This is a genomic window from Herbiconiux daphne, from assembly GCF_024979295.1.
In the GTDB taxonomy this organism is placed as follows: domain Bacteria; phylum Actinomycetota; class Actinomycetes; order Actinomycetales; family Microbacteriaceae; genus Herbiconiux; species Herbiconiux daphnes.
The window spans coordinates 668,774-726,276 of sequence record NZ_JANLCJ010000001.1 but is presented as its reverse complement, the minus strand read 5'-3'; the positions used below and the strand labels follow the sequence as shown (position 1 = coordinate 726,276).

General features: G+C 69.8%; 52 protein-coding genes (2 of these 52 running past the window's edge). 25 read left to right on the top strand and 27 right to left on the bottom strand.

Going from position 1 to position 57,503, the window contains the following annotated elements; translation table 11 throughout:
- The 8 genes from N1032_RS03750 to N1032_RS03715 all read right to left on the bottom strand — a co-directional run.
- Positions 1-978 carry the 5' portion of a PucR family transcriptional regulator gene (locus N1032_RS03750; RefSeq protein ID WP_259537519.1) on the bottom strand. It extends 525 nt beyond the left edge of the window, so 978 of the gene's 1,503 nt are visible here — the first part of the coding sequence; its start codon is at positions 976-978; its stop codon lies off the left edge, out of view.
- Between the two features lie 23 nt (positions 979-1,001).
- Positions 1,002-2,090, bottom strand: a complete 1,089-nt coding sequence (locus N1032_RS03745) for a DUF917 domain-containing protein (protein WP_259537517.1) — start codon at positions 2,088-2,090, stop codon at positions 1,002-1,004.
- Complete coding sequence (locus N1032_RS03740; protein WP_259537516.1) at positions 2,087-3,391, bottom strand: hydantoinase/oxoprolinase family protein; 1,305 nt, start codon at positions 3,389-3,391, stop codon at positions 2,087-2,089. Before N1032_RS03740 ends, N1032_RS03745 begins: the two co-directional genes overlap by 4 nt.
- A gap of 63 nt (positions 3,392-3,454) precedes the next feature.
- Entirely contained in the window at positions 3,455-4,435 is a 981-nt protein-coding gene (locus N1032_RS03735) for an ABC transporter permease (RefSeq protein WP_259537514.1), read from the bottom strand.
- Between the two features lie 12 nt (positions 4,436-4,447).
- Positions 4,448-5,950: a sugar ABC transporter ATP-binding protein gene (locus N1032_RS03730; RefSeq protein WP_259537513.1), complete on the bottom strand. Its 1,503-nt coding sequence runs from the start codon at positions 5,948-5,950 to the stop codon at positions 4,448-4,450.
- 90 nt (positions 5,951-6,040) lie between these two features.
- A complete protein-coding gene (locus N1032_RS03725; RefSeq protein WP_259537512.1) occupies positions 6,041-7,045 on the bottom strand; it encodes a sugar ABC transporter substrate-binding protein in 1,005 nt (334 codons plus the stop codon).
- 74 nt (positions 7,046-7,119) lie between these two features.
- Entirely contained in the window at positions 7,120-8,847 is a 1,728-nt protein-coding gene (locus N1032_RS03720) for a hydantoinase B/oxoprolinase family protein (protein ID WP_259537511.1), read from the bottom strand.
- A gap of 2 nt (positions 8,848-8,849) precedes the next feature.
- Complete coding sequence (locus N1032_RS03715; RefSeq protein WP_259537510.1) at positions 8,850-10,904, bottom strand: hydantoinase/oxoprolinase family protein; 2,055 nt, start codon at positions 10,902-10,904, stop codon at positions 8,850-8,852.
- A gap of 465 nt (positions 10,905-11,369) precedes the next feature.
- Between N1032_RS03715 and N1032_RS03710 the strand changes: the two genes are divergently transcribed.
- Together N1032_RS03710 and N1032_RS03705 are read left to right on the top strand one after the other, a co-directional pair.
- Positions 11,370-13,721, top strand: a complete 2,352-nt coding sequence (locus N1032_RS03710) for a serine hydrolase (protein WP_259537508.1) — start codon at positions 11,370-11,372, stop codon at positions 13,719-13,721.
- Between the two features lie 113 nt (positions 13,722-13,834).
- Positions 13,835-14,062, top strand: a complete 228-nt coding sequence (locus tag N1032_RS03705) for an RNA-binding S4 domain-containing protein (protein WP_259537507.1) — start codon at positions 13,835-13,837, stop codon at positions 14,060-14,062.
- 265 nt (positions 14,063-14,327) lie between these two features.
- Here the strand turns inward: N1032_RS03705 and N1032_RS03700 are convergent, their stop codons facing one another.
- Genes N1032_RS03700 through N1032_RS03690 form a run of 3 tightly spaced genes read right to left on the bottom strand, consistent with a single transcriptional unit; the run spans position 14,328 to position 16,068 of the window.
- A complete protein-coding gene (locus N1032_RS03700) occupies positions 14,328-14,813 on the bottom strand; it encodes a pyridoxamine 5'-phosphate oxidase family protein (protein WP_259537505.1) in 486 nt (161 codons plus the stop codon).
- Between the two features lie 56 nt (positions 14,814-14,869).
- Positions 14,870-15,418, bottom strand: coding sequence for a putative immunity protein (locus N1032_RS03695; protein ID WP_259537504.1), 549 nt, complete (start codon positions 15,416-15,418; stop codon positions 14,870-14,872).
- A gap of 44 nt (positions 15,419-15,462) precedes the next feature.
- Positions 15,463-16,068, bottom strand: coding sequence for a TetR family transcriptional regulator (locus tag N1032_RS03690; protein WP_259537503.1), 606 nt, complete (start codon positions 16,066-16,068; stop codon positions 15,463-15,465).
- A gap of 85 nt (positions 16,069-16,153) precedes the next feature.
- Here N1032_RS03690 and N1032_RS03685 point away from each other — a divergent pair, with 85 nt between their 5' ends.
- The 4 genes from N1032_RS03685 (at position 16,154) to N1032_RS03670 (ending at position 18,659) form a co-directional block, all read left to right on the top strand.
- Positions 16,154-16,849 carry a GOLPH3/VPS74 family protein gene (locus N1032_RS03685; RefSeq protein WP_259537502.1) on the top strand — a complete coding sequence of 232 codons (696 nt, stop codon included), beginning with the start codon at positions 16,154-16,156 and terminating at the stop codon, positions 16,847-16,849.
- A gap of 72 nt (positions 16,850-16,921) precedes the next feature.
- Positions 16,922-17,542: a small multidrug efflux protein gene (locus N1032_RS03680; protein WP_259537501.1), complete on the top strand. Its 621-nt coding sequence runs from the start codon at positions 16,922-16,924 to the stop codon at positions 17,540-17,542.
- Between the two features lie 96 nt (positions 17,543-17,638).
- Positions 17,639-18,289 carry a nucleotidyltransferase domain-containing protein gene (locus tag N1032_RS03675; RefSeq protein WP_259537500.1) on the top strand — a complete coding sequence of 217 codons (651 nt, stop codon included), beginning with the start codon at positions 17,639-17,641 and terminating at the stop codon, positions 18,287-18,289.
- The gene (locus N1032_RS03670) at positions 18,276-18,659 is read left to right on the top strand and encodes a hypothetical protein (RefSeq protein ID WP_259537499.1); all 384 of its coding nucleotides are present in this window, start codon (positions 18,276-18,278) and stop codon (positions 18,657-18,659) included. The genes N1032_RS03675 and N1032_RS03670 overlap by 14 nt, the downstream gene beginning before the upstream one ends.
- A 4-nt stretch (positions 18,660-18,663) precedes the next feature.
- Here the strand turns inward: N1032_RS03670 and N1032_RS03665 are convergent, their stop codons facing one another.
- Positions 18,664-19,011, bottom strand: coding sequence for a MerR family transcriptional regulator (locus tag N1032_RS03665; protein ID WP_259537498.1), 348 nt, complete (start codon positions 19,009-19,011; stop codon positions 18,664-18,666).
- 84 nt (positions 19,012-19,095) lie between these two features.
- Between N1032_RS03665 and N1032_RS03660 the strand changes: the two genes are divergently transcribed.
- Entirely contained in the window at positions 19,096-19,986 is an 891-nt protein-coding gene (locus tag N1032_RS03660; protein ID WP_259537496.1) for an NAD-dependent epimerase/dehydratase family protein, read from the top strand.
- Here the strand turns inward: N1032_RS03660 and N1032_RS03655 are convergent.
- Together N1032_RS03655 and N1032_RS03650 are read right to left on the bottom strand one after the other, a co-directional pair.
- Complete coding sequence (locus N1032_RS03655; protein WP_259537495.1) at positions 19,968-20,753, bottom strand: alpha/beta fold hydrolase; 786 nt, start codon at positions 20,751-20,753, stop codon at positions 19,968-19,970. The two genes, N1032_RS03660 and N1032_RS03655, sit on opposite strands and share 19 nt — an antisense overlap.
- A gap of 58 nt (positions 20,754-20,811) precedes the next feature.
- Positions 20,812-21,372, bottom strand: coding sequence for a MaoC family dehydratase (locus N1032_RS03650; RefSeq protein WP_259537494.1), 561 nt, complete (start codon positions 21,370-21,372; stop codon positions 20,812-20,814).
- A gap of 284 nt (positions 21,373-21,656) precedes the next feature.
- On the opposite strand from N1032_RS03650, the gene N1032_RS03645 reads away from it, so the two are divergent.
- Both N1032_RS03645 and N1032_RS03640 read left to right on the top strand, forming a co-directional pair.
- Positions 21,657-22,571 carry an AraC family transcriptional regulator gene (locus N1032_RS03645; protein ID WP_259537493.1) on the top strand — a complete coding sequence of 305 codons (915 nt, stop codon included), beginning with the start codon at positions 21,657-21,659 and terminating at the stop codon, positions 22,569-22,571.
- The gene (locus N1032_RS03640; RefSeq protein WP_259537492.1) at positions 22,568-23,302 is read left to right on the top strand and encodes a helix-turn-helix transcriptional regulator; all 735 of its coding nucleotides are present in this window, start codon (positions 22,568-22,570) and stop codon (positions 23,300-23,302) included. Before N1032_RS03645 ends, N1032_RS03640 begins: the two co-directional genes overlap by 4 nt.
- A 50-nt stretch (positions 23,303-23,352) precedes the next feature.
- On the opposite strand, the gene N1032_RS03635 is transcribed toward N1032_RS03640, so the two are convergent.
- Together N1032_RS03635 and N1032_RS03630 are read right to left on the bottom strand one after the other, a co-directional pair.
- A complete protein-coding gene (locus tag N1032_RS03635) occupies positions 23,353-24,102 on the bottom strand; it encodes a zinc-binding dehydrogenase (protein WP_310795914.1) in 750 nt (249 codons plus the stop codon).
- Between the two features lie 263 nt (positions 24,103-24,365).
- Positions 24,366-25,427, bottom strand: coding sequence for a YihY/virulence factor BrkB family protein (locus tag N1032_RS03630; protein WP_259537491.1), 1,062 nt, complete (start codon positions 25,425-25,427; stop codon positions 24,366-24,368).
- Between the two features lie 238 nt (positions 25,428-25,665).
- Here N1032_RS03630 and N1032_RS03625 point away from each other — a divergent pair, with 238 nt between their 5' ends.
- The 4 genes from N1032_RS03625 (at position 25,666) to N1032_RS03610 (ending at position 29,455) form a co-directional block, all read left to right on the top strand.
- The gene (locus tag N1032_RS03625; RefSeq protein WP_259537490.1) at positions 25,666-26,211 is read left to right on the top strand and encodes a hypothetical protein; all 546 of its coding nucleotides are present in this window, start codon (positions 25,666-25,668) and stop codon (positions 26,209-26,211) included.
- Between the two features lie 23 nt (positions 26,212-26,234).
- The gene (locus N1032_RS03620) at positions 26,235-27,383 is read left to right on the top strand and encodes a zinc-dependent alcohol dehydrogenase (RefSeq protein ID WP_259537489.1); all 1,149 of its coding nucleotides are present in this window, start codon (positions 26,235-26,237) and stop codon (positions 27,381-27,383) included.
- Between the two features lie 12 nt (positions 27,384-27,395).
- Complete coding sequence (locus tag N1032_RS03615) at positions 27,396-27,995, top strand: hypothetical protein (RefSeq protein ID WP_259537488.1); 600 nt, start codon at positions 27,396-27,398, stop codon at positions 27,993-27,995.
- 176 nt (positions 27,996-28,171) lie between these two features.
- Entirely contained in the window at positions 28,172-29,455 is a 1,284-nt protein-coding gene (locus N1032_RS03610; RefSeq protein ID WP_259537975.1) for an APC family permease, read from the top strand.
- A 4-nt stretch (positions 29,456-29,459) separates the two neighbouring features.
- On the opposite strand, the gene N1032_RS03605 is transcribed toward N1032_RS03610, so the two are convergent.
- Positions 29,460-30,713, bottom strand: coding sequence for a zinc-binding alcohol dehydrogenase family protein (locus N1032_RS03605; RefSeq protein WP_259537486.1), 1,254 nt, complete (start codon positions 30,711-30,713; stop codon positions 29,460-29,462).
- Between the two features lie 16 nt (positions 30,714-30,729).
- Here N1032_RS03605 and N1032_RS03600 point away from each other — a divergent pair, with 16 nt between their 5' ends.
- Both N1032_RS03600 and N1032_RS03595 read left to right on the top strand, forming a co-directional pair.
- Positions 30,730-31,332, top strand: a complete 603-nt coding sequence (locus tag N1032_RS03600; RefSeq protein ID WP_259537485.1) for a TetR/AcrR family transcriptional regulator — start codon at positions 30,730-30,732, stop codon at positions 31,330-31,332.
- The gene (locus N1032_RS03595; RefSeq protein ID WP_259537484.1) at positions 31,329-31,982 is read left to right on the top strand and encodes a GrpB family protein; all 654 of its coding nucleotides are present in this window, start codon (positions 31,329-31,331) and stop codon (positions 31,980-31,982) included. Before N1032_RS03600 ends, N1032_RS03595 begins: the two co-directional genes overlap by 4 nt.
- Here the strand turns inward: N1032_RS03595 and N1032_RS03590 are convergent.
- Complete coding sequence (locus N1032_RS03590) at positions 31,933-32,337, bottom strand: VOC family protein (RefSeq protein WP_259537483.1); 405 nt, start codon at positions 32,335-32,337, stop codon at positions 31,933-31,935. The genes N1032_RS03595 and N1032_RS03590 overlap by 50 nt on opposite strands.
- A 99-nt stretch (positions 32,338-32,436) precedes the next feature.
- Here N1032_RS03590 and N1032_RS03585 point away from each other — a divergent pair, with 99 nt between their 5' ends.
- From N1032_RS03585 to N1032_RS03560, 6 genes are all read left to right on the top strand, one after another.
- Entirely contained in the window at positions 32,437-33,438 is a 1,002-nt protein-coding gene (locus N1032_RS03585; protein ID WP_259537480.1) for a helix-turn-helix transcriptional regulator, read from the top strand.
- Between the two features lie 113 nt (positions 33,439-33,551).
- A complete protein-coding gene (locus N1032_RS03580) occupies positions 33,552-33,809 on the top strand; it encodes a BatC protein (protein ID WP_259537478.1) in 258 nt (85 codons plus the stop codon).
- On the top strand, positions 33,806-35,113 hold the full coding sequence (locus tag N1032_RS03575; protein WP_259537477.1) for a cupin domain-containing protein: 1,308 nt from the start codon (positions 33,806-33,808) through the stop codon (positions 35,111-35,113). The genes N1032_RS03580 and N1032_RS03575 overlap by 4 nt, the downstream gene beginning before the upstream one ends.
- A 513-nt stretch (positions 35,114-35,626) precedes the next feature.
- Positions 35,627-36,520, top strand: a complete 894-nt coding sequence (locus N1032_RS03570) for a sucrase ferredoxin (protein WP_259537476.1) — start codon at positions 35,627-35,629, stop codon at positions 36,518-36,520.
- A gap of 182 nt (positions 36,521-36,702) precedes the next feature.
- On the top strand, positions 36,703-38,880 hold the full coding sequence (locus tag N1032_RS03565) for a glutamine synthetase III family protein (RefSeq protein ID WP_259537475.1): 2,178 nt from the start codon (positions 36,703-36,705) through the stop codon (positions 38,878-38,880).
- Positions 38,881-38,976: 96 nt separating this feature from the next.
- Positions 38,977-39,456 carry a MarR family winged helix-turn-helix transcriptional regulator gene (locus tag N1032_RS03560; protein WP_259537474.1) on the top strand — a complete coding sequence of 160 codons (480 nt, stop codon included), beginning with the start codon at positions 38,977-38,979 and terminating at the stop codon, positions 39,454-39,456.
- A 28-nt stretch (positions 39,457-39,484) separates the two neighbouring features.
- Here N1032_RS03560 and N1032_RS03555 read toward each other — a convergent pair whose 3' ends face one another.
- From N1032_RS03555 to N1032_RS03535, 5 genes are all read right to left on the bottom strand, one after another.
- Positions 39,485-40,720 carry an ROK family transcriptional regulator gene (locus tag N1032_RS03555; protein ID WP_259537471.1) on the bottom strand — a complete coding sequence of 412 codons (1,236 nt, stop codon included), beginning with the start codon at positions 40,718-40,720 and terminating at the stop codon, positions 39,485-39,487.
- 147 nt (positions 40,721-40,867) lie between these two features.
- The gene (locus tag N1032_RS03550) at positions 40,868-42,130 is read right to left on the bottom strand and encodes an ROK family protein (RefSeq protein ID WP_259537470.1); all 1,263 of its coding nucleotides are present in this window, start codon (positions 42,128-42,130) and stop codon (positions 40,868-40,870) included.
- Between the two features lie 10 nt (positions 42,131-42,140).
- Complete coding sequence (locus N1032_RS03545) at positions 42,141-43,142, bottom strand: sugar phosphate isomerase/epimerase family protein (protein WP_259537469.1); 1,002 nt, start codon at positions 43,140-43,142, stop codon at positions 42,141-42,143.
- A gap of 28 nt (positions 43,143-43,170) precedes the next feature.
- On the bottom strand, positions 43,171-44,310 hold the full coding sequence (locus tag N1032_RS03540; protein WP_259537974.1) for a Gfo/Idh/MocA family protein: 1,140 nt from the start codon (positions 44,308-44,310) through the stop codon (positions 43,171-43,173).
- 111 nt (positions 44,311-44,421) lie between these two features.
- Positions 44,422-45,474: a substrate-binding domain-containing protein gene (locus N1032_RS03535; RefSeq protein ID WP_259537468.1), complete on the bottom strand. Its 1,053-nt coding sequence runs from the start codon at positions 45,472-45,474 to the stop codon at positions 44,422-44,424.
- 232 nt (positions 45,475-45,706) lie between these two features.
- Here N1032_RS03535 and N1032_RS03530 point away from each other — a divergent pair, with 232 nt between their 5' ends.
- A complete protein-coding gene (locus N1032_RS03530; RefSeq protein WP_259537467.1) occupies positions 45,707-47,227 on the top strand; it encodes a sugar ABC transporter ATP-binding protein in 1,521 nt (506 codons plus the stop codon).
- Positions 47,224-48,285 carry an ABC transporter permease gene (locus tag N1032_RS03525; RefSeq protein WP_407932995.1) on the top strand — a complete coding sequence of 354 codons (1,062 nt, stop codon included), beginning with the start codon at positions 47,224-47,226 and terminating at the stop codon, positions 48,283-48,285. The genes N1032_RS03530 and N1032_RS03525 overlap by 4 nt, the downstream gene beginning before the upstream one ends.
- Before the next feature lie 39 nt (positions 48,286-48,324).
- Here N1032_RS03525 and N1032_RS03520 read toward each other — a convergent pair whose 3' ends face one another.
- Both N1032_RS03520 and N1032_RS03515 read right to left on the bottom strand, forming a co-directional pair.
- The gene (locus N1032_RS03520) at positions 48,325-48,804 is read right to left on the bottom strand and encodes a VOC family protein (RefSeq protein ID WP_259537466.1); all 480 of its coding nucleotides are present in this window, start codon (positions 48,802-48,804) and stop codon (positions 48,325-48,327) included.
- Between the two features lie 103 nt (positions 48,805-48,907).
- Positions 48,908-49,768, bottom strand: coding sequence for an MBL fold metallo-hydrolase (locus N1032_RS03515; RefSeq protein WP_259537465.1), 861 nt, complete (start codon positions 49,766-49,768; stop codon positions 48,908-48,910).
- Between the two features lie 76 nt (positions 49,769-49,844).
- On the opposite strand from N1032_RS03515, the gene N1032_RS03510 reads away from it, so the two are divergent.
- Positions 49,845-50,708, top strand: a complete 864-nt coding sequence (locus tag N1032_RS03510) for an Fpg/Nei family DNA glycosylase (RefSeq protein ID WP_259537464.1) — start codon at positions 49,845-49,847, stop codon at positions 50,706-50,708.
- Between the two features lie 98 nt (positions 50,709-50,806).
- Complete coding sequence (locus N1032_RS03505; RefSeq protein WP_259537463.1) at positions 50,807-54,322, top strand: IPT/TIG domain-containing protein; 3,516 nt, start codon at positions 50,807-50,809, stop codon at positions 54,320-54,322.
- Between the two features lie 1,566 nt (positions 54,323-55,888).
- On the opposite strand, the gene N1032_RS03500 is transcribed toward N1032_RS03505, so the two are convergent.
- Positions 55,889-56,938: an alpha/beta hydrolase gene (locus N1032_RS03500; protein WP_259537462.1), complete on the bottom strand. Its 1,050-nt coding sequence runs from the start codon at positions 56,936-56,938 to the stop codon at positions 55,889-55,891.
- A gap of 35 nt (positions 56,939-56,973) precedes the next feature.
- Positions 56,974-57,503, bottom strand: the 3' portion of a protein-coding gene (locus tag N1032_RS03495) for an HpcH/HpaI aldolase/citrate lyase family protein (RefSeq protein ID WP_259537461.1). 340 nt of this gene lie beyond the right edge of the window; the window shows 530 of its 870 coding nt (coding positions 341-870); its start codon lies off the right edge, out of view; the stop codon is at positions 56,974-56,976.

Genomic DNA, 57,503 nt, shown 5'->3' with positions numbered 1-57,503 from the left:
CAGGGCGAACCAACCTGACTGCAGGCGGGCGAGCGGCACGCGGGGAAAGGTCTCCCGCCATCGGCTCGTCACGACCGGAGCGATACGCGCCGAGCGCTGATCGACGTCAGCGACCCGCAGCACCACGGCCGCGACGGATGTGCCGGAGGGCAGTCGACGCAGCGCCGGCTGCTCCGACCGGCTGTCGTCGAACGCGCCGTCTTCGCGCAGGCCCGAGAGGGCGGCGAACGACAGCAGCGGCGCGGCACCGACGAGGTCGTCGAGCTCCTGCTGGAGCAGCAGCGCGCGCACGGTCATGCCCGCCCGGGCGAGGGCCTGGTCGGCGAAGGCCTGCTGCACAGGAGCGACCGCGGCGACCAGCTCCGGACCGTGCTGACCGTGCTGACCGTGCTGACCGTGCTGCCCTTCTTGCCCGCGATGGCCACGATCCCGAGGGCTCAGCACCAATCGCGCGACCACGGGCTCCGCCGGCCGCGTCCCGTGCGACTCCAACACGATCCCGTCCACCACCAGCTGCACCACCGCGTCGCCGAGTTCCTGGGAGATCTCGCTCAGCACCTCCGGGATGCTGGCGGCCCGGAGCACCCGGCTGTGCAGGGCGTCGAGGCGAGAGAGAATTCCGGCCTCGAGCGCCCCGAGCTCCCTGGCAAGGGTGAGGGCGGTGCGGTCGATGCCGTCGGAGGTGGTGAGCAGCGCCACACCGAACCGGCGGGCGAGCTCGATCACCGACTCCGAGAACGACTGCTCCGAGACGATCAGCGCCACCGCCCGCCGCTCCCAGGCGTACCGCAGGGCCACCGACACCACCCAGCCGCCGAGCGCCAGCTCTTCGGCGAGCAGCACGATGCTGTCGGGGCCCACCTCCAGAATCTGCTCCACCCGGGTGATCAAGGCGATGTCGCGCACCGACTGGGCTGACGACGGGATGTGGTGACCGGTGAGACCGGCGCTGTCGTGGGCCACCAGCAGATCGCGCATACTCACTCCGCGCCGCATCGCGCTCATCGCGCCCTCCCACCTCTCGCGGGGCCGACCACGTTCATGGCCATCGGTTCGACCAGGGCCCGGCCGGCGGCGGTGTACCACTGCGCCGCCGCCGGGAAGGTGATCAGGTCGAGCTTGTTGCCCACCCACAGGTCGTCGAGGCCGGCGACACTCGCGTCTTCTGGCCGCACCATCGTGATCACATCGGGCATGACCGCCTGGATGGCGCCGTCGACGATCATCATGAGGATCTCGTTCTGGATCTCGAGCCGCACGATGCGACCCTGCGCCTCGTCGACGAGAGTGGCGCTGGAGGGTCGGTCGGGAAGACCGGGGACCGACGGCCGGGAGAGTCCTTCGACATCGGTCACGCGCGCGCGGATCACCTTGCGAATGCCCAGCAGCGAGGTCAACCGCACGTACTTCTGCTGGGTGTGCAATGAGGAGTCGAGGATCTGCCCGATCTCGATCAATCGGGTGATACTGCCCACCACTCCGTGCGCGCCGAGCTGCGCTGCTGTCACCGGATAGGAGGCCGTGGCAGCCCAGCCACCGAGCTCCGAGGCCAGCGCGCGCACGATCCGTTCCGCGCGGGCGGGGGCGAAGACGTCGACGACGGCCGTCTCCCCCGTGGGCCCGGTGAGCGCGATCGGCCCGGCGCTCAGCCCGGCCAGGGCGAGCGTTGTCTGGCTGACCAGCGGGAAAACCCGGCCCATCGGGTCGGCGTCCACCAGCGGGAGCCCTGTCCGCAAGGCCACGCTCACCGCAACCATCGCATTCACACTCGCTGCCGCGAGGGGAAAAACGCCCTGGAGGGGAACCCCGAGGCGCTCCTGAAGCAGCGCGATCGCCGTCTCGAACTCGTCGCCGACGGGAATCATCTCCGAGAACATCAGGCCCTGGTTCACGAAGCCGATCGAGGTCGTCATCGCCGCAGGGTCCAGGCTGCCCACCGGGGCGAGAACCGGACCACCGCCCTTCAGCTCGATCAGCGCAAGGGTCATGTCGCGGTACTGCTTCGAGCTCTCGTGATCGATGGTGCACGCCACGAACATCGCCCCCGTGCACAGGTGGCCCACATCGGCCGCGTTCAGACGGCGGATCATGCTCGGCGCTCCTCGAGGCGGGCGCCGGAGGGAAAGCCGGATGCGTCGGTGGCAGCCATTCCGCGCACGCGCACGCGGATCATCTGCGCCTCGCCGTAGGTCGTGGCGAGCACGCGGGACTCCGTGATGCGCACGGCTGCCGGATGCGCACCCCACGACACGAGATTGGCCCTGGCGATCGCTTCGCCCTCCGCGAGCACCCGCTCGATGTCGTCGGCCCCGACCACCCTGGCCACGCGATTGTGCCAGTACGACACCGGCGCGACGGCGGCGCCGACCGCGACCAGGTCGTCGTCGGTGACCAGTGTCGGTGCGATGCCGAAGGATTCGAGCTCGCGCTCCGCCCCCTGCACCAGAACCGTCACCGGGGGCTCCGCCGAACCGGAGAGGAGAAGGTCGGTGAGGGGAACGACATGGGCCACGCTCGAGGCGAGCGAGATGCCGCCGCGGAGCACGGCCCGGCTGACCACCGAGGGCAGGCCATCGACGAACTCGCCGATCCTGACGGCCCCTGGCCGGGCGACGATGATCCGCGCGTCGGGTCGACGGGCGAGTTCGGCGGCACCCAGCATCTCGGCCGCGAGATCGGCGCAGATCGAGTGCACCGGCGTGATGGCGAGTCGCGACAGCGGTGTGCAACCGCCCTCGTTCGTGGCGACGAAGGCCCGCACACCTTCGCCGAGGCCCTGGCTGACGGCATCCGCGAGGCTCGCTGCGAGCTGTTCCGCACCCGCGAGCAGCACCGCGTTCAGCACGGCCGTGAATTCGCGCACGAGGAGGCTGTCGCTGTAGAACGTGCTCGACTCGGTGATGCTGCCCACTGCCACCGCGGAACGGAGCAGCTCGGCCGCGCGGTGCTCGTGCTCGGGGTTGACCGCCGCGCCCGCAGCCGACACGACGAGGTGCGATCCGGCGTGCATTCCCGCCGACAAGCGCGACAACTCATCCTCGCCCAGCGGCACGAGCTCATGCCCGAGAGCGTTGTGCCCCCCGCTGACGTGGGCGATCTCGACGGGGATGCCCTCGGCCGGCCAGAGATGGCGACGCGGTTCCCTCGGCCGCCTCGGCTCGATCAGGACGGAGACAACCGAAGCGTCCACTTCTCGGTCGAGTGCGCCGCTGACCTCGAAGACCACTGCCGAAACGGACTCCGAACCGTCACCGGCGAGCAGCGCCAGCGTGTCGGCCACGACACGGGTTCGGCTGCCGCTCGCGGCGCTCCGCGCGCGACTGAACCGGCCGTCTGCATGCGCGGCGACGGCGGAGACCTCGTCGCGAGTCACGCGCACGCCGATTCGCATGTCATCCTTCCGGGCCGCCGTCGGGTCGTTGGGTGGTGCTCTATTGTCGCTCGCTCGGCACCGTCACCCGCGTGAGCGCCTCGACCGACGGGAGAGCCAGGAGTCGGCCGCCACCGCGACCAGGATCAGCACACCGGTGACGACCTGCTGGTAGGTGGTGTCCCAGCGCAGCAGATTGAACCCGTTGCCGATCACAGTGAGGATGATGACCCCCACGACCGTGCGCCAGACCGCCCCGGCGCCACCGAGGATACTCGTGCCACCGATGACGACGGCCGCGATCGCCGTGAGCTCCATGCCGATGCCCATCGAGGGCTGGGCGGAGCCGGCTCGGGAGGCGAGCACCATACCGGCCGCCGCGGCGCAGACGCCGTTGATCGCGAACACCGAGATGTGGATCAACGGGGTGCGCACACCGCTCAGCCGCGCCGCTTCCTCATTGCCGCCGACGGCGTAGACCCGGCGACCGAAGGTCGTTCCCCAGAGCACCAGGCCGAGCACCACCGCCGTGACCGCGAACAGGATCGTTCCGCCCGACACCCCGTCGAGCACCGGGAGGGCCCAGACCCTGAAGGCGTCGAGCTGGTCGCTCGTGACGGACAGGATCGCCCCACCGGTCAGCACGATGGCGACACCACGGTAGATGATGCTGATGGCCAGCGAGCCGATGAACGAGTTCACCCGGGTGATGACGATCATGGTTCCCGTGATCGTGCCCAGGATCGCCCCGACGGCGAGCGCCAGGATGAACCCGACGACGACACCGAACTGGGTGGTGAGGAAGACCCCGGCGATCGCCGAGACGGCGAGCGTGGCCGACGAGGAGAGGTCGAACACTCCCGAGACGATGCACAGCGTCGCACCCACGGCGAGAAGGCCGATCACCACGGCCTGATCGAGCAGGTTCACGATGTTCTGACTGGTGAGGAAGGTGGTCGTCGAAAGGCTCAGGTAGACGACGATCGCGAGGAGGCCGCCCAGGATGCCGAAGTCCTTGAAGTCGACGCGGCGCCGGCGCGGGGGCGTTGCGGAGTCTGTTGTCATGGTTGTCATCTCCTAGAGGAAGGCGGCGGACATGATGTCCTCGCGGTCAGCGGGGCTGGGGAACTCGGCGACGACCCGTCCCGCACGCAGCACGAGGATCCGGTGCGACAGGGCCATCACCTCCTCGAGCTCGGAACTGACCACGATCACGGCGGTGCCGGCCGCGGCGAGGTCGAGGATCAGGTTGTGGATATTGACCTTGGCGCCGATGTCGACGCCTCGTGTGGGTTCGTCGATGAGGAAGACCTCCGGCGGTGTGACAAGCCACTTGCCGAAGAGCGCCTTCTGCTGATTTCCGCCTGACAGCGCTCCGACCGGCACGTGTCGCACGCTGCCACGCACGTCGACCATCGCGACGACGCGGTCGACCGCCGACGCCTCGGCACCCTGGCGCACGATGCCGCCGATCTGGCGTCCGCCTAGTGAGGGCAGGGCGATGTTCTCGGCCGTGGTCCGGCGCAGCACCAGCCCCTCGTCTTTGCGCGATTCCGGCACCAGGGCGAGGCCGCGGTCGATCATCCGGCGGATCGTCGCCCGGCGCACCGGAACCCCCGAGACCGACACGCGGCCCGCGGTGATGCGATCGGCACCGAAGAGCGCCCGGAGCGTCTCGGATCGGCCGCTGCCGACCAGACCGGCCAGACCGAGGATCTCGCCCCGGCGCACCTCCAGGCTGACGTCGAGGATGCGGTCGTTGGTGAGCCCCTCCGCCTTGAGCACCACCGGGGCGGAATCCGGGAGAGGGGCCGGAGTCCGCGACAGAGCGGCGACCTCACGACCCACCATCAGCCGCACGAGCGAGTCGCTGGTGTGCGCGGATGCGTCCTCAGTGGCGATCTGGGCTCCGTCGCGGAGCACGGTGATGCGGTCGGCAATGCCGAGCACCTCGTCGAGGAAATGCGACACGATCACGATCGTCGTGCCCCGGGCCGCGAGAGTGCGCAGCACCTCCAGAAGATGCTCGGTCTCGGCCTCCGCCAAGGCGGCGGTGGGTTCGTCGAGGCACAGCACGCGCGAGCCGCGAGCGAGTGCCTTCAGGATCTCGACCTGCTGTGCCTTCCCGAGCGGCAGCGAGGCGACCAGCGCGTGCGGATCGAGATCGAACCCGACCTCGGCGCAGAGTTCGTCGAAGCGGCGCCGGTCGGCGGCCGGTGTCGCGAATCCGGCCGCGTTCGCCCAGCCGCCCAAGAAGACGTTCTCGAGCACGGTGCGCTGCGGCACGAGCGCGAGTTCCTGCGAGATCAACGAGACGCCATGGGCGATCGAGTCCCGCGGGCTGGAGAGCCGTGTCGGCACGCTGTCGAAGAGCACGGCTCCCGCGTCGGCCGTGATCGCGCCGCCCAGGATCTTGAGCAAGGTCGACTTGCCGGCCCCGTTCTCGCCGAGGAGGCCGTGGATCTCGCCCGGGGCGATCTCGAACGAGATCCCGCGCAGCACCGATATGCCGTTGTACGACTTGCCGACCCCGTCGAGCGCGAGCACCGGGGTGCTGGTGAGCGTCGTGGGCTTTCCCATCGATGTTCCCTTTCGTGATCCGTGGCGGAACGAACGTTCCCTCCGGTGGAACCCGCCTTCGCGGTCCACCGGAGGGAGACGCCGAGACGATCAGTCGTCGTAGGTGGCTTCGAAGCCCTCGAGGTTCTCCGCGGTGCCGATCCCCTTGCTGGGGGTCAGATCAGCCTCGGAGATGGCCACCTCGACGTCTTCACCCTGGTGCTTCTTGATGCCCAGTTCCGCAGCCGTCTCGCCGTTGAGGTAGAGATCGAGCGTATAGGTGGCGAACCAGTCACCGCTTCGCACCGCCTCGATGGCCTGACGCGAGGAACCGTTGCCGATGAACAGCACCGGGCTGTCCGCTCCCGCGGCAAGCCGAGCGCCACCGACCGCCTGCGACGAACCGATCACGACGTCGACATCCGGGTTGGCGGTGATGATGTCCTGGAAGGCGGCCTGGCCGGCATCCGCCGTGTACCCGCCCTCGACCTGCGCCACGACCTCGGCGCCACCTGCGGTGAGCGTGTCGACGACGGCCTGGGTGCGGGCATTGTCCAGCGGGAGGGCTCGGAAGCCCTCCATGTACCCCACCTGACACGGGTCGGCCTTCGCCTCCTCGCAGGCGAGCAGGCCCATCTCGCCGAGCTTCTCACCGTTGACCACGGCGGGATCGACGACGGAGATCGCACCGTCGATCTGCGGCTCGACAGTCTCGAAGTCGGGGCCGACGGCCGTGAACTCCGTGACGACCGTGATGCCGGCCGCGATCGCCTCTTCGAGGGGGCGCTGCACGACGAGGTTGTCGTTGGCCTGGATGATGATGATGTCGTACTGGCCGGAGGTCACGGCATCCGTCACCTGCTGGGCCTGGAGCTGGCCGTCGAAGTTCGAATCGACGAACTCCGAGGTCGCGCCCAACTCCTCGGCCTTCGCCTCGACGCCGTCGTAGACGCCCTGAGCGAAGGAGTTGGCGGCGGCGAAACCGAAGAAGCCGATGCTCAGCTGCTCGTCGTCTGCACTGTCAGCGGAGGGCTCGGGGCCTGACCCGGCGCAGCCGGCCAGGAGGGCGACCGTGGCCAGGGCCAGGCCGGGGACTGCGAAGTATTTCGTCTTCATGGCAGATATCGCTTCCTAGTGTGTGTGTCGTGATGGGGCGGGATGTGTTGCGGGGTGGACTTCAGGGGTGGGCTTCAGGGTGTCGACTTCAGGACGTCGTGGGTGTAGCCATAGTCCGACTGCGCCTGCTCGGCGGAGACGAACCCGTTCTCCACGTCGTAACGCACGGCCTCGAGATCGCGCTCCTCGGGGTTTCCGTAACCGCCTCCGCCGCCGACGGCCAAGCGGATGATCGTGCCCTTCGCCGCCGGCCGGGCATTGACCTTGAGCGTGCGGAACTCCTCAGGCGTCCCGGGATCGATGACCACCTCCGGGCCTACGGCGTCATCTCCGCCGAACAAGCCCCAGGCCGGCGTCATGGAGCGTTCGAACCAGAGGCCGAACACGCCGTCGGCGAGGAACTCGTACTCGCGGATCACACCGTTGCCACCGCGCCAACGACCGGCCCCACCCGAGTCGGGGCGGATCGAGTACTCGCGGATCCGGAACGGCCACTTCGTCTCGACCATCTCGATCGGGAAGTCCTGGAGCGAGCCGTTGACGTTGTTGATCAGGGCCGACTCGCCGTCCGCTCCCTCCCATGCTCCCCAACCGCCGAGGGTGGCCTCCATCGACACCCAGTTGCGACCGACCCGCGGATCGAACCCGGCGCTGGTGATGATCATCGAATCCCCGTGGCTCGCGGCGGCGACCCGGTTGGGCAGAGCAGGGGCCAGCGCGCGCGAGACCATGTCGATCAGCATGCCCAGATGGGAGAAGTACCACTGACAGGCCGCGGGGGCGACCGCACCGAGCACGGAGCCCTCGCGCACCTTCACCGTCAGCGGCCGGAAGGATCCCCCGTTGGAGTTCGTCTCAGGGCTCACCAGGATCTTGTACCCGACGCGCAACGCCGAGATGGCCTGCGCGACGCCGCAGTTCACAGGGCCTTGGGTCTGGTCGGCCGATTCCGTGACGTCGAACTCGATCTGGTTGCCCGAGACCGTGACCGTGAGTTTGATCGGGATGGGCACGTCGAGCGTGATGCCGTCGTTGTCGAGGTAGCCCTCGGCCGAGTACACGCCGTCGGGGATCTCCCGCACGCGCTCGAGCTCGAGCTCTTCGGTCTGACGGAAGATCTCGTCCCGCGCGGCCTCGATCACGTCGAGGCCGTACTTGCGCACGAGCTCCTGCATCCGGATGGATCCCATCCGCAGGGCCGCGATCATCGCGTGCATGTCACCGACGGTCTGGTAGGGGAAGCGGGTGTTCGTCTGGATCAGCTCGACCACATCCGTCTCCACCCCCTGGGAGATGAGCTTGACCGGGCCCATCCGGAAGCCCTCCTGGAAGATGTCGGTGGAGTCCATCGAGGCTCCGACGTCTTTTCCGCCCATGTCCATCCAGTGGGCGCGGGTGGCCGAGAAACCGACGAGCACCCCGTCCACGAAGACGGGCGCGAAGATGGTGACGTCGTTGAGGTGGGTGCCGCCGATGTAGGCGTCGTTCAGGATCCAGACGTCGTCGTCGCGCCACACGTCGCGACCGTACTTCTCCTCGACCGCCTTGGAGCAGGTCTCGATGTTGCCGAGGAAGAGGGGAAGCCCGGCAGACTGCCCGAGCACCTGATGGTGCTTGTCGAGCAGGGCGACGACGCAGTCGCCGCCCTCATAGATGATCATCGAGTACGCCGAGCGGATGAGGGTGGCGTTCATGTCCTCCGCGGCGCTCGTCAGGGCGTTGCGCAGGATCTCGACGGTGACAGGGTCGACAGTGACCGGGTCGACAGTGACCGGGGATGCGGTGGCGGTGGTGGACGTCATGTTCAGGCCTCAATTCCGAGTTCGAGATTGGTGATGATGAGCGTGCCGTGCTCGTCGACCGCCACCGAGAATCCCGGGGGCACGACGGTGGTGGCGGTGGCCTCGATGACGATCGCCGGGCCGGTGAAGACGTGTCCGGCCCGCAACGCGTCGCGCTCGGTCACGACGGTGTCGAGCTCCTGCCCGTCGAAGATGACCTTGCGGATCTCGTGGGCGAACTCCGGGCCCTCCGCTGCGGCGATCAGGAAGGCGTTCGCCGACTCGAGCCGGCCGACGACCCGGGTGCGCAGGGTGACGATCTCGATCGGGGCGCCCAGGGTGGAGTGCCCGTATCGTGCTTCGTAGGCTTTCGCGAACCGGGCGCCCAGGTCGTCCAGGAAGTGCTCGGCCATCGGTTCATCCGCGCTCTCCAGCGGCACGGTCAAGAAGTACTCCTGGCCGAGGTAGCGCACGTCGACCGCATGCTCGGCGGAGCGGTCGGCGGCGGGGATCCCTTCGCTCTCCAGCGAGGCCAGGGCCTCGGTCTCGACACCGCGCAGCACGCGGCTCATGTCGGTCGTGTCGATGTCTTCGTCGAGGAAGTAATAGGGCTCGGTGAAGTCGCGCCGGATGTCGCCCTGCAGCATCCCCCAGGCGGAGAAGGCTCCGGGGAATCGCGGCACGATGGTCTCGCGGATGCCGAGTTCCTTCGCGAGGAAGACCGCGTGCATCGGGCCTGCGCCGCCGAAGGCGACGAGCGAGAAGTCGCGGGGCTCGATGCCGCGCGAGATCGTGATCGTGCGGATGGCCTGGGCCATCTGTGAGTTCGCGACGTTGCAGATGCCCTCGGCCATCTCGACGACGCCGAACCCGAGCTTCGCACCGACGGATTCGAGGGCGCTCACCGCAGCGTCACGGTCCAGGCGCATCTGGCCGCCGGCGAAGTTCTCGGCGTCGACCCGGCCGAGCACGAAGTTCGCGTCGGTCACCGTGGGTTCCGTGCCGCCGCGGCCGTAACAGGCCGGGCCGGGCTGGGCGCCCGCCGACCGCGGACCGACCCGCAGACCGCCGGCCTCGACCCAGGCGACCGAGCCGCCGCCCGCGCCGATGGTGTGGATGTTCACGATGCTCATCAGCATCGGGAGGCCTTCGAGCGTCGCCTCGGTCGAGACATCCGGCACGCCGTTCACGACGAGGGAGACGTCGAACGAGGTGCCGCCCATGTCGACACCGATCAGGTTGTCGTTGCCGACGATCTTCGTCAGGGCCTCGCCGCCGACGGCGCCACCGACAGGACCGGAGAGCAGTGTCTGCAGCGGCCGCTCTCTCGCCGATCTGGCGGTGAGCACTCCGCCGGAGGACTGCATGATGTGCAGGGGGGCCTCGACACCGCGGGCGGTCAGCTTCTGTTCGAGGTCGACGAGATAGCTGCGCACGACCGGGCCGGTATACGCCTCGATCACCGCCGAGGAGGTGCGCTCGTATTCGCGCCACTCTTTGGCGGCCTCGTGCGAGAGCGAGACGGTGAAGTCGTCGCCGAGCACCTCGCGGAGAATCTCGCGCGTGCGCAGTTCGTGGCTCGGATTGCGGTAGCTGAAGAGGTAGCCGACGGCGACGGCGCCGTACCCCTCGCGCTTCGCGCGCTCGGCGGCCTCGCGCACGGCGGCCTCGTCGAGCGGCACGAGTTCGCTGCCGTCGTACTGGAAGCGGCCGGCGATGCCGACCACGTCTTTGCGCTCGACGAGCGGCTCCGGCTTGCGGTACTGGGCGTCGTAGAGTCGCATCCGGGGCCCGCGGGCGATGTGGTAGACGTCCTGCACCCCGTCCGTCGCGAGCAGGAGCACGCGCACTCCGCGCCGCTCCAGAAAGGCGTTCAAGCCCTGCGTGGTGCCGTGCACGATGAAGTCGATCTCGGCCAGGTCGTCGATCATCGATTCGAGCCCACCCAGCACGCCGGTGCTGAGTTGCCCAGGGGTCGTCGACGCCTTCGTCGCCCGGAACTCCCCCGTCGCCTCGTTGAACGTCACGATGTCCGTGAAGGTTCCGCCGATATCCATCGACACCCTGTAGCTGGTCACTGCATGCCTCCTGCTGAATCTGAATTAGCGTGAATGCTATGGGGGCAGCAGACCGCGGAGGAGGGCAGAATGCACTCTCAAACAGGTGAGCAGGATGCTATTCGCATAATCCGCACGCGCAGCACATTCGGCTGTTCGACCCCGATGGCCTCAGATCGGCGGAAACTCGCCGAAGTATCCCGGCGCGACAGTCATGTTTCGGCGACGTAAGAACTGTGTTACGTAGCGCCGAGCCGCCCCGCGGATGAGTCGGACGCCCGCACCAGCCAGCCGGCACATCAGCTGCGCTGGGATGGTGCCGGACGGTAGGCGAGCCTTCCGCCAGGGAGACTAGGAGCCGTTCCTAGTGGCACGAAGGTAAGGGTCTGATTAGCTGCACGAGGCGCCACCACCTGTTGCTGCGCGGACTGGGCGTAGCTGGGGCGATTGTGCGATCTCAACATGTTTCTCAATCAGGGGGTTCTCGTGGCGAAGGTGCTCGGATGGTTTATCGCTGCTGGTCTGGTGGTTTGTGCCACTGCTCCCGGTGGGGCGGCCGTGGCGGCGTCGGCGGCGCCTGTTTCGACGATTCCCGTGGGGCAATTCCCTTTCCACATAGCCGCCAGTAGTGACGGCTCGGAGATGTACGTCGCAAACCAGAATGACGGCACGGTGAGTGTCATCGACGTGGCTACCAAGACGGTGGAACGGACTATCACCGGGATGGGGAACCCTGTCGACCTGGCGATCGCAAGCGACGGCACGCTGTACGCCACGCAACGCGACGCTCCAGCCGTGACTGTCGTAGCTTCAGACTCGACCGAAGCCACCGGCACCCTCTCCATCGGTGCCGAGGCGACAGCAATCGGGCTCGCACCGGGAGACGCCAATCTGTGGGTGGCGCTTCCTACGGAGGTGGTGGCGGTCGATGTCACTTCAGGCGCGGTCGTGGACACGTATCCCGGATTCCAGAACCCGACAGACATCGTCGTCGGCGCAGGCGGAGACGTGTACGTAACGACCTCTACCGGAAACACTGTGGCAACGATCTCGGCAGGCGCGGTCACACAGAGCCAGCAACTCACCACATTGCAGAATGGGTTGACCGTCGCGGGAGACACCGCCTGGGTGTCCGCGGGACCCCAGGGGGGTTCAGGCACGATCACGCAAGTCAATCTGTCTGACGGCAGCATCGGCTGGACCGCCGCTGTAGGCGAACTACCGGCGGCCGCTGCGGCCGACGCGAACGGAAACCTCTACGTTCCCAGCGTCTATTCCGGTGAAGTCACTGTGGTCGCCCCCGATGGATCTGTGGTGGATCAGATCGATGTGGGAGCCGACTCCGGACCCATCAGCGTCGCGGTCAGCGCAACGAGCGTGTTCGTGGTGCTCAGCGCTTCCAACGAGGTCGCCGTGTTCGCACAGCACTCCAACGGAGTCAGCGACCCACTTACCTCCGCCCCCGTGCTTGCTCATCCGGTGACGCCGGCCGGCAATTACACGGAGGACGGCACGCCCGGAGTCAACACGGCCATGTCCCCGGAGTTGCAGACCAAGCTTCAAGAGCGCATCGACGCGTTCCAGGCGCAATACAACGTGGTCGGGCTCTCCGCTGTTGTCATCACCCGAGATCCCGCCAACGGTGAACCGGTCACGACTCACTTCAGTGCCGGCAGCCCGAAGGCGGGATCGACCGAGAAGGTCAACCCGTCGACGCAGTACGAGATCGCGTCGCAGACGAAGGTCTACACCTCAGACCTCCTCGCCTACCTGGTGGCCGATGGTCGTGTCTCGTTGGATGACACGGTGCAGACGTATGCTCCGGCAGGGATCGTCGTGCCGAAGTGGACGAACCCCGACGGCACGGACACCGAGATCACGCTCCGCGATCTCGCTACCCATCAGGCTGGGCTTCCCGACTCGCCGCAGAACTACTACTACGGCTGCGACGGCCATCCCAATTGCACCAACCCCCTGCCCTATTACACGCAGGATCTGCTCTGGCAGAACCTGGCGGCATATCCGTTGCTGTGGAAGCCGGGCACGAATTGGTTGTACTCCAACTTCGGATTCGGCTTGCTCGGCACCATCCTCGCCGATGTGATCGATCCGACAGCCACGCTGACCGACCCGCCGAAATACGAGCCTGCTTTACGGGGGGCGTTCCTTGACGACCTCGGGATGTCGTCAACCACACTCGGCACCGGGCCGCACATGGCGACCCCCTACCTGACCGACACCGATCACACGGCGAACACGGAAACCTACTATTGGTTCGACACCAACGCCCTAGCGGGCATGGGCGGATTGGTATCCGACGCCAACGACATGGCGGTCTGGGACAAAGCGCACCTAGGCGACATCCCTAAGGATGCTCCGCTCGGCGTCACATCGATGGCCGATACTCTCGCACCGCAGAGCACCATCACCACGATGTGTGCAGAACCCGATCCCAGCACGTGCACGCCGACCGAGAACTTCCAGATGGGACTCGGCTGGCAGCTCTACCCCGCGTCCACGGGCATGGGCGTGGCCTGGGCGTTCAAGAACGGAGGCACCACCGGATTCAGCTCAGACACGGTGCTCGCTCGCGACCAGGGCCTCGCCGCCACTGCGATGTGGAACCAAGGCCGGCCGCTGAACCAGAACATCGAGCTGGCGCCCGCGCTTCTCTCGCTGATCGTGCACTTCAAGGCCGAGGAGCACCGCCTCGCGGCCACCGGCGCCGACGCGGCTTCGCTGCTCCTACCTGCCATCGGTGCCGCTGCCTGGATCGCCGGCGGGGCTGCGGTGATCTTGATCCGCCGTCGTCGCCCTTCGATGCCTGACCTCCGCTGAAGACGAAACACGAACCTTCGGTCATGTGCCCTGATCTAGAATGACGCCCCAACCTGACGGAACAGACGATTCGGAACGGGTGGGCGCTCCCCCGCATCGGCTAGCATTCCGGCATGGCGAACGCAGACCCGATCGATGACGTCTCGATCGGCGGCGAGAGCATCCGGCTCGGGCAATTCTTGAAGTTCGCGGGGCTTCTCGACACGGGCGGCACGGTGAAAGAGGCCATCATCGACGGCTTCGTGACCGTCAACGGCGAGGTCGACCGGCGCCGTGGCCGACAACTCCAGCTCGGCGACGTCGTCAGGTTCGACGGGCGCGTGGCCCGCGTCTGCCCGTGATGCGTCGAGGACATCCGAATAGACGGGCGGGGCGCTTAGAGATTATGAGTAACAGCATTAGTCATAAGACGGCATGACGGTCATTATGACTAACGTCGGCTCGAAGTAGGCGCCGTCAGGACAATGGTCGTGCCCCGTATTGGGCGCGAACTACGGCAGACCACGACGATCCAGCAACACGTGGACGCTGCCGGATGCGATCGTCGCGGAGCGGGCCGGGCGACGCGAACGCAGTTGAAAGATCCGCTGCCGCCCGCCACGCCCGCTAGAGGTCGATCTTCTCGTTGTCGATGTCGATGGGCGTGCCGGTGACCTTCGACTTCACGAAGCTGAAGACAGTGGCGAGGGTGGAGCCGGGGGTGTCCCAGTACTCCGCCGAATCGGTGTGCACGATGAGCGCCCGGATGGACGGGTCGGTGCGACCACCGGGGAACCAGGCTTCGACGCTCGGGTCCCACATCTCGTCGATGTAGCTCTGCTCGGTGGTGAGTTCGGCGTTGCCGGTGACCGAGACCCACGAGCTGTTCGCGCTGAAGGCGAGGTCCACGATCGGGTTCTTCGCGATGCGCGTCGCCGTCGACGACTCGGCGCTGAGCAGGAACCAGAGGTCGCCGTCGAAGCGGTGGTGCTGCTGCTGCATGGCGAACGGCTGCGACACCGGATGCCCGGCGTCATCGAGGGTGACGATCATCGTGATGGGGAAGTCGTCGAGCAGATCGGCCAGGGTCGCGATGTCATCGGTGTCGGTCATGGGGTGCTCCATTCGGTGGTGAGGGTCCACACGCTACGCCGGGCCCTTCGCTTCGCCTAGCGGCTCGCAGCCAGTCCCAAGCCGGACTGGATCGCACGGATATTGGCCCCCAACGCTCCGGACGCTAGCAGCCCCACACCCAGCGGGCCCGACGGGTCGGCACCGAGCAAGGGCAGGCGTCTCAGCGCGACTCGAACCTCGTCGGAGAGGTGCTCGAGCTGCCACGCGATCTCTGCCTCTCCAGCCTCAGCGCTCTCGCCCGGGGCCGCGAGCGCCGCCGCCTTCGCGGCATAGGCGGCCGCACCCAGGGCGTGCGCGCCCATGTGCGCGACCCCCGCCGCCTGGCCGGCCGACCAGGCCGCGGCCTTCGCCGCAGGCGAGTCGACCACGTGCGCTGCCCGATTCGCGACGAATCGACGACGGATCTCGCCCGCGGCATCCAACTCGCCGTCGGAGAACCTGCGAGCTCGAGCGATGGCGTCTCGAGGGCGGTCGTCGGCCGGCGCCTCCGCCTCGAACAGGGGCAGCACTCTCTCGGCGCAGTCGGCCGCCCACGCAGCGACGAGCCGGCGGTCGGGTTCGCTGAGCGTCTGCGCTGAAGCCATAGCAGCACCTTCGCACGCAGCCGGGGCAACCGCGGCGTTTGGCGCTATCGCGCCGCGCGGGGCGAGGCTGGGAGGTCGAAGACCGCGTCCACGGCGAAGGCCAGCGTGGCCGCCTGCTGCTCGAGGTAGTCGGCGCGGTGCGGCAGGGCGCGCTCGATCGAGAGTCCGTCGACGACGGTGAGCAGGAGGTGGATGCGCCGCACGGTGTCGCCGGGGGCCAGCGCGCCCTCGGCCTCGAGAATCGCGAGCCAGGCCCCGACCCGGCGCTCGGCCTGGGCGACGATCAGTTCGTAGCCGGCCCGCGCATCCGGAGTCGTGTCGGCGCCCGGAAAGGCCCGGAACAGGCTCTGCCACACCGCGAACGCGTCGGCGTCGTCGGCGCCGAAGGGTTCGAACAGGCGCCACAGGCACTCCCGCAGGCGCTCGCGGGGTGGCACCGACGTGTCGCGGATGCGCTCGTCGGGCATGGCCGCGTCGTAGGTGGCGGTGAGGGCAGCGTTGATGAGATCGCGCTGAGTGGGGAAGTAGTGGCGCAGCGTGCTCGCCCCGACGCCGGCGTGCGCCGCGACCGCGCGCACGCTCAGGCGTTCGGCACCGTCGCGCATCATCGCCGTCACCGAGGCGAGGATGCGATCGCGTGTGCTCTCCATGGATTCCCACCTCCCGCGTCGATTCTAGACGCCTGACACGGTGTATTAGTACACCGTGCTAGTACAGTGTGCTAAAGTAGCTCGCATGACCGAAGAGACCGCAATCTCAGAGCAGGCCTCCCGGCTGATCGCCGAAGACGTTCTGCTCGTGCTGTTCCAGCCCTCGTCGGGCACGATCGCCGGCGAGACCACCCTCTTCTACGTGCTCGGCAGCGCCGTGCTCACCGATCTGGCCCAGCAAGGGCGGGTGCAGATTCAGGATGCCGGCCTGCGGGGCACGTTGATCAGCGCCGCCGGCGATCGGCCCGGCGACGAATTGCTCCGTTCCGCGTGGGACTACGTCGCCGACAAGCCGCGCGGTGTGCAGACCGTGCTCGCGGCGAGCGGACCGACCTTGCGCGGGCGGCTGCTCGGCCGCCTGGTCGCACGAGGCGATCTCGATCGGCAGCAGAAGAAGGTGCTCGGATTCATCCCGTCGACCGAACTCCGCGAGGGCCGCACGGGTCACCGCGCCGAACTGATCGCCGCCATGCGCGCCGTGCTCGTCGACGGCGCCGCGCCCAGCGAGCGGATCGCCGCGATCATCTCCCTCGTGTCGGCGAGCGGCGGCCTGCCGGTGCTCGATCGCGAGATCCCCTGGTCGAGCAACACGGCCACGCGGGCGAAAGCGCTCGAGCAGGGCGACTGGGCAGCGGATGCCGCCGCGGCCGCCGTCACCCGCACGATGACCGCGGTCGTCGCGAATGCGCTCGTCGCGGCGCTGGTGGCCTCGAACCGCTGAACCTCACGCCGCCCGCCTCACTCCTCCGGGACCGACCCGGTCGCACACTTCATACCTCTTATAGGAGACAACATGGACATCGTCGGATTCATCCAGCACCTCATGTCGCAGGTGCCCATCTTCGTGCAACCCCTCATCGTCGCGGTGGCCGCGATGATCCCCTTCGTCGAGGGCGAGCTCGCCTCCGTGCTCGGGGTATGGGCGGGCCTCAACCCCGTGGTCGCGGCCGTTGCCGCTGCGGCGGGCAACTTCGCGTCGGTGTTCGTCGTGGTGGTCTTCGGCGCTCGCATCCGGGCGGCGATCGTGGCCCGCAGGGCCCGTCGCGCGGCCGCGGCTCGGGCCGACGCCACCGCCGTCCAACGCGTCGCCGTCCGGCCGTTGGTGCCGGCGAGAGGTGGCGACACCCCCGCGGCGACCGACGAGGCGGCGTTCGCCGAGCAGCCCGCCCTGGAGCCGAAGAAGCCGGAGTCGAAGGGCGTGCAGCGCTTCAAGCGCTTCCTCGTGCGCTTCGGCGTGCCCGGTGCGAGCATCCTCGGCCCTCTCGCCATTCCCACGCAGTTCACCTCGGCCATCCTGGTGTCGACCGGCGTGCCGAAGAGCTGGGTGCTGCTGTGGCAGGCGGTCGCGATCAGCCTCTGGACCACCCTCACCACCCTGATCGCAACGGGCGTGCTCGCCCTCGTCGAGGGCTGACGCCCATCGCCGCGAAATTGGCGACCCCGGGCCATGTATTGTTTTTTCGTCAGATGTAATGGAAAATCATCATCTGTGACGAAATAGTGTGAGGTGATGATGCAAGTCCAGGCCCCGTTCTTGGCGGTCACGCGCTCGCTCGATGGCGCCGTGCTCGACTCGCTGGTGCACGCCCATGCCCCGATGAGCATTGCAGAGATCGCCCGATCGACCGAGAGCTCCTACGCCGGCGTGCGGAGTTGCGTGCTGCGGCTGACCGCGCAAGGAACGGTGCGAGCCAGCCCAGCGGGTAAGCTCACGCTCTATTCGTTCAACGCCGAGCACATCCTCGCCCCCGCCATTCGCGACATCGTCGGGGCGAAGAGCAGGTTGTGGGAGCGCATCGCGACGCTCGTCAGCGAGACGTTCGCCACTCCGCCTGTCTATGCGGCGGTGTTCGGATCGGCCGCCACCGGCACGATGCGCGATGACAGCGACATCGATATCTTCCTCGAGCGCCCGAAGGCGGCCGACCACGATCGCTTCGATGTCGATGCCGAGTCGCTCGCCTGGCAGGTGACGCGTCTCACGGGCAATGAGGTGCGCCCGCTCGTCTACGGCGAAGAAGAGGTGTCGGGCGCGATGGCCGATCAGCGCGTGCTCGCCGACATCGCGCGTGACGGAGTGACGGTGGCGGGAGACGCGGCCGGGTTCCGAAGTCGCCTCCGCCGCGGCATCCGGACGATGTCCCACAATGCCGCGAGTTGATCGTGACCCCGGCGTGCTCGACGGGCGCACGACCAAGATGGTGCAGTTCGTCGAGGCCACGGAGATCATTTTCGCCCTCGCAGATGACGACGACTTGCGCGACGTCGTCGTGACTCTCGCCGTTCACGCCGGCATCGCGGCATCCGATGTGATCTGCCTGCGCCGGCTGGGCTGCTACTGGCAGAGCGGTAACCACCACGACGCCATCGAGCACCTGCGCAGGGCCGACGCGGAATCGGCGGGGCACCTGTCAACGCTCCTCTCGCTGAAGACTCGCGCGGGATACGGACACAGCACGATGTCAACGAGCAATGTGACCCGATCGGTGCGCGCCATGCAGCATCTGGCGGCAGCGGCCCGCCGCGCGTGAGAGCTCAGCGACCGATGCGCGTCAGCGACTCCGTCAGGGCGTCGCGGGTGCGCAGCAGGTCGCGGGCGCGGGAATCCATGTCGTCGCGAAGGGCCACCACCTGGTCGACGATGGCGGGGCACTGGTCTTCGACCTTCTTGCCCCGCGTGCACGGCAGGATCTGCTCGATCAACGCCGACGGCAGACCCAGGTCGAGCAACGTCTTGATGGTGCGCACGGTCGCGACCGCCGACTCGTCGTAGTCGCGGTAGCCGTTCGACCGGCGCTCGGGGCTGATGAAGCCGAGCTGCTCGTAATAGCGCAGCGATCGAGCGCTGGCACCCGTCGTGCGGGCGAGCTCGCTGATTCTCATCGTCACCTCACGCTTGACCTTGACACTGATGTCACAGTTTAGCGTGAGGTCGTGCGGCGAGAGGCGCCGCAGAACGGATGCGCAATGAACGTCTTCATCGTCGGGGGCACCGGCTACCTCGGCTCGGTGCTCGTGGAACACCTCCTGCAGGCCGGGCACTCCGTGCAGGCCCTGGCTCGGTCGGAACAGAGCGCCGACAGGCTTCGTGCCGCCGGCGCGGTTCCGGTCGCCGGATCGATCAGCGACACCGATGTGCTCGCGGCGGCGGCGGCGAGCGCCGATGCGATCATCTATGCGGCATCCGATTACGCCGCGACATCCGAATCGATGCAGCTCGAACTCGACGCCGTGGCCACCATCGTCGCCGGTGCGTCTACGGCGACGCTGCCGAAACCGGTCGTCTACACCTCGACCGGGCTGGTCTACGGGTTCGATCCGATCGACGCCCGCGAAGACGCCGAGCTGCCCGAGATCAGCGCCCAACCGGTGAAGGCCAAGGCCGAGCGGATCGTGCTCGGCACCGATGCCGTGGCGGGCGTCGTGATTCGCGCCGGACTCATCTTCGGGCGCGGCGGAAGCGGCCTCGTCACCGGTCTCATCGCCGGGGCCGTCGCGAACGGCGCCTCCACCTACATCGGCGACGGCACGAACACCTGGTACCCCGTGCACGTCGACGACCTCGCCGAGCTCTACCTGCTCGCCCTCGAGCGACCGCAGCCGGGCATCGTCAACGCAGCCGGCGCCGTGCCGTTCGCCTTCAAAGACCTGGCGGCGGCCATCGGCGAGCTCACCGGAACCCCCGTCGTCTCGGTTCCGCTCGACGTCGCCGAGCAACGGATGGGCCCCGGCGTGCGCACCATGACGATCTCGAGCCGGCTGCCGGTCGACAAGGCCCTCGCGAGCTACGGCTGGCAGCCGAGCGCGCGATCGCTGCTCGACGACGTGCGCGCGGGCTCCTACTCGGTGCCGGCCTGAGCGGCGCCGTCCTCAGCGGAGTCTGCCTGAGCGGCGCCGTCCTGAGCGGCGGCGGCGAGCTCGGCGATAGCATCGGTGATGACCTTCGCCACTTCGGCCGGCTTGGTCTGCATGACCAGGTGCGGCGCGTCGAGCTCGACCACCTTACGGGCGCCGGCGCGCTGGTAGCCGAAGCGCTCGACATCCGGGTTGATGGTTTGGTCGGCACTCGAGACGATGCCCCAGCTGGGCTTGGTCTTCCATGCCGCGGCCGGCGCAGTCTCCGAGAACGCCACGGCGGCAAGCGGACGCTGACCGACGGCGAGCACGCGGGCGGTGTCGGTCGGCACGCCGGCGGCGAAGACCTCGGCGAACGATTCGATCTTGACCGAGACATCCGTTCCCGGGTCGGCCCCCTCGATGGGGTAGGGCGAGTACACCAGGTTCGAGGCGAGCAGCGAGTCGGGGAAGCCGCCCTGCAGCTGGCCGAGGCTCTCGCCCTCGTCGAGCGCGTAGCCCGCCACATAGACGAGTCCGATCACGTTCTCGGCGACTCCGGCGACTGTGATGACCGCTCCGCCGTAGGAGTGACCGGCCAAGATCACCGGCCCGTCGATCTGCTCGACGAACGATTTGATGTAGGCCGAGTCGCCGATCAGGCTGCGGTTGAACACCGGGGGCACGAGCACGGTGTAGCCCTGGTTCAGCAGCTCGAGGGTGACGGGCGCCCAGCTGCCGGCGTCGGCGAAGGCTCCGTGGACGAGCACGATGGTGGGTTGGGTGGACATGATGATCTTCTTTCTGGGTTGAGCACGGAATGTGCGAATAGGTGCCTGGACGGCGGGTTCAGGAGGCGGCCGGAGTGCGGCGCAGCAGGTAGGTGTGCTCGGCCGTCAACACGATCTCGGAGCGCTGGTTGTGCACCGTCGCCGACGCGGTGACGATGCCGTTCGGGCCATCCGGTGTCAGCGCGGTGATCTGCAACGCGGAATACAGGGTATCGCCGGCGTGCACCTCGCCGAGGAAGGTGGCCGACAGGCCGGTGAAGGCGATGAACACCTCGCCGATCACGTGCGGGAAGAGGGTCGCGCCGGGTGCGGTGAACGCGAGCACCTGCAGCCCGTGCACCACGGGAGCGTCGTGGCCGTGCGCCTTCGCCCACACGGCGTCGTAGTGCACCGGGTGATTGTCGGCCGACACCGCCTGAAACGCCGAGGCATGGGCGTCGGTGAGGGTGCGACTCGGTGCGCGGAAGACCTCGCCCACCTCGAGCTGCTCGAACGTGCGCGGCGGCACGATCGCGAAGTCGAGCGGGTCGAACGTGCGTTCACCCGTCGCGTCGATGCCGATCGGCACATCCGTGTAGGTCGGCACGTCGGTCGTGGCGGTGGTTGCGGTGGTCGTCATGGCGGTTCCTCTCTGGGGTGTGACGATGTGTCGTCGGCCCGTGATCATGAAGATCGCCGGGCGGATTCACTGTGCCCCGCGGCGGCGACGGCACGTCGCGATCTGCGCCTGGGGGCCGGATCGGCGCAGAAAAAGCCGATTCTTCGACAGAGCGAGTGAGCTGCTCCGGTCGCGGGCACGGATGATTGTGGAATCATCGATTCGCCGGCCCCGACCGTGAACCGGGCTGCGAGTCCGACCAGGAACCCCGACCGTGAACCCGACCGTGATGAGGAGCGTGACCCGTGCAGCTGCCCTCGAACCCCTCGTGCGTGCTCGTGCAGATGAGCGCGAAGACCCTCGTCGACGCGCCTGCCTACCGACGGATGTCGCGGCACGAGTTCGGTGCGCTGTCGATGTCGCGCATCGCCTCCGTTCCGCAGAAGGTGACCGCCCTCCTCGATGAGGTGCACGCGCGTTCCACCGAGAGCGCTCAGGTGCAGCTCGTGCACTCCGGAGAGCTGATCCTCGATCAGGGTGGTCATCAGACCCGGGTCGGTCCCGGCGGCGTGGTGGTCTACGACGTGAGCCGACCCTTCGAGTTCATCTATCCCCGCGAATTCCGAACCACCATCGTCCAGTTGCCCACGGCGTCGACGGGAGCCTCCAGCGGCGTGCTCAAAGCACTCTCCGAACGCGGCGCCGCCCACGGCTCGCCCTCCGGAACCGTGCTGTCCGGGCTGCTCCGGGTCGCCGATGCCCAGAGCGAGACGCTGGGTGAGAACAGCCGCGACGCCCTCTCGCGAGCCATCGTCGACGCGGTGCGGATGGTGACCCGCGAACACTCCGGGGCCGGCACGCTCGATGCCAGGCGCGCGGGTCTCGCCGAGGCCGCTCGCGACATGGCGCGACGGCACCTGAGCGATCCCGGGCTCTCGGCGGCGGCGATCGCGAACCGGCTGCACGTGTCGGTGCGCACGCTTCACGCGGCCTTCGAAGACGAGCGCGAGACGCTGGGTCAGATGATCCGGCGCCTACGGCTCGACGCGGCCCGGCGGCAACTCGAGGGCACCACAGCGTCGGTGCGTCAGATCGCCGAGGATGTCGGTTATCTCGACGTCACCCACTTCATCCGCACCTTCAAGGCCAGCGAGAACCTCACCCCCGCCCAGTGGCGGCGCCGCCGGCTCGCGCGCCCCTGGGAGCACGCCCGGCTGTGACCCACCGTGATCCCGCTCCGCAGATCGTGCGGGTGACAGGACTCGGCGGCACTCCGCCGATCACGCCACCGGATGTCTGGATCGAGGTCATCGGCACGACCATCCGTCTCGTGCCGATGAGCCAGAGCCCGGCGACGCCGGGCGGCACGGGCGACGCCGACGGCACCCTCGTCGAGATCGAGCTGCTCTGGTTGACCGGGGCGGAGTCGGCGGTGATCGAGCAGGGGGCGATCGACGGTTCGGCGGGACTCGGGGGCGCGATCGCCGCCCTGGTGCTGGGCATGCCACGAGCAGCGGGCGCTCCGCACGCTCTTCTGCGGCGACAGATCGCCGTCACGGTGCGCGGAGTGGTCTCCGCCGTCGCGAGTGAACGGGTCGAGGCGGGCACGGCGAGCGCGACCCCTCAGCAGCAGCTGGTCGTGCGGGCGATGCAACTCGTGAACTCGGGGCTCGACGACCCCCTGCTCACCAGCCGCACCATCGCCGATCGGCTCGGTGTCTCGCTCCGCACCCTGCAGGTCGCGTTCCGCGACTCGGGCCCATCGCCCAGCGCGCTCATCTGGGCCCTGCGGCTCGAACGGGCGCAGCTCGAGGTCGCCGCCTCGGCCGAGCCGCTGACCAGGCCGGAAGCGGTCGCGGTCGGCACTCGCTGGGGGTTCCGCGGCGCCGCGCACTTCACCCGCGCCTACGAGCGCCGATACGGCGTGCGGCTCGGGCGCTCCAGCGACTGAAGCCCGCGCCGACACCCACGCGCCCGCGCCCGCCGCGCGCACCCGCCCCCTCAGAACCGCAGCAGAACCTTGCCGACGCGACCGGGCACCGCACTCGCCGCCGCGGCCTCGCGCGCGTTCTCGAACGGGAAGACCGCCTCGACCGGCAGGGCGACCTCGCCCGAGCCGATGCGCTCGAACAACTCGGCGAACAGCGCGGCACGCGTGGCGGCATCCATGTCTCGGCTCACACGGCTGCCCCAGAAGCCCTTCACCGTGATGTCGTTGAAGATGAGGGCGCCCGACGAGATCTGCAGGTCACCCGAGCCCATCGCGCCGAACGACACGAGGGTGCCACCCTCTCCGAGCAGGCCCACCAGGTCGTTCGCCGAGGCACCGCCGACCGAGTCGACCGCCGCGCGCGGGCTCGCGCCGCCCAGCAGCGCCGCCGCGGCATCCTGCCAGCCGTCGTGCTCGGTCGAGACCACGTCGTGGATGCCGATGGCGGCGAGCTCGTCGACCCCGGCGTCGCGTCGCACGAGGCCCAGCACGCGCACTCCGCGGCGGGCGGCGAACTGCGCGACGAGCCGGCCGACAGCGCCGTTCGCGGTGTTCTGCGCGATCCACTCCCCTGGTGAGACATCGAGGTAGTCGAGCAGGCTGAGCGCGCTGAAGGGCATCGCGATGAGCTGCGACGCGGTCTCGTCGTCGATGCCGTCGGGCACCGGGATGAGGCCGGCCGCCTTGGCCACGAAGTACTCGGCCCAGACGCCGAAGACGCCTCCCGCGGCGACCCGCTGGCCCACCTGCAGCGAGGTCACGCCGTCGCCCAGGGGCGTCGACCACGCCGACGGCCTCGGTTCCGGATGCCGCCGGCAGGGCGGGCTTGAAGCCGTAGGTGCCGCGGATGGTCCAGAGGTCGTGGTTGTGGATGGGCGAGAGCACCGTGCGCACGCGCACCTCGCCGGGACCGGGCTCGGGCAGCGGGCGGTCGGTGATCTCGAGAACGTCGGTGGCTTCGCCGAAGGTGGCGTGGGTGAGGGAACGCATGCTTCCAGGCTACGTCGTGCCCCGGCGCCGTCGGCTATCCGTGAGACCGGCCGCTGTGCTCACGGATGCGGCGGCCCTCGTCGATGTCGTGCTGCTCCTTCGCGGCGATCTTGTCGCTCTTGCGGGTGTCGCGCGGCGGCAGCTGGATGTCTTCCTCGGCGGCGATGCCGGCCTGCAGCTGGCGGCCCCGCTCGAGCTCGGCGTCGAATTCGGCGCCGAAGAGGATCGCGTTGTTCACGATCCAGAGCCAGAGCAGAAACACGACCACGCCGGCGAGCGAGCCGTAGTTCTTGTCGTAGTTCGAGAAGTTCGCGACATAGAAACCGAACGCCACGGTGGCGATCGCCAGCACGACGAGGGCGAGCAACGCCCCCATGCTCATCCACCGGAACTTCGGCTGCTTCGCATTGGGCGTGGCGTAGTAGAGCACGGCCAGAATCAGCACGAGCACCAGTGCGAGCGCCGGCCACTTCGCGATCGACCAGACCACGGTGGCGGTCTCGCCGATGCCGAGCGCCGATCCGACCGCATCCGCCACCGGGCCCGACACCACGAGGATGACGGCGGCGACCACGATGAGCACGAGCGCGACCACCGTGACGAGCAACTGCACGGGCTTGAGCTTCCAGAACGGTCGGCCCTCGTCGATCTCGTAGATGCGGTTCATCGCTCGGCTGAACGCCGTGACGTAGCCGGATGCCGACCAGATCGCGACGAGCAGACCGCTGACCAGCGCGAAGCCGGCGGTCGGCGACGACGCGAACTGCTCGATGGGGCCGCGCACGATGTCGGCCGTTCCGCCGGGTGCGACGTCGTCGACGATGCCGAGGATCGCATCCGCCGCCGCCTGGCCCTGCCCGACCACCCCGAGCAGCGAGAAGATCGCGATGAGCGCCGGAAACAGCGCGAGCACGGCGTAGTAGGTGAGGCTCGCGGCGATGTCGGTGCACTGATCGGCCGAGAACTCGCGGGCGGTCTTCTTCAGCACGTACATCCAGGAGCGCTTCTCGAGGTCGGTGGGGCCGTCGGGCTTGCGCGGGTCATCCGGGTCGGGTGCGTTCGTGTCGGTCTTCGAGCGCGAGGTGTCGGTGCTCATCGGGAAGTCCTTCGGTCGGGGTGCGACGCCGTGTCGCATCCCTCCACTCTCGGCCCGTCGCCGGTTTCGGCCGCCCCCTTGCCTTCTGGCGCAGAAGGTGCCGCAGCGCGCGGCCCGCTCGATCGACGAGACCTACGGATGCCGCCGTGCTTGCGTCAAGTCGGGGCCGGAGTCAACCGGGTCGCCGTTTTGCGTTTCAGGTCGATGGTGAGAATCAGACCTCAAGACGGGAAACACCATGTCAGAACGCAACACGCTCGTACGCTCCCTCCACGACGTCGGCCTCGCCGCCTGGTTCGGCGGCACCCTGATGGGAGCTGTTGGCCTGAACGGCGCCACCGCCAAGGCGGCGGACCCGACCGAACGCCTCAGTTTGTCGTCGCTCGGCTGGGCGAAATGGGCACCCGTGCAGCTCACGGCGATCATCGCCCACGGCATCGGCGGCGCAGGCCTCATCCTCGGCAACAAGGCACGCCTGGCCGGCCAGCCCGAGGCGCGCACGAACACCGGCGTCAAGCTCGTGATCACGGGGGTCGCCGCGGCCGCGAGCCTCTACTCCGGCATCCTGGGCGCCACCATCGGCAAGCACGCCGATGAGGGCGGCGAGGGCGTCACCGAGCCAGACGCGAAGGCCTCCAAGAAGCTCGCGGCCGCTCAGCGCAAGCAGAAGGTCTTGCAGTGGGTCATCCCGGCGCTCACCGGCACGCTCATCGTGCTGGCCGCTCAGCAGGGCGAGCAACAGCGCCCCGTCGCCGGCCTGCTGCACAAGATCACCGGCAAGTAACCACCGCACAGAGAGCAGTCGCCGTGAAAGCAATGGTCTACCGCGGGCCCTACAAGATCCGCATCGACGAGAAGGACATCCCGCGCATCGAGCACCCGAACGACGCCGTCATCCGCGTCACGCAGGCGGCGATCTGCGGCTCCGACCTGCACCTCTACCACGGGCTGATGCCCGACACCCGGGTGGGCACCACCTTCGGGCACGAGTTCATCGGAGTCGTGCACGAGGTGGGTCCGTCGGTCGAGAACCTCTCGGTCGGCGACCGGGTGATGGTGCCGTTCAACATCTACTGCGGCTCCTGCTACTTCTGCGCCCGTGGCCTGTTCTCGAACTGCCACAACGTCAATCCCAACGCCACGGCCGTCGGCGGCATCTACGGCTACTCGCACACCTGCGGCGGCTACGACGGCGGTCAGGCCGAGTTCGTGCGGGTGCCCTTCGCGGATGTCGGGCCCACCGTCATCCCCGACTGGCTCGACGACGAAGACGCCCTGCTGATGACGGATGCGCTGGCCACCGGCTACTTCGGCGCCCAGCTCGGCGACATCCGCGAGGGCGACACCGTCGCGGTGTTCGGGGCAGGGCCCGTAGGCCTGTTCGCGGCGAAGTCGGCGTGGTTCATGGGCGCCGGGCGGGTGATCGTGATCGACCACCTCGAGTACCGGCTGGCCAAGGCCCGCGAGTTCGCGCAGGCCGAGACCATCAACTTCGCCGAGCACGACGACATCGTGGTGACGATGAAGCGCACCACCGACTTCCTCGGCGCCGACGTCGTGATCGACGCGGTGGGCGCCGAGGCCGACGGCAACCTCACCCAGCACATCACGGCCGCCAAGCTCAAGCTGCAGGGCGGCTCCCCCATCGCCCTCAACTGGGCCATCGATTCGGTGCGCAAGGGCGGTACCGTCTCGGTGATGGGCGCCTACGGCCCCATCTTCAGCGCCGTGAAGTTCGGTGACGCCATGAACAAGGGGCTGACGCTCCGGATGAATCAGGCTCCCGCCAAGCGGCAGTGGCCACGGCTGCTCGAGCACATCAAGAACGGTCACCTCAAGCCGAACGACATCGTGACCCACCGCATCCCGCTGGAGCACATCGCCGAGGGCTACCACATGTTCTCGGCGAAGCTCGACGGCTGCATCAAGACCATCATCACCACCGACGCCGCATAAGGAGTGCACACCGTGGATCTGCACAGGCCGTACATCGCCGACAAGCCCGCCGTTCGCGAGACGAGCGACGAGCTGCGCGCCCGCATTCCCGGCTGGGGCGCCGACCTCGACCCGGCCGATCGCCCCTCCGTGCCGCGCGAGCGATACGCGCCCGACGAGACGGGGGCGCACTGGGAGTTTCCCGACCGGCAGCCCGAACTCCTGCCGCGGGAGCGGTCGATCGAGCACGCGATGCTCACACCCGTGTTCGGAACCGTGGCTCCGCTGCACGGCATCTCGGGCGCCATCCGCCGGGCTGCCTATCGCTACAGCGAAGCCCGTGCCGCTCATTGGCTGCTTCTGATCGCCGGCGACCGGGCGGATGCGATCACCAACCACCTGAGGTCGTTCGCCACCCGTCGACCCGACAACCCCCTCACCGAGACCGGCATCCTCAGCGAGGGCCGCCGGCACGGCCTGTCGTCGCGGCGGGGTTCGAAGCGGGTCGACAACCGTCACACCTGGATCGACCCCATCCTCATCGCGGGCCCCTGGGTCGTCACCGGCATCGTGGCCGTGCGAGTGGTCGGCAAGGCCGCCGCCCGGATGCGCCGAGGGGGCGGTCGGGCGTGACCGCGCCGGTCGGCGCCGAGGGGGGCGCGGGTGCCGCGGGCTCGGGCGGCACTGCCGCGGGCTCGGGCGGCGCCGATGGCGGCGCCGTTGCCGCTACCACTGCATCCGCCTCCGCCGCGGACGGTTCAGTCGGTTCGGTCGGTTCGGGCGGCGGCCCGTCGAAGCTCGCCCAGCGCATCACCGGGCCGCTGCTGTTCCTGTTCATCCTCGGCGACGTTCTCGGAGCGGGCATCTACGCGCTCATGGGGGTGCTCTCGGGCGAGGTCGGCGGTGCCCTTTGGGCACCCCTGGCGCTCGCTTTGCTGCTCGCCCTGCTCACAGCGGGCTCCTACGCCGAGCTCGTCACGAAGTATCCGAAAGCGGGTGGAGCGGCGATCTTCGCCCAGCGCGCGTTCACGAAGCCGATCGTCTCGTTCTTGGTGGGCTTCAGCATGCTCGCCGCCGGCGTCACCAGCGCGGCCGGCCTGGCGATCGCGTTCGCGGGCGAATACCTGCAGACGTTCCTGCCCCTGCCCACCATCCCGACCGCGATGGTCTTCCTCGTGCTGGTCGCCGCGCTCAACGCACGCGGCATCAGCGAGTCGGTGAAGAGCAACCTGGTCATGACCGTCATCGAGGTGTCGGGCCTCGTGATCGTGATCGCCGCCGTGGGCCTCATGCTCGGCGGAGGCGGCGGCGATGTGACCCGCGTCACCGAGTTCCCCGAGGGCACCACTCCCGGGCTCGCGGTGCTCGGCGGGGCCATCATCGCCTATTACTCGTTCGTGGGATTCGAGACGTCGGCGAACGTGGCCGAAGAAGTGCGCGACCCGTCACGGGTCTACCCTCGCGCCCTGTTCGGTGCGCTGATCATGGCCGGGGTCGTCTACGTGCTCGTCGGGTTGGCATCGGCGATCGCGTTGCCCGCGAACGAGCTGGCCGCGTCATCCGGACCCCTGCTCGCGGTGGTCGCCGCGACGGGTGTCGCCGTGCCGCCGTGGCTGTTCAGTTTGATCGCACTCATCGCGGTGGCTAACGGGGCCCTGCTGACGATGATCATGACGAGCCGGGTCACCTTTGGCATGGCCGAGCAGGGCTTGCTGCCCGGCGTGTTGGCACGGGTTCTGCCCGGTCGCCGCACACCCTGGGTGGCGATCGTGGCGACGACCGTGCTGGCCATGCTGCTCACGCTCGTGGGCGACCTCACCACGCTCGCATCGGCCGTGGTGCTGCTGTTGTTGTTCGTGTTCATCAGCACCAACGTGGCGGTGCTCGTGCTGCGCAAAGACACGGTCGAGCACAAGCACTTCCGGGTCTGGACCGCCGTGCCCGTTCTCGGCGTGGCCTCGTGCCTTCTGCTGCTGACCCAGCAGGAGCCGATCGTGTGGGCGTTCGGCGCCGCGTTTCTGGTGCTCGGCGTCATCCTGTATCTCGTCGCCCGCGGACCCTCGCGGCGCAGGGCGGGCGGCGGCGGCGAGTGAGCGGTCAGAGGCGCACGACGAGTTTGCGTGCCGAGACACCGGCACGCAGCCGGTCGAGGGCGGGCTGCACCGACTCGAGCCCGTCGCCCACCACCTCGGCCGTCGGCGCACAGACGTGGCGCCCTTCGGCGAGCGCGGCGGGCAGGTAGTCGCGCCACAGCATCGGGCCGACGTCGTTCGTCATGAGCGAGCTGCCCCAGACATACCGCGCCCGCACTCCCGCGCGGCGCGCGGACACCTGCAGGGCGATGTTGCGCGCCACCAGGGCCGTCATCGTGCGCACGAACGCCGCGCTCGGGCCCGCGCGACGCGGCAGGGCGCCGAACGACACCGACGGGCTCGCCAGGGCGACCCGCCGGGCACCGGTGGCGGCCGCGACAGCCACGGAGGGCTCCGCAGAGCCGCGGCCGACCGCCAGCACGCCCGCGACATCCGCCCCTCCGACCGCGGAGACGACATCGGCGAGCGCCCGTGGGCTGCGGTAGTCGATCGCGAGGTCGGCGCCGAGCTCGCGCAGGCGGTCGTGGTTGCGAGGCGAGGCGGTCGTGACCACGCGGTGCCCGGATGCCGCGGCCAGCTGGATCGCGTTGCTGCCCACGCTCGTCGAACCGCCCCAGATCACGACCGTTCTGCCCGTGGGCACCGGCACCGCTGAGGGATGCGGGAGCGCGAGGTGGTCACGCTGGAAGAGGGCGGTCGCCGCCGTCGAGAGCGCCAGCGGCAGCACCGCCGCCTGCTCGAAGGCCAGATCGTCAGGCATTCGGGCCGCGAGGTCTTCGCGCACCACGGTGAAGAGCTGGAAACCGCCCTCGGCCTCGTGCCGGCGCCCGCGCTCCATGCCCACGGCGTAGGCCACGACCCGGTCGCCGACCGCGAAACGGTCGACTCCCGCACCGACCGCCGCGACCTCGCCGGCGACGTCTTCGCCGAGGATGGCGGGTGACGGCAGCCAGCGATACATCAGGTCGCCCGTCCACTGCTTGAGTTCGTCGAGGGGGTTGACGGCGACCGCGCGGTTGCGGATGACGAGCTCGCCCGGCCCGGGCTCGCGGCGGTCGGCCGGGCCGACGACGAGGTCGGCTCGAGCGGAGGGGAGCCATGCGGCGGAGTTCTGGGGCATCGGGGCCTTCCGGGCGTCGGGTCGGTTGTCGGGTCGGTTGTCGGTGATCGGTGTCGCTGACTGGTGGGCGGCGACCGGTTGGCCATCGAAGTGATGACACGTGATGCCATCATACGTCTTGATGACACGTCGTGCCATCGATTAGAGTCGATGCATGGCACGCTGGGCACCCGACGCCGCGCTTCGGCTCGAGCGAGCGGCGATCGAGCTCTTCTCCGAGCGCGGCTACACCGCCACGACGGTGCCCGACATCGCCGCGCGGGCCGGGCTCACCACGCGCACGTTCTTTCGCCATTTCGCCGACAAACGCGACGTGCTGTTCCTGCGAGAACGCGAATTCCCCGCCGTGGTGGCCGGCCTTCTCGCCGAGGCACCCGCCGGTCTCGACCCGATGGCGCTCGTGCTGCACGGGCTCGAGGCGGTCGCCGCGGGCGACCTCGAGAGGTGGCGTGGCGACATCCTGGCCCGGCGGGCCATCGTGCGGTCCGAGCCGCAGCTGCGCGAGCGGGAGCTGCTGAAATCGGCGGCACTCGCCGAAGCGATGCGCGACGCCCTCGTCGCCGGGGGTGCGGCCGACGACGACGCGGCACTCGCCGCCTCGGTCGGTTCGGTGCTGTTCGACTCGTCGATGGAGGCGTGGCTGCGGGGGCCGGACGACGTCACCCTCCTCACCGAGCTGCGCAGCGCGCGGGAGCGCCTGCACCGGCTGGTCAGCGCGCAGCGGAGCGACCCCTCGGCGGCGAGGGCGGCGTCGTGAGCGAGAGGCGTGAGCGGCGGCATCCGGATGTCACCACGGTCGAGCTTGTCGGTGGGCCCGAGCCGGTCGAGGTCGAGTTGCAGGCTTATGATGCGCGCTGGCCGGGGGTGTTCCTCGAGCATCGGGCGCGCATCCGGGCGGCGGTGGCGGAGCGCGACAGCGGCGGCGATGCCGGTACGGGTGCCGGTGCAGGTGCCGCACTCACGATCGAGCACATCGGTTCGACGGCGGTGCCGGGGCTTGCGGCGAAACCGATCGTCGACATCGTCGTGGCGGTCGACGACATCACCGCCGAAGAGCTCTACCTCGCCCCTCTGCTCGCCGCCGGTTACGAGCTGCGGGTGCGCGAGCCCGGACACCGCCTCGTGCGCACGCCGGCCCGCGATGTGCACGTGCACGTCTACGAGCGCGGCGACCCCGCGATCGGCGACTATCTTCTGCTGCGCGATCACCTGCGATCGGATGCCGGCGACCGCGCCCTCTACGAGCGCACCAAGCGCACCCTGCTCGACCGGCCGTGGCTCGACATGAACGATTACGCCGACGCCAAGACCGACGTCATCGAGGCGATCAAGGCGCGGGCGAGTGCGTCGGCGGCGCTCAAGCCGTCGCCGGATGCGCCGCGACCTGCTCGAGGTAGTGCGCGTTGAACATGATGCCCAGGATGTTGCCGAACGGGTCGATCACCGATGCGGTCACGAAGCCGGGCCCGCGTTCGACCGTTCCCTCGTGCAGCGTGGCGCCGAGATCGATCAAGCGGGCGAGTTCGGCGTCGACGTCGTCGACGTGCCAGTACACGATCTCGCCGCCGAGCCCGTCGGTGCGGGTCGCCGGAGCGTAGGCGGCGTCGATGATGCCGAGCTCGTGCTCGAAGTCGCCCACGCGGAATTCGACGTATCCGGGCACGTGGTAGTAGGCGGGCATCCCGAGCGCGTCGGCGTACCAGGCTTCGGCGGCGTCGAGGTCGGCGGCCCAGAAGCTCACGGTGGACAGTCCTCGCAACATGGTTCCTTCTCCTTCGTCTGGGTGTTCTTGAGGTGATCGCACCAGTCTGCTCCGCCAAAGTGCTCATCAATTGACTACTTTTCTGAGCAGAATGAGAACATGCGCGCCGATCGTCTCGTGGCCACCCTGCTGCTGTTGCAGGCGCGCGACCGGGTGACCGCCGCCGAGCTCGCCGAGGAGCTCGAAGTCTCGCTCGCCACGGCCCGGCGCGATCTCGAGGCACTGTCGAGTGCCGGCATCCCGGTCTATCCGCAGGCCGGTCGCGGCGGAGGATGGTCGCTGCTCGGGGGTGCGCGCACCGACCTGAGCGGGCTGTCGTCGCCCGAGGCTCAGTCCCTGTTCCTGCTGCTCGGGCCGGCCGCGGCCATCGACCCCGCGGCGAAGGCCGCCCTGCGCAAACTCGTGCGCGCCCTGCCGGCCACCTTCCGCGCCGACGCCGAGGCGGCGGCAGGCGCCGTGCTCGTCGATCCGGCTGCGTGGGGCGGATCGCAACGCGCGCGACCGGAGTTCCTCGACGACCTGCAGGCGGCCGTCGTGCGGCGCGTGGCCGTGCGACTCCGCTACGCGGGCTGGTCGAGCCCCGAGGCCGACTACGCGGTGGCGCCCTGGGGGCTCGTCGAGAAGAACGAGGTCTGGTACCTGGTGGGCGGGGTCGAGCCGTCGGCCGCGCGCGGCAGCACGATCGGCTCGACCACCCTCGCCGACGGCGGCCTGGTCGAGCGCACCTTCCGGGTCGACCGCATCCGTTCGCTCGTGCTGACGGATGCGCCGATCGAGCGGCCGGCCGACTTCGACCTGGGCGACGCCTGGAACCGCGTGGTCGCCGGCGTCGAGTCGGAGCGCACCGCCGTCTCGGCGATCGTGATCGTGGCGGCGCCTCTGCTGTCGTTCCTGCGCTCGCAGTTCGGGTTGGGATGCGAGGTGCTCGAGCAGCTCGAGGAGGGGCGCAGCCGCGTGCGTGTCTCGGCTCCGACGGCCACGATGATCGCTCGGCAGCTGGCCGGCTGGGGTGCGTTCGCGCAGGTGCTCGAACCCGGCGAGGTGCGGGCCGAGCTCGCGCGCATCGCCGCCCAGCTCACCACCCTCTACGGCCCGCCGTGACCGGGGATGCGCGGCCGTAACATTCCTCCAATCCGAGTGGTGCGGCCGGCGCGGCGCGGCGTACGCTCGAATCGACGGCACTCACCGTCGCTATTGATTGGAGAACCTGCGCGATGGCAATCAACGACGACGACATCTCGACCGAACCCGCCGAGGGCGGCGAAGGCACCGCCGACGGCGGCGCGAACCCGGGCGGGCACGACGGCGGAGCCGACGGCTCGGCCGCGGGTGGCGAGGGCACCGCAGACGGCGGCGCCAACCCCGACGGGCACGACGGCGGAGCCGACGGCTCGGCCGACGAGGGTGAAGGCACCGCAGACGGTGGCGCGAACCCCGGTGGGCACGACGGCGGAGCCGACGGGTCGGCTTGACGATCGACATCGAGCGCGGGTCGGTCAGCCGGCCCGCGCTCTCTCGCTGCATCAACGTCGGGCCCGACGAGTTCGCCCGTGACTACTGGGGCCGGCGTCCGCTGCTCTCCGCGGCATCCACCCTGGCCGAGCCGTTCGACGATCTGTTCAGCGAAGCCGTCGTCGACGAGCTCGTGACGCGTCGCGGGCTCCGCACCCCGTTCATCCGCATGGCGCACGAGGGCAGTGTTCTGCCGCCCGCGTCGTTCACCGGGGCCGGCGGCTTCGGGGCCGAGATCGGCGACCAGGTGAGCTCCGAGAAGGTGCTGGCCGAGTTCGCGAACGGCGCCACCATCGTGCTGCAGGGGCTGCACCGGCTGTGGCCGCCGCTGATCGACTTCACCCGGCGCCTCGTCGACGACCTCGGGCATCCGACTCAGGTGAACGCCTACGTCACACCGGCCTCGTCGCGCGGTTTCGACCCGCACTACGACGTGCACGACGTGTTCGTGCTCCAGATCGCGGGCGAGAAGCACTGGCGCATCCACTCCCCCGTGCACCCCGACCCGTTGCGCAACCAGCCCTGGGGCGACCACCGCCAGGCGGTGGCGCGCGAAGCCCTCAACGAGCCGGCCGTCGACGCCGTGCTGCGACCGGGCGACGCCCTCTATCTTCCTCGCGGCTGGATCCACTCCGCCGAAGCCCTCGGCGGAACCTCCGTGCACCTCACCATCGGCGTCTCGGCCTACACGCGCGCCGACGTGGTGAAGGCGCTCGTCTCGACGCTCGACGACGTCGCCGGCCTTCGCGGGTCGCTGCCGCTCGGTGTGGACTGGTCCGACCCCGAGACCCTGCGGCCGATCGTCGACGAGACCGTCGCCGATCTCGTGCGCGCGCTGTCGGCGATTCCGGATGCCCGCGACGTCGCCGACGACGCTGCCGCCCCCGAAGTCTTCCGGGCTGCTGATCCCGCCGCCCTCGTCTCGCGCAGCCTCGCCTCGCGCTTCGCCGATGCGACGCGCCCCGAGCCGGTGGCCCCGCTCGCGACGGTCGATGCGATCGCGGCGCTCGACGGGACATCCCTTGTTCGCTGGCGGGGCTCGCTCTCGGCCCGCATCGCGGTGAGCGACACCGGTTCGGGCTCGCGCGTGCGCATCACGACACCCACGAAGACCCTTGCGCTGCCGGCCGAGGCCGAAGCCGCCGTTCGACGCCTGCACGCCGGCGGCGACGTGCTGCTCGCCGACCTGCCGGGCCTCGACGTCGACGACGCCGTGGTCGTGGTGCGCCGCCTGTTGCGCGAGGGCATCCTGGTTCCGGCCTGATGCGGCCCCCGCGCCATCCGTCGCCCTCGGCGGCACCCCCCGAGGGCCCCCTCCCCGCTCTCCCTTCGGGAGGCCACCCCGCGCCCCCCGTCCTTCGGGCGACCACTCCGGCCTCCCGAGCGGGGAACGGCCTCCCGACGGCGGGGGCCGCACTGCTGGCCGAGCCGCTCGGGGTGGAGCTACCCGCCCTTCTTTCGGGAGGCCACCACACGCGCCGCCGCGCTAGGGCGGCCATACTGGCTTCCCGAGCGGGGAACGGCCTCCCGACGGTAGCAGTCGCTGGCCTCCCCACCGCGGCAGCGCTGTGGCGGGCCGGCCTGCTCGGGACGGAGCCACCCGCCCTTCTTACGGGAGGCCAGCACACGCGCCGCCGCGTTCGGGCGGCCATACTGGCCTCCCGAGCGGGGGACGGCCTCCCGGCGGCGGGGCGCGAGGGAGCTGGCGGCGGGCGACGGGTCAGCGGCGACGGGCGAGCCGCGGCGGGCGCGCGCGCGGCCGGGGGCGGGGCGGCGCATGAGTGACGAGGACGGGGTGCCCGAGTGGCTGCCGTGCAGCGATCGGTCGCGGGAGAGGGTGGATCCGCTGTTCGCCACGGGGTCGCGGGGCATGCAGTGGTTCCTGATCGAGAACGCGGCGGCGTGGGGGGCGAAGGCGCTTCTCGATCCGCCCTTCGACGCTGAGCTCGGCCGCGCGCTCGTGACGCGCATCGAGGCGGCCGGGATGCGCCCGCTCGCCATCCGGCGCACCGGGCGCCGCACCCCGCAGACCACCTGGAAGTGGGCGTTCGTCGACTCCCGGCCGGGCCACGAGCAGGTGCGCTGGGGCGAGGTCGACTCCCCCGAGAAGCTGCTCGACGTGCCGCTCGACGGCTCCACGGGAGTCGCCTCCGACGCCCCGATCTACGCCGTGTGCGCCCATGGCCGGCACGACCAGTGCTGCGCGGTGCGCGGCCGGCAGGCGGTGCGGCAGCTCGCCGACGCGCATCCCGACGAGACCTGGGAGTGCTCGCACCTCGGCGGCGACCGCTTCGCCGCCACCATGGTGTTGCTGCCGCACGGGCTCTACTACGGCCGGGTCGACGACGCCGACGCGGTGGGCATCGCCGACGCCTACCGCGAGGGCCGGGTGGTCGAGGAGTACTTCCGCGGCCGCAGCTCGCTGTCGCACCCGGCACAGGCCGCCCAGCACTACGCTCGCGAGCACTTCGGCGACGACCGCCTCAGCGCCTACGAACCGATCGACGAGCAGTGGCACGACGACGGCACCTGGACGGTGACGCTGACGGATGCCGCCGGACCCATCACCATCGAACTCGCCGAAGAGCTCTCCGATCGCCTGCTGTCGACCTGCGCCGCCACCCGTTTCGGCCAGGTGCGCCAGTGGGCACTCGTGTCGCTCACCCGGTAGCGGCACAGCCGACGCGAGAACCGAGCCGGCGCCCGCCCACCCCCGAACGAGCGCCACCGGCCTGCCACGAGGACCGAAACCGTCACACGCCCGAAACAGCCCCGCCACGCCGCATCCCTAGGGTGAACGAAGCGGCACCGCACCCGGCGGACTACCCAGCGCCGCGTCGAGGGAGATGACCCGTGAGTGGAAATACCGTGCGCCTGCAAGCGATCCGTGATGTCGAGGCCTACGTGCCCCCCGCGGCCGTGTTCATCGACACCGAGGCGCCGGGCGAGGTGTTCGGCGAGAACGTCTTCAACCAGGTCGTGATGCAGAAGCGCCTGCCGAAGTCGGTCTACAAGTCGGTCATGTCGACCATCGAGCACGGCGCCACCCTCGACCCGCTCGTGGCCGACGCGGTGGCGAGCGCCATGAAGGACTGGGCACTCGAGAAGGGCGCCACCCACTACGCCCACGTGTTCTACCCCCTCACCGGCTTCACCGCCGAGAAGCACGACAGCTTCTTCGAGCCTGTCGGCGACGGCACCGCCCTCGCCGAGTTCGCCGGCAAGACGCTCACCCAGGGCGAGCCCGACGCCTCGAGCTTTCCCAACGGCGGCCTGCGCAACACGTTCGAGGCCCGCGGTTACACGGGCTGGGATGTCACGAGCCCGGCCTATGTGCTCGAGAACCCCAATGGCAACACCCTGTGCATCCCCACCGTGTTCGTGTCGATGACCGGCGAGGCCCTCGACCACAAGACGCCGCTGCTGCGCTCGCAGCAGGCGATGGGCGAGCACGCCGAGCGCATCCTGCGACTCTTCGGCCACACCGACACCAAGAAGGTCGTGTCGTTCTGCGGACCCGAGCAGGAGTACTTCCTGGTCGACCGCCACTTCTTCCTCGCCCGCCCCGACCTGGTGAACTCGGGCCGCACCCTCTTCGGCTCGAAGCCGCCGAAGGGCCAGGAGTTCGACGACCACTACTTCGGCGCCATCCCCGAGCGCGTGCTCGGCTTCATGATGGACACCGAGCGCGAGCTGTTCAAGCTCGGCATCCCCGCGAAGACGCGGCACAACGAGGTCGCTCCCGGCCAATTCGAGATCGCGCCGATGTTCGAGCGCGGCAACATCGCCGCCGACCACCAGCAGCTGCTCATGACCACCTTCAAGACCATCGCCAAGAAGCACGGCATGGAGTGCCTCTTTCACGAGAAGCCGTTCCAGGGCGTCAACGGATCGGGCAAGCACGTCAACTTCTCGCTCGGCAACTCCGAGCTCGGCTCGCTGCTCGTGCCGGGCGACAACCCGCACGACAACGCCCAGTTCCTGGTGTTCTGCGCCGCCGTCATCCGGGCCGTGCACAAATACGCGGGCCTGCTGCGCGCATCCGTCGCCTCCGCCACCAACGACCACCGTCTCGGCGCCAACGAGGCCCCGCCCGCCATCATCTCGATCTTCCTCGGCGACCAGCTCGCCGACATCTTCGAGCAGATCGCCAAGGGCCCGGCCACGAGCTCGAAGGGCAAGGGATCGATGACCATCGGCGTGGACACCCTGCCGGTGCTGCCGACCGACCCGGGTGACCGCAACCGCACCAGCCCGTTCGCCTTCACCGGCAACCGGTTCGAGTTCCGGGCACCCGGCTCGATGCAGACGGTCAGCGGCCCGATGGTCACGATCAACACGATCATGGCCGACTCGCTCGACTACATCGCCACGAAGCTCGAAGCGGATGTCGCGGCCGGCACCGATTTCGACGAGGCCGTGCAGACCCTGCTCACCGAGATCATCACCGAGCACGGCGCCGTCGTGTTCAACGGCGACGGCTACGCCGACGCCTGGCCGATCGAAGCCGAGAAGCGCGGGCTCGCCAACCTCAAGACCACCCTCGACGCGCTGCCCGAGCTCATCACCCCGGCCGCCTTGGAGCTGTTCGAGAAGTACAAGGTGTTCAACCACCGCGAGATGCACTCGCGCTACGAGATCGGGCTCGAGCAGTACACGCTCACGATCGCCGTCGAGGCGAAGCTCACACTCGAGATCGGCGCGACCGTCGTGCTGCCCGCGGCGGTGCGGCACCAGACCGAGGTGGCCACGAACATCGCGGCGCTGAAGGCCGCCGGTGTCGAGGTCGACCTCGCGCCGCTCGAGGAGGTGTCGACGCCCATCGCCGCGCTGCGATCCGCGCTCGCCGGCCTTCGCACCGCCCTGGCGGCGGACGTCGGGCACGAAGCCTTGGCCGAGGCCGAGCACGCCCGCAGCGCGCTGCTGCCGGCCATGGCCGAGGTGCGGGCCGCGGCCGACGCCCTCGAAGAGATCGTCTCCGACGACCTCTGGCCGCTGCCGACCTACCAGGAGATGCTCTTCGTGCTGTGAGCGCGGCCGTCGCGGCGACCGCGGGACCACGGCGGTCGCAGAGAGATCGCACATCCGACGCAAAGGTTGTCTCGACAAGAGACTTATGATCGAAGCATGGATGGGGCACGCTGGCTGACGCCGGAACAGCTACGGGCGTGGATCCGTCTCGAAGCCGTGGTCGAGCTGCTTCCGGCCGTGCTCGACTCGCAGCTGCAGCACGACGAGCAGCTGACCCACTTCGAATACCTGGTGATGGCGAAGCTCTCCGAGTCGCCCGAGCACACCCTGCGCATGACCGCGCTCGCCGCCACCACCAACTCGACCCTGCCCCGGCTCTCGCACGTCGTCAGCCGCCTCGAGAGCCGGGGCTTCGTCGAGCGCTCGCCGTGCCCGACCGATCGTCGTGCCACCAACGCGCACCTCACCGAGGCAGGGTGGCAGAAGGTGGTGCAGACCGCGCCCGGCCATGTCGAGACAGTGCGCGACTACGTGATCGACCGCTTGACCGACGAGCAGGTCACCCAGCTCGACGAGATCATGCAGGCCCTGCTGCAGAAGCTCGACCCCGAGAACACGCTGCGCCGCCTGCCCTGACCGGCACCGGAGGAACGCACCGCCGCCGTCAGGCGACGAGAGGCGCGTTGCCCGCCGGGTCGGCCAGCACCGGCGCGAACGCCAGTTCCGCCGCGCCCACCATGAGCAGATCGCGGCCGAGGGATGCCCGCACGATGCGCACCGAGTCACGGGGCCCGCGCATGGCCGACGTCGACACCGCATCCACGATGCGGTCGCCCGCGACCTCGAACAGCGACCCCAGGAACCCGCCGAGCACGATGACCTCGGGGTTGAAGAGGTTGACCGCGTTGCGCAGGGTCACCGACAGGAAATCGGCCTGGCGGTTCACCAGCTCGGCCAGCGCCGGGTCGACCGCCGCCGGGTCGGCGAACCGCGCCCGCAGGGCCTCGTCGAGCATCTCCGATCGCGACCCGGGCACCTGCAGCGCCTCGAGCAGGGCCGCACGGGTCACCTCGGTCTCGAGGCATCCGGTGGCCCCGCAATGGCACAGCACACCGGCGCTGTTCACCAGGGTGTGCCCGAGCTCGCCGGCGTAGCCGCTCTCGCCGGTCATCAGGTGGCCGTCGACGATCACCCCACCGCCGATTCCGCTCGCTCCGCCATTCAGATAGACGAGGTTGCGCACCCCCCGGCCCGCTCCGAAGACGCTCTCGGCGAGAGCGCCCGCGGCGGCGTCGTTGGCGGCGAACACCGGAAAGCCCAGCGACTGCTGCAGCATCTCCGCCAGCGGCTGCTGATGCCAGCCGAGGTGCGGGGCGAGATTCACGAGACCGTCACGCCCGCGGATCAGCCCGGGCACCGCCAGCCCGACGCCGACCGTGGCATACGACGACTCCAGCTCGCCGCGCATGCCGGCGACCACGGCCGAGACGATGTTGACGACCTCCTCCACCGGAGGCACGCGCACCGTGTCGTAACGGATGCGCCTGATCACCTGGCCGCCCAGCGCGACCAGACCGATGGTCACGGCGTCGAGCTCGGGATTGACCGCGAGGGCGACGGCCCGCCGGCCCGGCTTGATGACGAGGCTCGGCCGGCCGACCTGACGCGTGGTGCCGGGTTCGGTCTCGGTGACGAGTCCGCGCTCCACGAGCTCGCCGACGAGGGCGCCGATGGTCGAACGGTTGAGGCCGGTCTCCCGCGTCAATTGAGCCCGGGTGACCGAGCCGGTCACGTGCACGAGACGCAGCACGGCCGAGAGGTTGTTGCGGCGCACGTCGTCGAGACTGTTGCCACGGGCTCCGCTTCGGCGAGGAGATTTCGCTGTGTTCTGGGCCGTCACGTCGCACCGTCCTCGAGCCGTCATTCCGGCGATGTTCGAAGGTCGACCCCCGGTGGTGAGGGACGCCCTCGATATTATCAGCGCCGAAACAACAAATTCGCCGCGCGCCCGGTGGCGACACGCGGCACGCCCAGCCCGCCCTGCACGTCAGGCATCCGACGCCAGCAGGCCGCTCGGTTTCGCGGCCACCCGGGCCGGGTCGGCGAGCAGCCCCGAGAACGCGAGTTCGGCCGCCCCGATCATCAGCAGGTTCGAGCCGAGCCCGGCAGCCGAGATGTGCACGTCGTGGGCGGGCCCGTCGAGCGCATCGGCCCGAACGGCCTGCGCGAGGCGCTCGGGAGCCAGCGAGTGCAGCGTGGCGAGAAACCCGCCGAGCACGATGCGCTCGGGGTTCAGCACGTTGACGGCGTTGCGCAGCGCGACCGACAGAAAGCCGATCTGCCGGTCGACCTCGGCGCCCACCGCCGGGTCGCGCGATTCCGCGAGCGCGGCCTCGAGTTCGTCGCCGTCGCCGCCGTCGAGCCCCACCCCGTCGAGCCCCACCACGTCGAGGCCAGCCGCGTCGAGCAGGCGCTGCCGCGACACCTCGGTCTCGAGGCATCCGATGGCCCCGCAATGGCACCGCACGCCGGCCGAGTTCACGAGAGTGTGACCGAGCTCGCCGGCGTAGCCGTCGGTGCCGGTGAGCAACTGCCCGCCGGTCACCACTCCCCCGCCGATGCCGCTCGAACCGCCGTTGAGGTAGAGCAGGTCGATCGAGCCCCGGCCCGCCCCGAAGAGCAGCTCACCACCGGCGCCGAGCGAGGCGTCGTTCGCCGCCCACACCGGGTAGCCGGTGGCGTCGGCGATCATGCGGGCGATCGGCTCGTCGTTCCAGCCGAGGTGCGGGGCATAGGTCACCAGGCCGTCTTCGGCCCGCACCAGGCCGGGCACCGCCACCCCCACGCCGACGATCCGGTACACCGAGTCGAGTTCGCCCCGCATGCCGTCGATCACGGCCGCGGCGATGTTCGTCGCCTCCTGGGCCGACGGGATGCGCTGGGTGGGATAGCGGATCCGCTTGATCACACGGCCGCCGAGCCCCACCAGCCCGATCGTGATGGCGTCGATCTCGGGGTTGACGGCGAGGGCCGCCGTCGCGGGGTTCGCGTGAACGTGCGAACTCGGCCGGCCCACCGTGGTGCTCGTGCCCGGCGATGTCTCGTAGAGCAGTTCCAGTTCACCGAGCTGGCCGGTGAGGGTCGCGACCGTCGATCGGTTGAGACCGGTCACGCGGGCGAGTTCCGCCCGGGTGAGGCTGCCGCGATGGTGCACGAGCGACAGGATGAGCGAGAGGTTGGTGCGCCTGGTCTGGTCGTTCGTCGTCGCCGTGCTCGCCGAACCGAAGATCGGGGGCTCAGTCACAAACATCCCGGGCAGACTATCGGGTGCTGAACGCGGCGTCGAAGGCGGCGCTCGGCGCGTCGAACGCCAGGCTCTTCACGAAGGCGAGGGCCTCGAGGGCGCCGACCAGGCGGTCCATGCCGGCGTCCTCCCACTCCACCGAGATCGGCCCGTCGTAGCCGATGGCGTTGAGGGCGCGGAAGCTCTTCTCCCACGGCACGTCGCCGTGCCCGGTCGACACGAAGTCCCAGCCGCGGCGCAGGTCGGCCCAGGCGAGGTGGGAGCTCAACCGTCCGTTGCGCCCGTTGCCGGTGTTCATCTTCACGTCTTTGCAATCGACGTGGTAGATGAGGTCGGCGAACTCGAGGATGAAGGCCACCGGGTCGAGCTCCTGCCAGACGAAGTGGCTCGGATCCCAGTTCAGGCCGAAGGCCGGCCGGTGGCCGATCGCCTCGAGCGTGCGCACGGTCGTCCAGTAGTCGTAGGCGATCTCGCTCGGGTGCACCTCGTGGGCGAAGCGCACGCCCACCTCGTCGAACACGTCGAGGATGGGGTTCCAGCGGTCGGCGAAGTCCTGGTAGCCGGCGTCGACGAGCTGTTGCGACACCGGGGGGAACATCGCGACGTACTTCCAGATGCTCGACCCGGTGAACCCCACGACCGTCTTCACGCCGAGGGCGGCCGCGAGACGGGCCGTGTTCTTCATCTCCTCGGCCGCGCGCTGACGCACGCCTTCGGGATCGCCGTCGCCCCACACCACGTCGGGCAGGATGTCGCGGTGCCGCTGGTCGATCGGATCGTCGCACACGGCCTGCCCCTTGAGGTGGTTCGAGATGGCATAGACCTTCAGCCCGTGCTTCTCGAGCACGGCGAGCTTGCCCTCGACGTAGCCGGGTTCGTTCCACCGCCACGGATCGAGGTGGTCACCCCAGCAGGCGATCTCGAGGCCGTCGTAGCCCCAGTCGGCCGCCAGCTGCGCCACCTGCTCGAACGGCAGGTCGGCCCATTGGCCGGTGAAGAGGGTGATCGGTCGTGCCATGGTGTTCTCCTCGTGTGGTCGGTGGGGGTCAGACGGCTGTCCAGGCGCTGCCGGCACCCGAGCTGGTCTCGACGGCGTCGAGCACCCGTTGCACCTGCAGCCCGTCGGCGAACGACGGCCGGGGTTGTTCGCCTCTCACGATGGCATCGACGAAGTCGCGCGCCTGGTGCGAGAAGCCGTGTTCGTAACCCAGCATGTGGCCCGCCGGCCACCACGCCGAGACATACGGATGCTCGGGTTCGGTCACGAGCACCTTGGTGAATCCCTGCACGGCCGGGTCGGCGGTGGCGTCGTAGAACTGCAGGGAGTTGAGGTCTTCGAGGTTGAAGGCGATCGCGCCATCCGACCCCGACACCTCCAGGCGCAGGGCGTTCTTGCGGCCCGTGCTGAAGCGGGTGGCCTCGAAACTGCCGAGCACCCCGTCGTCGAACCGCCCGGTGAACAGGGCGACGTCGTCGACGGTGACCTGCCCGCGTTCGGCGGCGGCCGTGCCGGAGAGGCCGCGCCCCTCGGCGAGCAGCGGCCGCTCGGCCACGAGCGTCTCGAGCACACCCGAGACGCTCGCCAGCTGGCGGCCGGTCACGAACTGGGCGAGGTCGACGGCGTGCGCGCCGATATCGCCGAGCGCGCCGGAGCCCGCTCGGGTCTTGTCGAGCCGCCAGGTCATGGGCGACTCCGCGTCGCGGAGCCAGTCCTGCAGATAGACCGCGCGCACCTGGCGCACCTGGCCGATGCGACCCGCGGCCACGAGATCGCGGGCGAACGTCACGGCAGGAACCCGGCGGTAGGTGAAGCCCACCATCGCGCGGATGCCCTGCTCGGTCGCCCGTTCGGCCGCCGCGGCCATCGCCTCGGCTTCGGCCACCGTGTTGGCGAGCGGCTTCTCGCAGAGCACGTGCTTGCCGGCCTCCAGCGCCGCGATGGCGATCTCGGCGTGCGAGTCGCCCGGGGTGACGATGTCGACCACGTCGATGTCGTCGCGGGCGATCGTGTCGCGCCACGACGTCGAGGTCTCGTGCCAGCCCCAGTTGTCGGCCGCGGCGGCGACGCGGTGCTCGTCGCGCCCCACGAGCACGGTCGTCTCAGGAGTCGCTGCGAGCTCGAAGAACCGCGGCGCGACCCGCCAGCCCTGGGAATGAGCGGCCCCCATGAAGCCGTTGCCCACCATCGCCACTCTGAGTGATGCTGCCGTCATCGCTTCGTCTCTTCCTCACTGGTTGTCACGGGGCAGGTGGGGGCCGGCCGGCACCAGGGCGCGCCGACCGACCGCACGCACCGGTTACGACTCGAACGCGCTCGGCAGGTAGATGTCGACGTTCTCCTTGGTGACGACGGGCGCGTAGAGCTGGATCTTGCGCGGCACGGCCGACTCGACCAGGTCGCTCATGCCCTTGCCCTGCACGATCAGGCGAGCCAGGCTGATGCCGTCGGCTGCCTGCGTCGACGGGTAGATGACCGTCGCCTTCAGCACCGTGTCGTCGGCCTGGATGGCGCGCATCACGTTCGCCGAACCGGCGCCGCCGACCATGAAGAACTCGTCGCGGCCCGCGGCGTCGATGGCGGCGAGCACACCCACGCCCTGGTCGTCGTCGTGGTTCCAGATGGCGTCGATCTTCGGTGCCGAGGCCAGCAGTTGCGAGGCTGCGGCCTCCCCGCCCTGCACGGTGAAGTCGGCCGCCACCCGATTGGTGACCTCGAGCCCGCAGTCGTCGAGCGCGTCGGCGAAGCCCTGGCTGCGGTCTTGGGTCAGCGGCAGGCTGTCGATGCCGGCGATCTCGGCCACGACCGCGTCGTCCTGCCCCTCGAGCTGCTCGCAGATGTAGGTGCCGGCGCTCACCCCCATGCCGTAGTTGTCGCCGAGGATGGTGGTGCGGGCGGCGAACGTGCTCGAGAACTCGCGGTCGACGTTGATGACCGGGATGCCGGCCTCCATGGCCTTGATCGCGACATCCGTCAGCGCCGCGCCGTCGGTGGGCAGCAGCACGATGGCGTCGACGCCGTCGTTGATGAACGTCTCGACCTGGCTGATCTGCAGGTTGGCGTCGTTGGTACCCTCGGCCACGACGAGGTTCACATCGGAGTACTTGTCGGCCTCGGCGATGGCGGCGGAGTTGATGGCGCCCAGCCACCCGTGGTCGGCGGCCGGGCCCGAGAAGCCGATCGTCATGGTGTCGCCCGCGGCCGCGTTGTCTTCGACCGTGTTCTCTTCGGCGGCGGCGCCGGTCGAGGTCGTGGAACCTCCTGAGGTGCAACCGGTCATCAGCGCGACGGCCGCGAGTGATGCTCCGGATGCGAGCAGCAAGCGGCTGCGTAGCGAGCGTGGTGCAAGCATGTGTTCCTCCTAGTGATGGGTGCAGGTGTCTGCGCGCCAACGTGGAGGTGCGTCGTTGCTTCGTCCACATTGACGTTTCATGCAACATAACAGACCGAATTCGGTTTGTCGCCCTCAGAAATTGCCGCGTGCTAACGATTTTGATGCGCTCAAATTCCGCGTGAAACATGGGTTGTCGGCGGCTTGAGCCTAATTTGATGCGTGCCGCGAACAATTCTGCTAGCTTGCGATCATGATCAATGTCGACCAGGGGATGCCGCTGCTCGAAGTGCGCGGACTGACGAAATCCTTCGCCGGTGTCCAGGCCCTCAAGGGGGTCGATCTCGAGGTGCTGCCGGGCGAGGTGCACTGTGTGCTCGGTCAGAACGGCGCCGGCAAGTCGACACTCATCAAGACGCTCTCCGGGGTCTACCAGCCCGATGATGGCGAGTTCGTGTGGCAGGGCGAGGCGACCACGATCTCCGACCCGGTGGCCGCCCTGGGCCTCGGCATCGCGACGATGTATCAAGAACTCGACGTGGTCGACGGCCTCACCGTGGCCGAGAACATCTTTCTGGGCCACGAGTTCGCCCGGGCGGGCGTCACCGATCGCCGGCGCACGAGCCGGCGGGCCCACGAGATCATGACGAGGCTCGGTCACGGCACCATCTCGTCGAACCGCGAGGTCGGCACACTGTCGGCCGCGAACAAGCAGATCGTCAGCATGGCCCGGGCGCTCAGCCACGACACGAAGCTCATCATCATGGACGAGCCGTCGGCGGTGCTCGACTCCGAAGAGGTGAAGAACCTCTTCCGCGTGGTGCGTGAACTCACGGCCGACGGCATCGCCGTGATCTACATCTCGCACCGGCTCGAAGAGATCCGGGCGATCGGCGACCGCATCACGGTGATCAAAGACGGCCGCACCATGGCCACCAATCTCGCCGTCGCCGAGACGCCCACCGCCGACCTCATCCGCCTGATGACCGGCCGCACGGTCGAGAACGTCTTTCCGCCCGCCGTGCCCGTCGCGGCCGACGCCCCCGTGCTGCTCTCGGTCAAAGGCCTCGCGCTGCGCGGCATCTTCGACGAGGTCAGCTTCGACGTGCGCGCCGGCGAGATCGTGGGCCTCGCGGGCCTCGTGGGGTCGGGCCGGTCCGAGATCATGGAGACCGTCTACGGAGCCCGCAAGCAGACGTCGGGCACCGTGGAGGTCGACGGCGCGCCCGTCGAACCGGGATCGGTGCGGGCCGGGGTGCACGCCGGCATGGGGCTCTCACCCGAGGAGCGCAAGAGTCAGGGGCTCATCCTCGACGAACCGGTCTACCGCAACGTCACCCTGGCGAGCTTCGGCCGCTGGGCCCGACTCGGCTTCCTCAACGAGCGCACCGAGCGCCAGGTGGCCCGCACGCAGCTCGAGGGCCTCGAGTTGCGGCCGGCCGATCCCGACCGGCCGGCGCGCACCCTCTCGGGCGGCAACCAGCAGAAGATCCTGCTGGCCCGGTGGCTCGTGCACGGCACCAGGGTGCTGCTGCTCGACGAACCCACTCGCGGCGTCGACGTCGGCGCCCGGGCCGAGATCTACAGCCTCATCCGGTCGCTCGCGGCGTCGGGCACGGCGATCGTGGTGATCTCGAGCGAGATCGAGGAGGTGCTCGGGCTCTCCGACCGCGTTCTCGTGGTCGCCGAGGGCCGTGTCATCCACACCACCGACGCGAGCGACATCGACGAGCACGGCGTGCTCGACCTGGTCATGAAAGGAAGTGCCGCGTGAGCGAGCAGAACTCGTCAGAAGCCCAGGCCGCGCTGGCGGGCGAAGGGCACGTCGCCGGCGGGCTTCCGCCGCACGACGAGAAGCGCAGCGTGCTGAACCGCGTGCTCGGCGGCTCGGCCGGCCGCAGCATCGGCCTCGTCATCGCCCTGCTCGCCCTCTTCGTCGTCGGCACCATCACCGCGGGCGACCGGTTCGCCAACGTCGAGAACGTGCTCACGATCATCCGGTTCGCCTCGATCATCGGCGTGGTGAGCATCGGCATGACCTTCGTCATCACCGCGGGCGGCATCGACCTCTCCGTCGGGTCGGTGCTCGGCCTCGCCAGCGTGGTCGCCACGCTCTCGTGGGTGCAGAACTTCGCCGACGCGTCGAACTGGATCGTCATGGTGATCATCGCCCTCGCGGTGGGGGCCGGAGCGGGGTTGATCAACGGCATCGTGATCGCCTATGGCAACGTCGTGGCGTTCATCGCCACCCTCGCCATGCTCGTCGCGGCCCGTGGCCTGGCCGAGGTGCTCGCCAACCGCACCACCCAGATCGTGCGCCAGCAGGGCTTTCTCGACTTCTTCCGCGGCGACATCCTGGGCGTGTCCATCTTGATCTGGATCTTCGCGATCGTGGTGCTCGCCGGCTGGTTCCTGCTCAACCGCACCACCTTCGGCCGCCGAACGGTCGCCATCGGCGGCAACCTCGAGGCCGCGCGCCTGGCGGGCATCAAGGTCAAGCGCCACATGATGTACCTCTACGTGCTGTCGGGCCTCACCGCCGGCATCGCGGGCGTGATGATGCTCGCCCGCACCACGGCGGGAACCTCCACCCACGGCACGCTCTACGAACTCGACGCGATCGCGGCGGTGGTGGTGGGCGGAACGCTGCTCGTCGGCGGCCGCGGAACGATCATGGGCACCGTGCTCGGCGTGCTGATCTTCTCGACCCTCACCAACGTGTTCACCCAGAACAACCTCTCGACGTCGGTGCAGGCCATCGCCAAGGGCGTGATCATCGTGATCGCCGTGCTGCTGCAGCAGCGCTTCGCCAACCGCGCCAGTCGCAAATAGCGGGGGCGCCGGGGTGCGCCGGCGGGGTGCGCTGGTAGGTCAGCCGGCGTCGTGCGCCGCGCGCAGCTCGGCGATGTCGAGCTTCGACATCGCCAGCATCGCCTGCAACGTGGCCGACGCCTTCGCCGGGTCGGGGTCGGCGAGCAGCACGTTGAGAATCTGCGGCACGACCTGCCACCACAGCCCGAAGCGGTCCTTCACCCAGCCGCACGGCCCCGGCTCTCCGCCGTCGGCCGTGAACGCGTTCCAGAGCCGGTCGATCTCGGCCTGGTCGTCGGCCCGGGTGAACATCGAGACGGCATCGGTGAACGGATGCCCCGGGCCCCCGTTCAGCGCCTGGTATTCGATGCCCGCGAGCACGAACTCCACGCCCAGCGCGACCCCGCCGGGCATCGGGCTGCCCTCGGGGTAGCGGGTGACGTTGAGGATGCGCGAGTCGTCGAACAGCGACACGTAGAACTCGGCCGCCTGCTCGGCCTCGGTGTCATACCAGAGGAAGGTGCTGATCTTCTGCGACATTGCGGACTCCTTCGTGAGCGGTGGCACCATCGTAGAACCGGTGCGCGGGCGCGCGGAAGGCCACCGTCAGACCGACGCAGCCGCGGCAGCCGTGGCGCCGCGGCTACGCGCCGCCGGGCGACTCGTCGAGCTGGGCGTACCCCGCTTCGAGCGCCGACCGCATGAACCCATCGGGCCAGAGCTCGGCGAGGGCGGCCGGCACCACCACGTCGGCGACCGGAGTCGCGGCGGCGTGCGACGCCCGGATCAGCTCTGCCACCGCCCGCAGCTGCGCCGACTGCCGCACCACGAACGCCCGGTCCACGGGCGAGCCGTGGCCCGGAACGATGACGGCGCCCGGGTCGATGCGCTCGAGCAGCTCGTCGAGGGCGTCGGGCCAGCCGAGCGGGTACGATCCCGACCCGAACATGGGCGGGCCCGACTGCTCGATCACGTCGCCGAGCAGCCAGGTGGCGGCATCCGGAACGAAGATCGCGAGATCGGTGTCGGTGTGCCCGGGAGCGATCGGCACGAGTTCGATCTCGCGGCCGCCCGGGTGGATGGTGACGGGCCCGCCGATGAGCTCGGTCGGCGGCGTGAGCTGCACGTCGGCCCACCGCTTGCCGGGTTCGCGCGCGGGGTCGGCCTGGGCGGCCTCGAGCCGCGGCGCCTCGAACCGCTCGTAGTGCCGGGGGATGAGCTGGTGGCCGTAGATCGGCACCCCGGCGAAGCCCGGCGCGCGAACGAACCGCTGGTTGCCGAAGGTGTGGTCGTAGTGCGCGTGGGTGTTGATCACCGCCACGATGGGCGCGGCGAACGCGCTCAGCACGTCGGCGACGATCTCGTCGGCCTCGGCCGGGTTGTTGCGGGTGTCGACGACGGTCACGCCGGTGTCGCCGACGATGGCCACGACCGACACGTCGAGCGGGTCGTAGCGCCTCTGGAAGACGCCGTCGGCCACGGGCAACCAGGTCTCGGAGTTCATCTGGCCCACGCTACCCGGCAGCACGCCTTCCGCGAACAGGGGGGCGGATGTCGGCGGCCGGGCGCAGACTGGTGGCGTGCCCGAACTGCCTGAAGTCCACGCCCTCGTGGCCGACCTCGGTGCGCGCCTGACCGGCCGCATCGTCGACCGCCTCGACGTGGTCTCGTTCGCGGCGCTCAAGACCTTCGACCCGCCCGTCTCGGCCTTGCACGGGCAGGTCGTGCGATCGGTGTCGCGGCACGGCAAGTTCCTCGACGTCGAGATCGGCGACGTGCACCTGCTGATGCACCTGGCGCGCGCCGGCTGGCTCCGCTGGCGCGACGGGCCTCCCCCGCCACCCTCGGGGCGGCCGGGCAAGGGCCCGCTCGCGGCGCGGCTGGTGCTCGACGACGGCACCGGCTTCGACCTCACCGAGGCCGGCACCAAGAAGAGTCTCGCCATCTCGCTGGTGCGCGACCCGGCCGAGGTGCCCGGGGTCGCGCGGCTCGGCCCCGACCCGCTCGACGACGACTTCACCGAAGACGTGTTCGCCGGCATCCTGCAGGCGGCCGGCCGTTCTCAGATCAAGGGCGTGCTGCGCAGTCAGTCGATCATCGCGGGCATCGGCAACGCCTACTCCGACGAGATCCTGCACACCGCCCGGATGTCGCCCTTCAAGCCCGCGGCCATGACGCCGGCCGAGGTGTCGGTGCTCTACGCCGCGGTGCAGAGCACCCTCCGCGGGGCGATCGAACGCGCCGACGGGCTCGCGGCCTCCGAGCTCAAGAAAGAGAAGAAGTCGGGTCTGCAGGTGCACGGCCGCACCGGCGAGGCGTGCCCGGTGTGCGGCGACACCGTGCGCCAGGTGACCTACGCCGACTCGAGCCTGCAATACTGCCCCACCTGCCAGACGGGCGGCAAGCCGCTCGCCGACCGCGTGCTCTCCCGCCTGCTGAAGTAGCGCGGCCGCCCGGGGTCTCGACACGGCGGTGCCGCCGGGTCCACCATGGTCGCAGGCGGCGCACGACGCCGTGGCGGCCTCGGGGAGGAGGCTGTGGCATGATCGATGCGTCCCGCGCGTGGCGCGACCGGCCCTGGGTGCGGTGGGAGAAGATCCATCCCCTCGTGCCCCTCGTCAGCATCTCGGATGTCTCACCCCGCGAGGGGTGGCCCGGCACGGTGGTCGAGATCACCGGAAAGGCGTTCGCGCCCGACCGCGACGGCAACGTCGTGACCATCGGCGGCGATCGCGCACTCGTGCTCGAGGCGTCGGGCACGAGATTGGTGGTGATGGCCGGCGAGGCGACGACCTCGGGGGCCGTGACCGTCGAGGCCCAGGGACAGACCGCCGACGGCGGCGATTTTCGCGTGGCAGCCTGGCCCGACCCTGACGATCCCGCCGGCCGAGGTGCGCCGCGGTTCTTCCACGGGCCGCAGAACGGCACGCCCGCGACGAACAAGCAGGATCAGCGCATCCTCACCATCCTCGCCTACCCGCTCGACCACGATCCCGGAACCCCCGCTCAGCGCGCCGCGCTCCGCAGCACCCTGACCGGTGCCTTCGATGCCGCCCGCGACTACTGGCACGACGCCTCCTACGGCTCGACCACGTGGAAGGTCGACCTCACCGGCTGGGTGGCGTTGCCCAAGGATCGCCGCAGCTACTTCTGGGAGCAGGGCGACATCGACGACGCCCGTCAGCGCTCTCTCGCCATCTCGCGATCGATCGCGCGCCAGGGCGCGAGCATCATCCATGGCGGCATCGGCCTGACGGGGTGGATTCCGGTGGAGCACCCCGCTCCCCTGTCGTGGACTTATCGCCCGGGGCAGAACCCCGACGGCAGCGGGGTGCTCAGCCTCCGCCGCGTCGGCGGCCGCCTGTTCGCCGGCACCCGCGCGGGATCGCTCGTCGTCTACGACGTGGCGGATCCCGCCTCGCCGGCGCTGCTGGGGTCGGTCGCGCTCGGCGCTCCTGTCTGGGCGATCGACGTAGCCGGCAACACTGTCGTCGCCTCGCTCGGCTCCGCCGGCCTCGCGACAGTCGACGTGACGAACGCCGCGGCGCCCTCGGTGCTGCACGCCGGGCCGGCCGTCGGCACCGCGTGGGCCACGGCCGTGCGCATCGCCGGCGGCCGGGTCTACTCGAACCGCGGCAGCGAACTGCGCGTCGACGCCCTCATGCCCACCGGCGGACTCTCCGCGATCGGCAGCATCGACCTCGGCGCCTGGATCACCGACATCGACATCGCGGGAACCACCGCCGCCGTGGCCACCGACGGCGGCGGGCTCGCGACCGTGGAGCTGACGGCCGGTGGAGTGCTCGAGCGCGGCCGCCTCAACGTGGCGCTGTCGGTGCGCCGGGTCGTGCTCGTCGGCAGCCGGGCCTACCTCGCCGCCGCCGAAGACGGCCTGGTGATCGCCGACGTCGGCGACCTCTCGAACCCGGTGCGCCTGGGGTCGCGCGTGTTCCGCAAACCGGCGCTGGCGGTGGCGGTCGACGGCGCCGACGTCGTGGTCGCGGTCGGCGGCTCGGTGCTCGTCGCGGTGAACGCGGCCGACCCGTCGAAGCCGACGCTCGTCGGCGGCGAGCTGGATGCCGCGTGGGAGCCCGATCTGGCCGGCGCCCGTGTCGCCCTGCGCACCGCCATCGACGGCCAGGCGCTGATCAAAGACCACAACCGCTTCTACATCGATGCGTTGCGGGCCTGGTATGCCACCGGGCACTCCCTCGCCGAGCTCGACGGCTACGAGGGACTGGTCGTGATCGTCACCGGCCCGTTCCTGCGCGGGCAGAGCGGTCTCTCCGACGGGTTCGACGCGGGCTCGGGTGTGCGCGAGAGGTTCAACGCCACGAAGGGCGTCTACTACATCGCCTCGGGGGTCACGTGGGACCGCATCGCGCACGAGCTCATCCACTGGCTCGGCATCGGCGACATCTATCAGGAGGCCTACGCCGACGGCACCGTGCTGGCCGGCACGGCCGAGAACTGGTGCCTCAGCGGCAACCACAGCCTGGGCCCCCTCTTCTCGGCACAGCGCACGACCGACATCCTGCGCTGGTGGACGGTCGGCGACGGGCTGGCCGACAACGTCAAGCAGCTCGCCTGGTCGCCGACCTCCACGCTCGACGAGGCCTTCGAGCTCGTGGCGCACGGGTCGGCCGCCGATGGCCGACCCGATCGGTGGCACGCGCTGCGACTCGTGGCGGCATCCGGTCTCACCTACTGGGTCGAAGTGCGTCAGGCGTCACCGCCCGGGCTGCCGTTCGACCAGAACCTCGGGCTCGGGCCCGGCGAGCCCGGCCGGGTGGTGGTCATCCGCGCCACCGAGTCGACGAGCGTGGTCGACAACACCTTCGAACGCCCGCTGCAGTTGATGGGTGCGCTCGAGCCGGGCGAGAAGGCGGTGGATGCCGCCCGGCACCTGGTGGTGACCGTCGAGTCGATGGTGCAGGCCGATCCGCTCGTCTACCGCGTGCGGGTGCAGTGGAACCAGCCCATCCCCGACGACCCCAACGGCACCTTCGACCTCACCATCACGCCCTGGAACCTCGACACCTACGAGACGACCGACATCTGGATCGACTCCACCCGCCGCAACCCGGCGGGCGCCTACGAGTTCCACGAGCCGGGCGACCCCGGCCGGCCCGTGCTGAGCGGCGACCGGCCCTGGGTGGGCCACAAGAACACGATCTACGCGCGGGTGCGCAACACCGGTCCGCTGCCCGCCAACGACGTCTGGGTGTCGTGCTACATCACCCGGCCGCCCGGCATCGGCGACAACGGCCAATGGCAGATCCTCGACACCAAGAACGTGGCCAGCATCCCCGGCAACGGCGACGTGGTGGTGGGCTTCGACTGGCGGCCCGAGGTGGCCGCGCACACCTGCATCTCGGTGGCCGTGCTGCCGCAGCTCGGCGAGATCGCCACCGGCAACAACCGGGCGCAGGAGAACGTGGCGGTGTTCGACAGCGCATCGTCGTCGTCGCACGAGCCGGTCGTGCTCGAGGCCGAGGTGCGGTCGCCGTTCAGCATCCAGAAACGCATCGAGCTGCTCGTGCGGCATCTTCCCGAGGCCTGGCACGCGGTGGTCGACTGCTCGTACGTCTGGCTCGACCCTTACGGCGCGGCCATGGCACGCACGATCATCTGGACCGACGTGCAGACCTGGGGGCTCGAGCGCGGGCACGGCGAGCGTCTCGCGCTGCCGACGGTGGAGGGGTGGACGCGGTACCTCGACGAATACCGGTCGATCGGCGGCATCCTGGCGCCGGTGCGGGCGGTTCCCCGGGTGGCCATCGACTTCCTCACCGAGGCCGGCGGCGACACGATCTACGTCTGGGGTCAGCTCGACCCGCCCGCCCGCCGGGTGCCGATCGTGGTGGAGCTGCTCGACGAGAGCGGGCAGGACTACCTGCTCTACACGGAGTCGGAATCCGACGGCCGGTTCCACGCGTCGACGGTCGACGAGGGGCTTCGGATGGCGCCCGGCCGCTACACGGCGCAGGCATTCACGAGCGGCAGCGAGCACGCGGCCGAGACCGAGTCGGCGATCAAGGTGGTCGAGCTGACCTGAGCTCGGCACGAGCACGGCTGGGTGGGGGCCGGCGCGTGGGGGGCACGGTGGAGTGGAGCCCGGTCGCGTCGGCAGCTGGCACCTAACCATTCGTGTTGCGCGCTGCGACCGGGCACTCCCATCCTGCGGGCCGGCCGACCGGCGCGCGGCGGATGTTGCGCGAAAGTTCGCCCGATCTTGCCGGCCCGCAAAGACCGTGCGTTCGGTGTCAGTGGTGCTGGGGCTGCAGCCGGCGGCGCACCAGCAGCAGGCCGGTCGCCGCCCCGATCATGAGCAGCGCCACGGCAGCCCAGCGGGCGACCTCGAGCCCGGTGGCGCCGAGCGCACCCGACGAGCCGGCGCCCGTGACGGAGGCACCCCCCGTGCCGCCGGCACCCGCCCCGGGCCCGGCACCGGGTGCGCTGCCGTCACCGCCGCCGTCGCCCGGCTGCCCTCCCGAGCCGCCTCCGCCGTCGTTCGCGGCGAACGGCACGCTCGTGAGGAACACGTCGGCTCCGCCGGTGTTCGTCGCCCCCGAGATCGCGCCGTAGGTGACGCCCTGCACCCACGCGACACCGGATGCCCCGGGCGCGACGAACAGGTTCGCCTCGTCGTAGACATCCGCACCGTCGCGCTGCGGGGTGCCGAACTGCCCGAGGCCCTCGACGGCGCCCGACGCGTCGATCACCGCGGTGAACACGTCGACGCCACCGGCCGGCGAGCCGAGGGCCCCGCTGGTGTGGCCGACGACGAGGGCCCGCGCGTCGGAGCCGATCGTGACGGCGGCGGCACGATCGTCGCCGACGGTGCCGGTCTGCGTGGTCCACTGCGGGTCACCGGTCGCCGAGAACGCGGCGGCGAACAGGTCGTTTCCGCCGGCCGACTGTTGGCCCGCCAGGGCACCGCCCGTGAAGCCCACGGCCACGACCCCGGTCGCGGTCGCCGCAAGTCCCGACACCTGGTCGGTGTCGCCCGTGCCGAATTGGCGCAGCCAGAGCTGCTCGCCGGTCGCGGAGTACTCCGCGACCCAGGCGTCGTAGCCGCCCGACGATTCGGCACCCGGCATGGCGCCGCCCGCGGTGCCGCCGACGTAGACCCCGCCCGACGGCGCGGGGGCCGCGGCGAACGCCTTGTCCTCTGCCGGGCTGCCGAACTGCGCGGTCCAGGTGATGTCGCCCGCGGCATCCGCGTGCGCGATGACGATGTCTTTGTCGCCCGCCGGAATCCCGTCGCCGACGGTGCCCGAGCTGTAACCGGCGAGGAAGGCGCCGCCCGCCCCGTCGGCCGTGAGACCGTAGACGCGGTCGGCCGCGGCCGGGTCGCCGTAGGTCGTCGACCAGGCGATCGTTCCGTCGCCCGAGACCTTCGCCACGAGCGCGTCGTCGTTCTCGGCGCCGGCGTGGTCGGCGCGCTGGTAGCCGGCCGTCACCACCCCGCCGTCGCCCGCGTCGACCACGCCGTAGACGCGTTCGTTCAGGGCGCTCGCGAGGGGCGTCACCCACTCGGAGACACCCGAGGGGTCGAGCTTCTGCACCAGCACGTCCGAACCGCCCGTCACCGGGTGACCGAGGGCGTCGGCCGACACCGTCACGGCCTGCACGGCGCTGCCGTCGGCGTAGCCCAGCACACCGCCCGCGAAGTCGTCGCCGGTGGAGCCGGTCTGCACGCCGGTGACGGGTTCGACGGGTTCGGTCGCGAGATACGACGAGATGTCCTGCATGCCCTCACGGAAGCCCCGCTCCCACACGCCCCAGTCGTGACCGCCGTCGTAGACGGGAGCTCGGCCGTGATGCCGGGCACCCGCTTGGCCTGGTTGTAGAGCGTCGCGGCCTCGTAGTCGAGGTCGTGAACGGCGTCTTCGGGGTTGGGGTTCACGTATTCGTCGTCGCCGACCGCGATGAACAGGTGCACGGGCTGCGCCGGGTCGAACGCGGCGAAGCCGGCCGGATAGCTCAGCTGCTGGTAGCGGCTCTCGTCATAGAGCGAGTCGCCGACGCCGTAGGCGCCGAACTCGCGCGTCGACGAGTCGACCGGAGTGGTGGGCACGTAGACGGCCGGGCTCAGCACGAGCGCCGACGAGAACAGGTCTTGGTGCGCGGTCGCGTAGCGCAGGGCTCCGGCGCCGCCCATCGAGTAGCCGCCGATCACCCGCGCCGCGCGGTCGTCGATGGTGGGGTAGCTCTGGTCGATGTGGTCGATCAGGTCGGTGGTGAACGCCGTCTCCACCGCCGCTCCCGGCGAGGTGCCGGGGGCGGTGCCGGTGTAGAGCGAGTCGACGTAGTAGTTGCCGCGGTCGCTCCACGGCGCATCCGGCATCACCACGATCATGGGCGGGATGGAGCCGTCGGCGATGAGCTCGTCGAGGTCGCCCGCCACCTGTTGCCAGGCCGTCTGGCTGTCACCGCGCCCGTGCAGCAGATAGACCGACGGGTAGCGGGTGGCCGCTTCGGCGTCGAAGCCCGCCGGCAGATAGACCGTGTAGTCGATCGGGCCGCCGATCGCGGCGCTCTCGACCTGGCCGGGCACCAGCTGACTCGCCGGCGCCGGGGCAGCGGATGCGGCCATCCCGCCCGCGAGCGCAGCCGCCGCCGCGAGTGCCGCCGTCGCCGCCACAGCGGCCATTCGTCTCCACATCATCGTGGTTCCCCTTCTTCGTGATGGATCTCGGGTGCTCAGTGTTCGGCGCGCTCCAGAATCGCTCGCGCCCGGCCGGCCATCGCCTGGTCGACCATGTCTCCGTTCCCGAGCCGGGCGACGCCGCCGCCCGAGACGGCGGCGATCACCTCGCGGGCCCAGAGCAGCTCGTCGGCCTGCGGCCGGAAGACCTCGGCGATCACCGCGAGCTGCGACGGGTGGATGGCGGCACGACCGAACCAGCCGAGCCGACGGCCCCGCTCGGTGTCGAGCCGCAGGCCGTCGAGGTCGCCGATCGCCGGGTAGGCCGAGAGCATCGGCGCCGGCAGCCCGGCCGACCTCGCGGCGAGCAGCAGCCGGATGCGCACGTGGTCGAGCACCTCGGGCGCACGGGTGCCGAGATCGCTCGCGAGGTCGGACTCACCGAGCCCGAGGCGCGTGACCGCGGGGTGGACCGCGATCTGCGCGGCTCGTTCCACGCCGAGCGCGGTCTCGATCAGGGCGGTCACCGGCATGCCGGGCAGCAGGTGGTGCACGCGGTCGAGCTGGGGTGTCGACTCCACCTTCG

Coding starts and splice junctions, on each gene's coding strand:
- N1032_RS03745 (WP_259537517.1), bottom strand. CDS start 2,090: ATGATCCGCCGTCTGAACGCGGCCGATGTGGGCCACCTGTGCACGGGG.
- N1032_RS03740 (WP_259537516.1), bottom strand. CDS start 3,391: ATGCGAATCGGCGTGCGCGTGACTCGCGACGAGGTCTCCGCCGTCGCC.
- N1032_RS03735 (WP_259537514.1), bottom strand. CDS start 4,435: ATGACAACAGACTCCGCAACGCCCCCGCGCCGGCGCCGCGTCGACTTC.
- N1032_RS03730 (WP_259537513.1), bottom strand. CDS start 5,950: ATGGGAAAGCCCACGACGCTCACCAGCACCCCGGTGCTCGCGCTCGAC.
- N1032_RS03725 (WP_259537512.1), bottom strand. CDS start 7,045: ATGAAGACGAAATACTTCGCAGTCCCCGGCCTGGCCCTGGCCACGGTC.
- N1032_RS03720 (WP_259537511.1), bottom strand. CDS start 8,847: ATGACGTCCACCACCGCCACCGCATCCCCGGTCACTGTCGACCCGGTC.
- N1032_RS03705 (WP_259537507.1), top strand. CDS start 13,835: ATGGCGAACGCAGACCCGATCGATGACGTCTCGATCGGCGGCGAGAGC.
- N1032_RS03700 (WP_259537505.1), bottom strand. CDS start 14,813: ATGACCGACACCGATGACATCGCGACCCTGGCCGATCTGCTCGACGAC.
- N1032_RS03695 (WP_259537504.1), bottom strand. CDS start 15,418: ATGGCTTCAGCGCAGACGCTCAGCGAACCCGACCGCCGGCTCGTCGCT.
- N1032_RS03690 (WP_259537503.1), bottom strand. CDS start 16,068: ATGGAGAGCACACGCGATCGCATCCTCGCCTCGGTGACGGCGATGATG.
- N1032_RS03685 (WP_259537502.1), top strand. CDS start 16,154: ATGACCGAAGAGACCGCAATCTCAGAGCAGGCCTCCCGGCTGATCGCC.
- N1032_RS03680 (WP_259537501.1), top strand. CDS start 16,922: ATGGACATCGTCGGATTCATCCAGCACCTCATGTCGCAGGTGCCCATC.
- N1032_RS03675 (WP_259537500.1), top strand. CDS start 17,639: ATGATGCAAGTCCAGGCCCCGTTCTTGGCGGTCACGCGCTCGCTCGAT.
- N1032_RS03670 (WP_259537499.1), top strand. CDS start 18,276: ATGCCGCGAGTTGATCGTGACCCCGGCGTGCTCGACGGGCGCACGACC.
- N1032_RS03665 (WP_259537498.1), bottom strand. CDS start 19,011: ATGAGAATCAGCGAGCTCGCCCGCACGACGGGTGCCAGCGCTCGATCG.
- N1032_RS03660 (WP_259537496.1), top strand. CDS start 19,096: ATGAACGTCTTCATCGTCGGGGGCACCGGCTACCTCGGCTCGGTGCTC.
- N1032_RS03655 (WP_259537495.1), bottom strand. CDS start 20,753: ATGTCCACCCAACCCACCATCGTGCTCGTCCACGGAGCCTTCGCCGAC.
- N1032_RS03650 (WP_259537494.1), bottom strand. CDS start 21,372: ATGACGACCACCGCAACCACCGCCACGACCGACGTGCCGACCTACACG.
- N1032_RS03630 (WP_259537491.1), bottom strand. CDS start 25,427: ATGAGCACCGACACCTCGCGCTCGAAGACCGACACGAACGCACCCGAC.
- N1032_RS03625 (WP_259537490.1), top strand. CDS start 25,666: ATGTCAGAACGCAACACGCTCGTACGCTCCCTCCACGACGTCGGCCTC.
- N1032_RS03605 (WP_259537486.1), bottom strand. CDS start 30,713: ATGGCACGACGTGTCATCAAGACGTATGATGGCATCACGTGTCATCAC.
- N1032_RS03600 (WP_259537485.1), top strand. CDS start 30,730: ATGGCACGCTGGGCACCCGACGCCGCGCTTCGGCTCGAGCGAGCGGCG.
- N1032_RS03590 (WP_259537483.1), bottom strand. CDS start 32,337: ATGTTGCGAGGACTGTCCACCGTGAGCTTCTGGGCCGCCGACCTCGAC.
- N1032_RS03585 (WP_259537480.1), top strand. CDS start 32,437: ATGCGCGCCGATCGTCTCGTGGCCACCCTGCTGCTGTTGCAGGCGCGC.
- N1032_RS03580 (WP_259537478.1), top strand. CDS start 33,552: ATGGCAATCAACGACGACGACATCTCGACCGAACCCGCCGAGGGCGGC.
- N1032_RS03570 (WP_259537476.1), top strand. CDS start 35,627: ATGAGTGACGAGGACGGGGTGCCCGAGTGGCTGCCGTGCAGCGATCGG.
- N1032_RS03560 (WP_259537474.1), top strand. CDS start 38,977: ATGGATGGGGCACGCTGGCTGACGCCGGAACAGCTACGGGCGTGGATC.
- N1032_RS03550 (WP_259537470.1), bottom strand. CDS start 42,130: ATGTTTGTGACTGAGCCCCCGATCTTCGGTTCGGCGAGCACGGCGACG.
- N1032_RS03545 (WP_259537469.1), bottom strand. CDS start 43,142: ATGGCACGACCGATCACCCTCTTCACCGGCCAATGGGCCGACCTGCCG.
- N1032_RS03540 (WP_259537974.1), bottom strand. CDS start 44,310: ATGGTGGGCAACGGCTTCATGGGGGCCGCTCATTCCCAGGGCTGGCGG.
- N1032_RS03535 (WP_259537468.1), bottom strand. CDS start 45,474: ATGCTTGCACCACGCTCGCTACGCAGCCGCTTGCTGCTCGCATCCGGA.
- N1032_RS03530 (WP_259537467.1), top strand. CDS start 45,707: ATGATCAATGTCGACCAGGGGATGCCGCTGCTCGAAGTGCGCGGACTG.
- N1032_RS03520 (WP_259537466.1), bottom strand. CDS start 48,804: ATGTCGCAGAAGATCAGCACCTTCCTCTGGTATGACACCGAGGCCGAG.
- N1032_RS03515 (WP_259537465.1), bottom strand. CDS start 49,768: ATGAACTCCGAGACCTGGTTGCCCGTGGCCGACGGCGTCTTCCAGAGG.
- N1032_RS03505 (WP_259537463.1), top strand. CDS start 50,807: ATGATCGATGCGTCCCGCGCGTGGCGCGACCGGCCCTGGGTGCGGTGG.
- N1032_RS03500 (WP_259537462.1), bottom strand. CDS start 56,938: ATGATGTGGAGACGAATGGCCGCTGTGGCGGCGACGGCGGCACTCGCG.